The sequence below is a fragment of the Agromyces bracchium genome, assembly GCF_009709675.1.
Lineage (GTDB): Bacteria > Actinomycetota > Actinomycetes > Actinomycetales > Microbacteriaceae > Agromyces > Agromyces bracchium.
Genome location: NZ_WMLB01000042.1, coordinates 57,672 through 114,833, shown reverse-complemented (window position 1 = coordinate 114,833; position 57,162 = coordinate 57,672). Strand labels below are relative to the sequence as shown.

The 57,162-nt window shown below is 72.3% G+C and carries 50 protein-coding genes (1 of these 50 cut by a window edge); 22 read left to right on the top strand and 28 right to left on the bottom strand.

All coding sequences use genetic code 11. The annotated features are described in order from the left end of the window. On the bottom strand, positions 1–381 hold the start of the coding sequence (locus GJ743_RS17545) for a bifunctional metallophosphatase/5'-nucleotidase (protein WP_155053187.1). It extends 1,623 nt beyond the left edge of the window; the window shows 381 of its 2,004 coding nt (coding positions 1–381); its start codon is at positions 379–381; its stop codon lies beyond the left edge, outside the window. 243 nt (positions 382–624) lie between these two features. Between GJ743_RS17545 and GJ743_RS17540 the strand changes: the two genes are divergently transcribed. Next, the gene (locus GJ743_RS17540) at positions 625–1,599 is read left to right on the top strand and encodes an EamA family transporter (protein ID WP_155053186.1); all 975 of its coding nucleotides are present in this window, start codon (positions 625–627) and stop codon (positions 1,597–1,599) included. A gap of 106 nt (positions 1,600–1,705) precedes the next feature. Here GJ743_RS17540 and GJ743_RS17535 read toward each other — a convergent pair whose 3' ends face one another. The 15 genes from GJ743_RS17535 to GJ743_RS17465 form a co-directional block, all read right to left on the bottom strand. Then, positions 1,706–4,369 carry a DEAD/DEAH box helicase gene (locus GJ743_RS17535; protein ID WP_155053185.1) on the bottom strand — a complete coding sequence of 888 codons (2,664 nt, stop codon included), beginning with the start codon at positions 4,367–4,369 and terminating at the stop codon, positions 1,706–1,708. Positions 4,370–4,756: 387 nt separating this feature from the next. Beyond that, positions 4,757–5,788: a LacI family DNA-binding transcriptional regulator gene (locus GJ743_RS17530; protein ID WP_328289318.1), complete on the bottom strand. Its 1,032-nt coding sequence runs from the start codon at positions 5,786–5,788 to the stop codon at positions 4,757–4,759. A 40-nt stretch (positions 5,789–5,828) separates the two neighbouring features. Next, a complete protein-coding gene (locus GJ743_RS17525) occupies positions 5,829–6,344 on the bottom strand; it encodes a gluconokinase (protein ID WP_155053183.1) in 516 nt (171 codons plus the stop codon). Between the two features lies 1 nt (position 6,345). Continuing rightward, a complete protein-coding gene (gene manD, locus GJ743_RS17520; protein ID WP_155053182.1) occupies positions 6,346–7,584 on the bottom strand; it encodes a D-mannonate dehydratase ManD in 1,239 nt (412 codons plus the stop codon). 61 nt (positions 7,585–7,645) lie between these two features. Then, on the bottom strand, positions 7,646–9,145 hold the full coding sequence (gene uidB, locus GJ743_RS17515; RefSeq protein ID WP_230386889.1) for a glucuronide transporter: 1,500 nt from the start codon (positions 9,143–9,145) through the stop codon (positions 7,646–7,648). Positions 9,146–9,258: 113 nt separating this feature from the next. Continuing rightward, the gene (uidA, locus tag GJ743_RS17510) at positions 9,259–11,046 is read right to left on the bottom strand and encodes a beta-glucuronidase (RefSeq protein WP_155053181.1); all 1,788 of its coding nucleotides are present in this window, start codon (positions 11,044–11,046) and stop codon (positions 9,259–9,261) included. Positions 11,047–11,089: 43 nt separating this feature from the next. Beyond that, positions 11,090–12,496 (bottom strand): mannitol dehydrogenase family protein, encoded by a 1,407-nt coding sequence (locus tag GJ743_RS17505; protein WP_328289317.1) that lies wholly within the window; start codon positions 12,494–12,496, stop codon positions 11,090–11,092. Further along, positions 12,493–13,896 carry a glucuronate isomerase gene (uxaC, locus tag GJ743_RS17500; protein ID WP_155053180.1) on the bottom strand — a complete coding sequence of 468 codons (1,404 nt, stop codon included), beginning with the start codon at positions 13,894–13,896 and terminating at the stop codon, positions 12,493–12,495. The genes GJ743_RS17505 and uxaC overlap by 4 nt, the downstream gene beginning before the upstream one ends. Before the next feature lie 108 nt (positions 13,897–14,004). Continuing rightward, complete coding sequence (locus GJ743_RS17495) at positions 14,005–14,763, bottom strand: DUF1353 domain-containing protein (protein WP_155053179.1); 759 nt, start codon at positions 14,761–14,763, stop codon at positions 14,005–14,007. Between the two features lie 168 nt (positions 14,764–14,931). Continuing rightward, positions 14,932–15,852 carry an AEC family transporter gene (locus GJ743_RS17490; RefSeq protein ID WP_328289316.1) on the bottom strand — a complete coding sequence of 307 codons (921 nt, stop codon included), beginning with the start codon at positions 15,850–15,852 and terminating at the stop codon, positions 14,932–14,934. Positions 15,853–15,931: 79 nt separating this feature from the next. Further along, entirely contained in the window at positions 15,932–16,921 is a 990-nt protein-coding gene (locus tag GJ743_RS17485) for an aldo/keto reductase (RefSeq protein WP_155053178.1), read from the bottom strand. 65 nt (positions 16,922–16,986) lie between these two features. Next, positions 16,987–17,844 carry a PhzF family phenazine biosynthesis protein gene (locus tag GJ743_RS17480; RefSeq protein WP_155053177.1) on the bottom strand — a complete coding sequence of 286 codons (858 nt, stop codon included), beginning with the start codon at positions 17,842–17,844 and terminating at the stop codon, positions 16,987–16,989. Between the two features lie 82 nt (positions 17,845–17,926). Then, on the bottom strand, positions 17,927–18,382 hold the full coding sequence (locus GJ743_RS17475) for a VOC family protein (RefSeq protein WP_155053176.1): 456 nt from the start codon (positions 18,380–18,382) through the stop codon (positions 17,927–17,929). Between the two features lie 48 nt (positions 18,383–18,430). Beyond that, positions 18,431–18,916 carry an SRPBCC family protein gene (locus GJ743_RS17470; protein ID WP_155053175.1) on the bottom strand — a complete coding sequence of 162 codons (486 nt, stop codon included), beginning with the start codon at positions 18,914–18,916 and terminating at the stop codon, positions 18,431–18,433. 4 nt (positions 18,917–18,920) lie between these two features. Continuing rightward, positions 18,921–19,286 carry an ArsR/SmtB family transcription factor gene (locus GJ743_RS17465; protein ID WP_155053174.1) on the bottom strand — a complete coding sequence of 122 codons (366 nt, stop codon included), beginning with the start codon at positions 19,284–19,286 and terminating at the stop codon, positions 18,921–18,923. Between the two features lie 146 nt (positions 19,287–19,432). On the opposite strand from GJ743_RS17465, the gene GJ743_RS17460 reads away from it, so the two are divergent. Further along, the gene (locus GJ743_RS17460) at positions 19,433–19,861 is read left to right on the top strand and encodes a VOC family protein (RefSeq protein ID WP_155053173.1); all 429 of its coding nucleotides are present in this window, start codon (positions 19,433–19,435) and stop codon (positions 19,859–19,861) included. A 102-nt stretch (positions 19,862–19,963) separates the two neighbouring features. Here GJ743_RS17460 and GJ743_RS17455 read toward each other — a convergent pair whose 3' ends face one another. Next, positions 19,964–20,167 carry a cold-shock protein gene (locus GJ743_RS17455; protein ID WP_155053172.1) on the bottom strand — a complete coding sequence of 68 codons (204 nt, stop codon included), beginning with the start codon at positions 20,165–20,167 and terminating at the stop codon, positions 19,964–19,966. Between the two features lie 334 nt (positions 20,168–20,501). On the opposite strand from GJ743_RS17455, the gene GJ743_RS20295 reads away from it, so the two are divergent. From GJ743_RS20295 to GJ743_RS17415, 8 genes are all read left to right on the top strand, one after another. Then, complete coding sequence (locus GJ743_RS20295) at positions 20,502–21,317, top strand: sulfite exporter TauE/SafE family protein (protein WP_328289315.1); 816 nt, start codon at positions 20,502–20,504, stop codon at positions 21,315–21,317. Continuing rightward, on the top strand, positions 21,314–21,640 hold the full coding sequence (locus GJ743_RS17445; RefSeq protein ID WP_328289314.1) for a DUF2510 domain-containing protein: 327 nt from the start codon (positions 21,314–21,316) through the stop codon (positions 21,638–21,640). The genes GJ743_RS20295 and GJ743_RS17445 overlap by 4 nt, the downstream gene beginning before the upstream one ends. A gap of 25 nt (positions 21,641–21,665) precedes the next feature. Then, positions 21,666–22,196 carry a GNAT family N-acetyltransferase gene (locus GJ743_RS17440; protein ID WP_155053170.1) on the top strand — a complete coding sequence of 177 codons (531 nt, stop codon included), beginning with the start codon at positions 21,666–21,668 and terminating at the stop codon, positions 22,194–22,196. 159 nt (positions 22,197–22,355) lie between these two features. After that, positions 22,356–22,529: a CsbD family protein gene (locus tag GJ743_RS17435; protein WP_155053169.1), complete on the top strand. Its 174-nt coding sequence runs from the start codon at positions 22,356–22,358 to the stop codon at positions 22,527–22,529. A 263-nt stretch (positions 22,530–22,792) separates the two neighbouring features. Next, entirely contained in the window at positions 22,793–24,526 is a 1,734-nt protein-coding gene (locus GJ743_RS17430) for an ABC transporter ATP-binding protein (RefSeq protein WP_155053168.1), read from the top strand. Beyond that, entirely contained in the window at positions 24,523–26,667 is a 2,145-nt protein-coding gene (locus tag GJ743_RS17425; RefSeq protein WP_155053167.1) for an ABC transporter ATP-binding protein, read from the top strand. The genes GJ743_RS17430 and GJ743_RS17425 overlap by 4 nt, the downstream gene beginning before the upstream one ends. Before the next feature lie 89 nt (positions 26,668–26,756). Next, positions 26,757–28,109 carry an MFS transporter gene (locus tag GJ743_RS17420; RefSeq protein ID WP_328289313.1) on the top strand — a complete coding sequence of 451 codons (1,353 nt, stop codon included), beginning with the start codon at positions 26,757–26,759 and terminating at the stop codon, positions 28,107–28,109. An 89-nt stretch (positions 28,110–28,198) separates the two neighbouring features. After that, positions 28,199–29,650, top strand: a complete 1,452-nt coding sequence (locus tag GJ743_RS17415) for a maltokinase N-terminal cap-like domain-containing protein (RefSeq protein ID WP_196217047.1) — start codon at positions 28,199–28,201, stop codon at positions 29,648–29,650. A gap of 25 nt (positions 29,651–29,675) precedes the next feature. On the opposite strand, the gene GJ743_RS17410 is transcribed toward GJ743_RS17415, so the two are convergent. Continuing rightward, positions 29,676–30,128, bottom strand: a complete 453-nt coding sequence (locus GJ743_RS17410; protein ID WP_155053166.1) for a methyltransferase family protein — start codon at positions 30,126–30,128, stop codon at positions 29,676–29,678. A gap of 69 nt (positions 30,129–30,197) precedes the next feature. Then, positions 30,198–31,952: an acyl-CoA dehydrogenase family protein gene (locus GJ743_RS17405; RefSeq protein WP_155053165.1), complete on the bottom strand. Its 1,755-nt coding sequence runs from the start codon at positions 31,950–31,952 to the stop codon at positions 30,198–30,200. Positions 31,953–32,035: 83 nt separating this feature from the next. On the opposite strand from GJ743_RS17405, the gene GJ743_RS17400 reads away from it, so the two are divergent. Next, entirely contained in the window at positions 32,036–34,822 is a 2,787-nt protein-coding gene (locus tag GJ743_RS17400; protein ID WP_328289312.1) for a cation-translocating P-type ATPase, read from the top strand. Here GJ743_RS17400 and GJ743_RS17395 read toward each other — a convergent pair. Next, the gene (locus GJ743_RS17395; protein ID WP_155053164.1) at positions 34,797–35,561 is read right to left on the bottom strand and encodes a DeoR/GlpR family DNA-binding transcription regulator; all 765 of its coding nucleotides are present in this window, start codon (positions 35,559–35,561) and stop codon (positions 34,797–34,799) included. The genes GJ743_RS17400 and GJ743_RS17395 overlap by 26 nt on opposite strands. Before the next feature lie 47 nt (positions 35,562–35,608). Here GJ743_RS17395 and GJ743_RS17390 point away from each other — a divergent pair, with 47 nt between their 5' ends. Beyond that, complete coding sequence (locus GJ743_RS17390; protein WP_230386888.1) at positions 35,609–35,986, top strand: DUF4406 domain-containing protein; 378 nt, start codon at positions 35,609–35,611, stop codon at positions 35,984–35,986. Here the strand turns inward: GJ743_RS17390 and GJ743_RS19810 are convergent. Both GJ743_RS19810 and GJ743_RS17380 read right to left on the bottom strand, forming a co-directional pair. Next, positions 35,948–39,199 (bottom strand): DEAD/DEAH box helicase, encoded by a 3,252-nt coding sequence (locus GJ743_RS19810; RefSeq protein WP_230386887.1) that lies wholly within the window; start codon positions 39,197–39,199, stop codon positions 35,948–35,950. The two genes, GJ743_RS17390 and GJ743_RS19810, sit on opposite strands and share 39 nt — an antisense overlap. A gap of 51 nt (positions 39,200–39,250) precedes the next feature. Continuing rightward, positions 39,251–39,724 carry a GyrI-like domain-containing protein gene (locus GJ743_RS17380; protein WP_155053162.1) on the bottom strand — a complete coding sequence of 158 codons (474 nt, stop codon included), beginning with the start codon at positions 39,722–39,724 and terminating at the stop codon, positions 39,251–39,253. 134 nt (positions 39,725–39,858) lie between these two features. Here GJ743_RS17380 and GJ743_RS17375 point away from each other — a divergent pair, with 134 nt between their 5' ends. The 3 genes from GJ743_RS17375 (at position 39,859) to GJ743_RS17365 (ending at position 41,721) form a co-directional block, all read left to right on the top strand. Next, positions 39,859–40,671 (top strand): MOSC domain-containing protein, encoded by an 813-nt coding sequence (locus GJ743_RS17375; RefSeq protein WP_155053161.1) that lies wholly within the window; start codon positions 39,859–39,861, stop codon positions 40,669–40,671. Between the two features lie 98 nt (positions 40,672–40,769). Beyond that, positions 40,770–41,204 carry a hypothetical protein gene (locus GJ743_RS17370; RefSeq protein WP_155053160.1) on the top strand — a complete coding sequence of 145 codons (435 nt, stop codon included), beginning with the start codon at positions 40,770–40,772 and terminating at the stop codon, positions 41,202–41,204. 88 nt (positions 41,205–41,292) lie between these two features. Next, the gene (locus GJ743_RS17365; protein ID WP_196217046.1) at positions 41,293–41,721 is read left to right on the top strand and encodes an ester cyclase; all 429 of its coding nucleotides are present in this window, start codon (positions 41,293–41,295) and stop codon (positions 41,719–41,721) included. A 31-nt stretch (positions 41,722–41,752) separates the two neighbouring features. Here GJ743_RS17365 and GJ743_RS20290 read toward each other — a convergent pair whose 3' ends face one another. After that, the gene (locus GJ743_RS20290) at positions 41,753–43,402 is read right to left on the bottom strand and encodes a helix-turn-helix transcriptional regulator (RefSeq protein WP_328289311.1); all 1,650 of its coding nucleotides are present in this window, start codon (positions 43,400–43,402) and stop codon (positions 41,753–41,755) included. A 261-nt stretch (positions 43,403–43,663) separates the two neighbouring features. Continuing rightward, a complete protein-coding gene (locus GJ743_RS17355) occupies positions 43,664–44,026 on the bottom strand; it encodes a winged helix-turn-helix transcriptional regulator (protein ID WP_155053158.1) in 363 nt (120 codons plus the stop codon). 109 nt (positions 44,027–44,135) lie between these two features. On the opposite strand from GJ743_RS17355, the gene GJ743_RS17350 reads away from it, so the two are divergent. From GJ743_RS17350 to GJ743_RS17340, 3 genes are all read left to right on the top strand, one after another. Beyond that, complete coding sequence (locus tag GJ743_RS17350) at positions 44,136–45,011, top strand: SDR family oxidoreductase (RefSeq protein ID WP_155053157.1); 876 nt, start codon at positions 44,136–44,138, stop codon at positions 45,009–45,011. Positions 45,012–45,240: 229 nt separating this feature from the next. Beyond that, a complete protein-coding gene (locus GJ743_RS17345) occupies positions 45,241–47,556 on the top strand; it encodes an immune inhibitor A domain-containing protein (RefSeq protein ID WP_328289310.1) in 2,316 nt (771 codons plus the stop codon). 215 nt (positions 47,557–47,771) lie between these two features. Continuing rightward, positions 47,772–48,827, top strand: a complete 1,056-nt coding sequence (locus GJ743_RS17340; RefSeq protein ID WP_230386886.1) for a DUF389 domain-containing protein — start codon at positions 47,772–47,774, stop codon at positions 48,825–48,827. Positions 48,828–48,857: 30 nt separating this feature from the next. On the opposite strand, the gene GJ743_RS17335 is transcribed toward GJ743_RS17340, so the two are convergent. Further along, positions 48,858–49,064 carry a hypothetical protein gene (locus tag GJ743_RS17335; RefSeq protein WP_155053156.1) on the bottom strand — a complete coding sequence of 69 codons (207 nt, stop codon included), beginning with the start codon at positions 49,062–49,064 and terminating at the stop codon, positions 48,858–48,860. 441 nt (positions 49,065–49,505) lie between these two features. Here GJ743_RS17335 and GJ743_RS17330 point away from each other — a divergent pair, with 441 nt between their 5' ends. Together GJ743_RS17330 and GJ743_RS17325 are read left to right on the top strand one after the other, a co-directional pair. After that, a complete protein-coding gene (locus tag GJ743_RS17330; RefSeq protein WP_155053155.1) occupies positions 49,506–50,393 on the top strand; it encodes a bifunctional helix-turn-helix transcriptional regulator/GNAT family N-acetyltransferase in 888 nt (295 codons plus the stop codon). Between the two features lie 271 nt (positions 50,394–50,664). Then, entirely contained in the window at positions 50,665–51,918 is a 1,254-nt protein-coding gene (locus GJ743_RS17325; protein ID WP_155053154.1) for an amidohydrolase family protein, read from the top strand. Between the two features lie 37 nt (positions 51,919–51,955). On the opposite strand, the gene GJ743_RS17320 is transcribed toward GJ743_RS17325, so the two are convergent. After that, the gene (locus tag GJ743_RS17320) at positions 51,956–53,164 is read right to left on the bottom strand and encodes a DUF2207 domain-containing protein (protein WP_155053153.1); all 1,209 of its coding nucleotides are present in this window, start codon (positions 53,162–53,164) and stop codon (positions 51,956–51,958) included. Between the two features lie 169 nt (positions 53,165–53,333). On the opposite strand from GJ743_RS17320, the gene GJ743_RS17315 reads away from it, so the two are divergent. After that, positions 53,334–54,272: a DUF1254 domain-containing protein gene (locus tag GJ743_RS17315; protein ID WP_155053152.1), complete on the top strand. Its 939-nt coding sequence runs from the start codon at positions 53,334–53,336 to the stop codon at positions 54,270–54,272. Positions 54,273–54,388: 116 nt separating this feature from the next. Here the strand turns inward: GJ743_RS17315 and GJ743_RS17310 are convergent, their stop codons facing one another. Continuing rightward, the gene (locus GJ743_RS17310) at positions 54,389–54,808 is read right to left on the bottom strand and encodes a cupin domain-containing protein (protein WP_155053151.1); all 420 of its coding nucleotides are present in this window, start codon (positions 54,806–54,808) and stop codon (positions 54,389–54,391) included. Between the two features lie 133 nt (positions 54,809–54,941). Next, positions 54,942–56,282 (bottom strand): NAD(P)/FAD-dependent oxidoreductase, encoded by a 1,341-nt coding sequence (locus tag GJ743_RS17305; protein WP_155053238.1) that lies wholly within the window; start codon positions 56,280–56,282, stop codon positions 54,942–54,944. A 265-nt stretch (positions 56,283–56,547) separates the two neighbouring features. Here GJ743_RS17305 and GJ743_RS17300 point away from each other — a divergent pair, with 265 nt between their 5' ends. After that, on the top strand, positions 56,548–57,147 hold the full coding sequence (locus GJ743_RS17300) for a TetR family transcriptional regulator (RefSeq protein ID WP_196217045.1): 600 nt from the start codon (positions 56,548–56,550) through the stop codon (positions 57,145–57,147). The last annotated feature ends 15 nt before the right edge of the window (positions 57,148–57,162 follow it).

Below are 57,162 nucleotides of genomic sequence, written 5' to 3'. Positions count from 1 at the left end.
GTTGAGGGCCTCGATCGTGGGCACGTCGTCCTGGATGAAGGAGGTGAACGTCGATGCGCCGATCATGTCTCCGGCTGCGGCGAACACGGTGTTCGAGTTCTGGGCCCGGAAGTGGTCGACCGCGCTCGCGAGCCGGGCGATGCCCGCGGCGGTGCCCGACTGCTCGATGCGACCGTGGAAGTCGTTCACCGTGAAGAGGTTGATGTCGACCGAGCGGGCCTCCTGGCCCTTCGGGGACGGCGCGGCCTGGGCGGACAGCGCACCGCCGAGGGCGAGCGCGAGCACGGTGGCGCCGGCGAGCGCGCCGGCTGCCGCGCGCCGACGAGTGCGCGTGGCGGACGTGGCGCGGGACCGAGCCGCACCGGGGGAACGTTGCTGCATTGCGTGATCTCCTCTGCAAGGGACGGATGCGGGAGACCGGCCGTTGCGCTCCCCCGGCGTCGCACGTGACCGCCCCGGGTTCGGGCAGGCACTGATCCGACCCTATGGCGGGCCCTGCGCCGAGGGAAGGGACTTGACCCACTCGTCATGCGGCGTTCAACGAATCGGCCGATTTTGCTCGGATGAGCAACGGCTCATGCTCAGATGAGCAACGGTGGGCGGTCCCACCTAGGCTTGACGACGATGCTCACTGCGGTCCTCTCGCTCTCCGGCGCGATCGTCTACGGCGCGGCGGACTTCCTCGGCGGCCTCGCCGCACGTCGCCTGGGCGCGCTGCTCGCCACGGCCATCGCCTCCGTCGCGGGCCTCGTCACGATGCTCGCCGCACTGCCCGTGCTCGGCGGCACCTGGACCTCCGCCGACGTCGGCTGGGGCGCGCTCTCGGGCGTGATCGGCGCGGTGGCGATCGCCCTGCTCTACGCGTGCCTCGCGATCGGCCCGATGAGCATCCTCTCCCCGCTCACCGCACTGATGTCGGCGATCACGCCGATGCTGTGGGGCACGCTCGTGGGCGCCGAGCGCTTCGGACCGCTCGGCGTCTGGGGCATCGGCGTCGCGCTCGTCGCGGTCGTCCTCGTCGGCTTCGTGCCCGAGCGCGGCGCGGTGCGGCCGAGTGCGCGCGGCCTGCTGCTCGCCATCGGTTCCGGCCTCGCGATCGGCGCGTACTACATCGCGATCTCCCACACGACGGATGCCTCGGGCGTGGTGCCGCTCGTCGCCAACCGCGTCGTCGCGGCGACGGTCCTGTTCGCCGCGTTCGGTGCGCTGACCGTGTTCGCCGCGCTGCGCGCCCGATCCGCCGTGCTTGCGGTCGGGATCGCCCGATCGGGTGCGTCCGATGGCTCGAGCTCGGCCGCCGATCGCGCCGCGGCGACGGATGCCTCGGGGCCCGCGGGGTCCGGCGCGACGCGCGTCGGCGCGCTGCGGACGGCCCTCGCACTCGCGCTCGCGTGCGGCGTGGTCGACGCCACGGCGAACGTGCTCCTGCTCCTCGGCATCCGCGCCGGCGACCTCGCCGTGGCGGCGGTTCTCGGCGCGATGTACCCGGCGGGCACGATCCTTCTCGCCGCGATCGTGCTGCGCGAGCGCATCGCGCCCGTGCAGTGGGCCGGGCTCGCCCTCGCGCTCGCCGCCGCCGGTCTGCTCGCGCTGGCATGACGACGAGCGAGCGCCCGGCGCCGCACTGATCGGCGGCTCGCCGCACTCGGACGGCGACGCGCGCCCCACGGGGACGCGCCTCCCGGTGAGCCGGAGCCCGCCCGCGTCAGATCCGCACGACCTCGCTGATCCGCACGATGGCGGTGCCCTCCTCGGCCGACGCCTCGAGGTCGACCTCACCGCGGATCCGCCAGTCGTGGTGGCCCGCGGGGTCATCGATCACCTGCTCGACGCGCCAGGTGCCGCTCGCGGCATCCGTCTCATCGATCGTCACGAGCCGCGGCGAGCGCGCGGGCCCGCCCGTGAGGAGGTCGTCGTGCTCGTCGTAGTAGCGGTCGAGCACGTCGGGCCAGCCGACGTCGGGGTCGAGCTCGGCGAGCTCCTCGTCGCGCTCGAGCGCCGCCAGCTGCACCCGGCGGAAGAGCTCGTTGCGCACGAGCACCGTGAACGCGCGGCGGTTCGTGACGACCGACGGGGGCGCGGGCGGCACGACCGGCGCTTCGTCCTCGGGGAGGTGCGCGCTCGGGTCGACGAGCTCGGCCCACTCGTCGACGAGGCTCGAGTCGACCTGGCGCACGAGCTCGCCGAGCCACTCGATGAGGTCGAGGAGCTCCTCGTCCTTGTGCTCGTCGGGCACCGTCTGGCGGATGGCGCGGAACGCGTCGGACAGGTAGCGGAGCACGAGGCCCTCGCTGCGCTGCAGCTGGTAGTACGACACGTACTCGCCGAACGACATGCTTCGCTCGAACATGTCGCGCACGACCGACTTCGGGCTGAGCTCGAAGTCGCGCACCCACGGCTGGCTCGACGCGAAGGTCTCGAACGCGTGCGCGAGCAGCTCGTCGAGCGGCTTCGGCCAGGTGACCTCCTCGAGCAGCGCCATCCGCTCGTCGTACTCGATGCCGTCGGCCTTCATGGCCGCGACCGCCTCGCCGCGCGCCTTGTACTGCTGCTGGGAGAGGATGGGGCGGGGGTCGTCGAGCGTCGATTCGATGATCGACACGACGTCGAGGGAGTAGTGGCCGGTGCCCTGCTCGCTGGTCTTCGGGTCGAGCAGCTCGATCGCGGCGAGCGCGAACGGCGACAGCGGCTGGTTCAGCGCGAAGTTCGGCTGCAGGTCGACCATGAGCCTGAGCTCGACGCCGAGCCCGGCGCCGCCGCCCTCACTCAGGTGCGCGGTTTCGCGACCGGTGCGCGGCGATGCGGCCGCGCGCTCGTCGCGGATCCGCGCAGTCGTCGAGGTGGAGGAGCCGGAACCGCTCGCGGCGGGGAGGATCTCGACGACGTCCGCGTCGCGGAGCGTGCGGAGGATCCCGAGCGCGCGCCGTGCGAGCTCGTACTGCCGGGTCCGCGACTCGTGGTTGTCGAAGACGAGCGAGCGGATGCCGACGACGACGTCGCCGCCGCGACCGACGACGTTGATCAGCATCGCGGCCGTCAGCGTCAACTGCGGCACAAGGGGCTCGGGCTCGGCGTCGACGAGGCGCTCGAACGACCCCTCGCCCCACGTCACGAACCCGGCCTGCGGCTTCTTGCGGACGATCTTCTTGAGCTTCTTCGGGTCGTCGCCCGCCTTGCGGATCGCGGTCTCGTTCTCGATCTCGTGGTCGGGCGCGAGCACGACGACGGTGCCGGCGGTGTCGTAGCCGGCACGGCCCGCCCGCCCCGCGATCTGGTGGAATTCGCGCGCGGAGAGCTGCCGCATCCGCTGCCCGTCGTACTTCGACAACGCGGTGATGAGCACCGACCGGATGGGCACGTTGATGCCGACTCCGAGCGTGTCGGTGCCGCAGATGACGCGCAGCAGGCCGCGCTGCGCGAGCGTCTCGACGAGGCGCCGGTAGCGCGGCAGCATGCCCGCGTGGTGCACGCCGATGCCCGCGCGCACGAGCCGCGAGAGGATCTTGCCGAAGCCGGTCGTGAAGCGGAACCCGCCGATCGCCTCGGCGATCTCGTCGCGCTGCTCGCGCGTGACGACGCGGATCGAGGAGAGCGCCTGGGCGCGCTCCATGGCGGCGGCCTGCGAGAAGTGCACGATGTAGACGGGCGCCTGCTTCGTCTCGAGGAGCTCCTCGACGGTCTCCTGCACGGGCGTCTTCGCGTACGAGAAGTGCAGCGGAACAGGGCGCTCGACGCCGGTCACGCGCGCGGTCTCGCGAGCCGTGCGGCGGGCCAGGTCGTCGGCGATCGCGGTCACGTCGCCGAGCGTGGCCGACATCAGCACGAACTGCGCGTGCGGCAGCGTGATCAGCGGCACCTGCCACGCCCACCCGCGATCGGGGTCGCCGTAGTAGTGGAACTCGTCCATGACGACCTGGTCGACCGCGGCATCCGCCCCTTGGCGCAGCGCGAGGTTCGCGAGGATCTCGGCCGTGCAGCAGATGATCGGCGCGTCGGAGTTGACCGAGCTGTCGCCCGTGACCATGCCGACGTTCGACGCGCCGAAGATCTCGACGAGCTGGAAGAACTTCTCGCTCACGAGCGCCTTGATCGGCGCGGTGTAGTAGGTGCGGCCCCACGGCCGGCCCGCGTCGCGGTCGGCGGCGGTGCGGGCGACGGATGCCGCGTGCGCCGCGACCGCGACGAGCGACTTGCCCGTGCCCGTGGGCGTCGACAGGATCACGTTCGCGCCCGATACGAGCTCGATGACCGCCTCGTCCTGTGCGGGGTAGAGCGCGAAGCCGCGGCCGTCGGCCCAGTCGACGAACGCGTCGTACATGGCGTCGGGGTCGTACGGGCGCGGGGCGGCCTCGAGCAGGGTGGGGGTCATCCGTTCGAGTCTGCCGCATGGGGCGCGTCGGCGCCCGCTCGGCGTGCTCGTCGGGACGAGCTGTCACGCAGTGATTCGAGAAGTCGCCAGATGCAGGGTCGGACCGTGCATGAGTGACTTCTCGGTGCGGGGAGGCCCCGGACGTGTCGGCCGTCCCCCGACGCCGTGCGGGCGGCGCCTCCCCCAAGGCGCCGGCCGCACGGCCGGATCGGGGGGAGCCGGCCTGCGCGGCCCCTTCGGGTGGGGTTCCAGCGCGGCCGGCTCTCCGGTCGGCCCCGCGGTGACAGTTCCCCCTGCGTGTCCGCGGTGCGCGACCGGGATCAACGCTACGGACGGCGTGCGAGGCGGGCATCAGGGGTAGCCCTGAAGCTGCCGGTCCGGCCTGCGTCAGGACGGCGGCGGGGCCGTGGAGCCGCGCACGACGAGCTCGGTGCCGAGCAGCTGCTCCCCCGCGGCATCCGTCTCGTCGCCCTCGATTCGTCGCAGGAGCCGCTGCACCGACAGCTGGCCCGCGAGCACGAGCGGGGCGCGCACCGTGGTCAGCGCCGGCGAGATGAGCTCGCTGCCGAAGATGTCGTCGAAGCCGGCGACGCTCAGCGCATCGGGCACGACGACGCCGTTGCGTGCGGCCTCCTGCATGAAGCCGATCGCCATGAGGTCGTTGAACGCGAGGACCGCCGTCGCTCGCGACGCGAGCGCGCGACGGTAGGCGGCGACGCCGCCCTCGATCGTCGGCGGGTTCGGCCCGATCTCGACGAGGCCCAGCTCGAGGCGCTCGGCCTCGTCGAGGAGCGCCTCCCACCGCCGTTCGCTCACCCACGAGGTCGTGGGGCCGGAGAGGTACGCGAGCGACGTGTGGCCGAGACCGGCGAGATGGCCGACGAGTTCACGCACGCCCGTCGCGACATCCGGCAGCACGCTCGGCACGCCGTCGACGGCGCGGTTGATCAGGACGACCGGGGTGCGGCCGGCGATGTCGGTGATCCGCTCCGACGCGAGGCGCGTGGTCGCGAGGACGATGCCGTCGACCCCCGGCATGAGTCGGTCGACCACGGTCCCCTCGGCCTCACCCGACTCCTGCGACTCGGCCACGACGAGGGTGCATCCCGCGGCGCTCGCCGCCTGCTCGGCGCCTCGGACGATGCCGAAGATGACGGGGTTCGTGATGTCGGCGACGACGAGCGCGAGCGTGTTCGTGCGACCCGTCGGGAGCGCGCGCGCCATCGGGTTCATCCGGAAGTGCAACTGCTCGGCAGCGGCCCGGACGCGCGCCTCGGTCGCCGCGCTCACCCGACCGGGCTTGCCGAGCGCACGCGACACGGTCGACGGGTTCACCCCGGCGAGTTCGGCGACGTCGTAGATCGTCGCGGCGCCCCCCGGGCGCCGGCGCGCCCCGTTCGCCTGTGCCGAATCGCTCACATCTCCTCCGTCCGGGTCCCCGCGATCGTATCGACCCGGCTCACGCGCCCAGTCGCGCCACGGCCGCATCGACGATCTCGGGGACCGGCGCCGCGGCGTCGAGGGCGAAGCCGGGTTCGTCGGAGCCGAGCCCCTCGAGCGTCGCGAGCTGCGAGGCGAGCAGCGCCGGCGGCATGAAGTGTCCGACCCGCGCGCCCGCCCGATCGGCCAGTGCCGACTCGGTGAGGTCGAGGTGCACGAACCGCGTCGCGGGCGCCGTGGCGAGGATGCGCTCGCGGTAGGCGCGTCGGAGGGCCGAGCAGGCGATCACGACCCCACCGGCATCCGTCGCAGCCCCCTCGGCGAGCGCCGCGCCCACGACGTCGAGCCAGGGCCAGCGGTCGTCGTCGACGAGCGGCACGCCTGAGCGCATCTTCGCGACGTTCTCCTGCGGGTGCAGGTCGTCGCCGTCGATGAACGGCACCCCGAGGCGGTCGGCGAGTGCATGCCCGATCGTCGACTTCCCCGAGGCGGACACGCCCATCACGACCACCGGACCCACTGCAGCACTCACCATGTCACCAATCGTGCACCGTTCCGTCGAGGAGCCGGTTGTACGGCAGGTACGCCTGCTCGTACGGGTACTTCCCGGCCTCGTCGACGTTCAGTTCGACCCCCAGACCGGGCTTCTCCCCCGGGTGGAGGTAGCCGTCGGTCCAGGTGAAGGACTGCTCGAACACCTGGTCGGTCTTCGCGCCGTGCTGCATGTACTCCTGGATGCCGAAGTTGTGGATCGACAGGCCGAGGTGCATCGCGGCGGCCATGCCGACCGGCGAGATGTCCGTCGGGCCGTGCATGCCCGACTTCACCTGGTACATCGCCGCGTAGTCGAGCGTCTTCTTCAACGGCGAGATGCCGCCCATGTGCGTGACCGCACCGCGCACGTAGTCGATCTGCTGGTCGCGGATCAGGTCCTTGAAATCCCAGATCGTGTTGAAGATCTCGCCGATGGCGAGGGGCGTCGTCGTGTGCTGGCGCACCAGGCGCAGCGCCTCCTGGTTCTCCGCCGGCGTGCAGTCCTCGAGCCAGAACAGGTCGTACGGCTCGAGCGACTTGCCGAGCTTCGCCGCCTGGATCGGCGTCATCCGGTGGTGGCCGTCGTGCAGAAGCGGGAGGTCCGGGCCGAACTCGTTCCGCACCGCCTCGAACACGCCGGGCAAGTGGTTCAGGTACGCGCGGGTGTCCCAGTCCTCCTCGACCGGCTTCGCCCCGCGTCGCGCGGGCTCGTGGTCGTACCGCGCGGCGCCGCCGCCGGTGTCGGCCGACTGCGAGGCGATGCCGTAGATCGCCTTCAGCGTCGGCACGCCCGTCTGCACGCGGATGGCACGGTAGCCCTGCTCCTGGTGCGCCCTGATGGAGTCGAACAGTTCGGGCAGCTCCTTGCCGGAGGCGTGCCCGTACGCCATGAGCCCGTTGCGCGACGCGCCGCCCAGCAGCTGGTAGACCGGCATCCCGGCGGCCTTGCCCTTGATGTCCCAGAGCGCCATGTCGACGGCCGCGATCGAGGCCATCGTGACCGGACCGCGACGCCAGTAGGCGCTCCGGTAGAGGAACTGCCAGGTGTCCTCGATCCGGCTCGCGTCGCTGCCGACCAGCAACGGCACGACGTGCTCCTGCAGGTACGCCACGACCGCGAGCTCGCGGCCGTTCAGCGTCGCATCGCCGAGGCCGGTCAGGCCGTCGGCCGTCGTGAGCTTCAGCGTGACGAAGTTGCGGTCGGGGCTGGTGACGATGACCTCAGCCTTGTCGATGATCATGGGGTGCTACCTCCCGGGATGGCGGGGCGGGCGCGCGTCCCGGCGCGCCCGCCCCGCGGGCTTACTTGCGGAACCAGCGCCGCGGGCGCGGGTCGGTGGGGATCTCGTCGTTCGAGAACGCTGCGGTCGACAGCGAGACCGACTCCTCCACGTCCTCGCTCGTCACCGCGACGCCGGTCTCGGCGCTGCGACGCGCCGCGATCTCGGCGACCAGCTCAGCGTGGACGCGGTCGGTGAGCGGATAGGCGAGCATGATGAGCCCGGAGGCCAGCACGAAGACCGCCGGCACGAGAGCCGCACCGATGCGGATGCCCCACTCGGCGGACGTGCCGACGACCTCGGTACCGGCCACATACCCGCCGATGCCGATCGCGTACGCGGCGACCGCGCCGCCGACCGCCTGGCCGGCCTTGCGGGTGAACGAGAAGACCGCGTACGTGATGCCCTCGGCCCGGACACCCGTCTTCCACTCGCCGTACTCGACGGTGTCGGCCTCGATCGCCCAGACGAGCATTGCGACGAACATCACGCCTGGCATCATGACCAGCGTTCCGCCGAGTGCGACCCACTGGTCCGGTGCGAGGAACGTGACGGTGGCCCCCACGGCGGCGATGACGGTGCCTCCGATGTACGCGTTCCGCTTGCCGAAGCGACGGACGATCATCGGCACGAAGGGCGCCATGGCGAAGATCAGGAGCAGCTGGGCACCCGAGGTGACGGGCACCAGGTAGAGGGCGTCGAACACGTCGCGCATGAGGTAGATCTGCGCCGTCCCCGAGGAGATCATGCCCGAGAGCATGAGCAGCGAGCTGATGCACAGCAGCAGGAGCGGCTTGTTGCCCTTGAGCGTCGCCATGGACTGCCGGAAGGACACCCTCGGCACGGACCGGAAGACCCGCTCCTTCGTCGTGAAGAAGGTGAACAGGTAGAGCGCCATGCCGACGAAGACGAAGGCGATCGTGATCGTCGTGAAGATGCGCTGCAGGTCGTTCTCAGGCGTCAGCAGGGGCGAGACGAAGATCCCGAGGAGCGCGCCCGTGATCGCGGCGCCGAGCGTGCGCGCGGTCGCGAGCTTGGCGCGCTCGGCCGGCACCTGGGTCATGGCCGCGGCGAGCGAGCCGTAGGGGATGTTCACGAGCGTGTACGCGATGCCGAGCAGCGCGTAGGTGACGTAGGCGTAGAGCAGCATGCCGGTCTCGCCGATCTGCGGCACATGGAACGTGGCCACCGAGATGAGCAGGAGCGGCAGTGAGCCGAACAGGATGTAGGGGCGGAACTTGCCGAACCGCTTCGTGTACGTCTTGTCGACCAAGCGGCCGGCGATGACGTCGGTGAATGCATCGAAGATGCGCAGGACGAGGAACAGCGTGCCGACGGCCGCAGCCGAGATCCCGGCGACGTCCGTGTAGTAGATGAGCAGGAACATCGAGGCGAACGTGAACGTGAGGTTGTTCGCCATGTCTCCGGTGGCGTACCCGAAGTAGCCGAGCTTGGGCAGCTTGCCCAGTCTCGTGCCGGGCGCGGGGGTGGACGTCTCGTCCGGTGCTGAGGTGGTGGTCATCTCTCGGCTCCTTTGCCGGTGATCTGCGGTGGACAGGGTAGGTGAGGGATGGTGCGAGTCGCCCGGGATCGGGCGAGGCGGGCGCGCCGGCCGGCGCCGGCGCGCCCGACGGCTCAGGCTCGGCCGTCGCGGATGGCGGTCCAGCGCGTGCGCAGCGAGTGCGCGACGGCCTTCGGACGGCGGTCGCGGGTGAAGACGCCCTTCTTGTTGCCGTCGACCCGGAAGATGCCGACGGAGGTCTGGAAGTCGGCGAAGTTCCAGACCTGCTCGCCGACCATCGAGTCGACGCGGTCGAACACGCGGTGGTACATGTCGAGCAGGTTCGCCTGGAACTCCTCCGTCCACGGCTGGTCCCACACCGAGTGCAGGCCGGGCAGCGTGTCGGCGCCGTACTCGGTCATGATCATGGGCTTGCCATACATCTGCTCCCAGCCGCGGAGCTCGGCCTCGAGGTGCACCTCGGCCGTCGCGAGGTCGCCGGTGTCGACGTACCAGCCGTAGTAGCGGTTGATGCAGATGACGTCGGCGAACTTCGAGACGCGGCAGACGTTCGGCGGCGCCATCATCACGTTGACGAAGGTGACCGGGCGGGTCGGGTCGAGCTCGCGCGCGTACGCGAACAGCGGCTCGAAGTAGTCGTCGGTGCCCTCGGCCATGGTGTCGGGCTCGTTCGCGATCGACCACATCACGACCGAGGGGTGGTTCTTGTCGCGCGCGATGAGCTCGCGGATCTCCCTGCGGTGCGCCTCGGCCATCTTCGGCCCGAAGCCCTCCTCGCCGCTCGCGCCGCCGAAGGCGGACATGAGGTCGGCGATGCCGCCTGAGATGCGGCTGTTCAGGCCGACCGCAGCCGTCTCGTCGATCACGACGATGCCGTGACGGTCGGCGTAGTCCATGACCTCCTCGGCGTACGGGTAGTGGGAGGTGCGGAACGAGTTCGCGCCGATCCAGTCGATGAGTTCGAAGTCGTGCACCAGGAAGGCGTCGTCGTGGCCCTTGCCCTTGACCGCGATGTCCTCGTGCTTGCCGAAGCCGGTGAAGTAGAACGGCTCGCCGTTGATGAGGAACCGGTTCTCCCTCACCTCGACGGTGCGGACGCCGACGTGCAGCGCGTACTCGTCGACCACGGCGTCGCCCTCGACGAGCTCGACCGCGAGGTCGTAGAGGTAGGCCGCGCCGGGCTGCCAGAGGCGGACGTCGGGCACCTCGAGCGTGCCCTCGGCGCCGACGGCGGTCGCGACGACCGCGCCCTGCTCGTCGCGGAGCGTCGTGCGCACCGCTGCCTCGCCGCTGGTCTCGACGGCGTAGCCGACGAGGCCCGTCGAACCCTCGACGTCGGTCACGACCGTGACATCCGTCACCCGCGTCGCGGGCGCGCTGTACAGCTGGACCGACCGGTGGAGGCCTGCGTAGTTGTAGAAGTCGTGCATGTAGCCCTGCTGCTTCCGGCCACCGGGCAGTTCCTTCACCAGGCCGGGCGGGATCGTGTCGGGGGTCAGCACGTTGTTCACGCCGACAGTGAGGCGGAATTCGGCGCCCGCCGTGACGTGGTCGGTGATGTCGGCCTCGAACGGCAGGTAGCCGCCCTCGTGCCGGACGACCTCGACGTCGTCGACATAGACGACGCCCTCGTGCGTGGCGGCGTCGAAGCGCACGAAGACGCGCTCCCCGGCCCAGCCGCGCGGCACGCGCGCGGTGCGCTGGTACCAGACCCAGCCGACGTGGTCGCGGATCGCGCTGTCGGTGAAGAGGTCGTTGTAGCTCGCGGGCACGGGCGCCTCGAGCTTCGTCGCGAGCGGGCCCGCCCACGGCTCGCCGAGGTCGCCGGAGTCGACGGCGAACTTCCAGAGGCCGTTGAGCGAGACGAGCTCGCGGGTCGCGGTTGCCTTGGGCTTCAACATCTGAGGGGTCCTGCTTTCTGCGCGTCAGTGCGCGGTCGGGGGTTCAGGCGAGCGGCGCGGACTGCGCAGGCTCGAGGTCGGTTGCCGATGCGTTCGCGCCGGCGGCGCGGACGAGGTCGAGGAACGATACGGATGCCGCGAGGCGATCCGAGACGAGCGCGACGAGCGCGGCCACGGGGTCGACGGATGCCGCGGCGCGCGCGACCTCGTCGCCGCGCGCGTCGGGGGCCTCCGGGCGACCGGCCCGCGCGAGCACCCAGTCGATCCAGGCCGCGACGGCGCGGGCGCTCGCGGTCGGGACGCGGCCGGCGAGGAGCGTGCGCTCCGCGACCGCGGCGAACCGGAACTGGACCTTGACCGTCGACTCCGCCGCGATCTGGGCGAGGCGGTGCTCGATGCGAGGGTTCGCGAAGCGCTCGAGCAGCCGCGCCCGGTACTCCTCGTGCTCGACGCCGGCGGGCAGGACCGCGACGGCCTCGGACCAGAAGTCCTCGACGAGCGCGCGGCACGAGGCATCCGCCGTCGCATCGGCGACGGTCTCGAGCCCGCGCACGAGGCCGGCGAACGTGAGCAGGCTGTGCGCGCCGTTCAACAGCCAGAGCTTGCGGTGCTCCCACGGCTCGATGTCGTCGACGACGCGGGCTCCGGCATGCTCCCACGTCGGGCGCCCTGCCGGGAAGTCGCCCTCGAGCACCCAGTCGGCGAAGGGCTCGGTGACGACGGGGGCGAGGTCGGCCCAGCCCGCGGCCTCGAGCTCGGCCGGGTCGACCGTGACATGAGGCGTGATCCGGTCGACCGAGGTGCTGACGAACGAGGCCTGACCGCGGATCCAGGCGGCCAGCGCGGCGTCGACCCGGTCGGCGAGCGCCTCGGTGCCCGTACGGAGGAACGCGCCGTTGCCCGGGATGTTGTCGCACGACACGACGGCGATCGGGCCGGCGTCGGCGCGACGGCGGGCGTCGAGTGCGAGGAGGAGGCGGCCGATCGCGGTCTGCGGGGCACGAGCCGCGGCATCCGCCCGACGCAGCTCGACGAGGTCGGCGGCGAGCGCCACGTCGTCGGGGTCGGGCGTTCCGTCGGGGCGGAGCCGGTAGCCGCTCTCGGTGACGGTCAGCGTGATGACCGCGACGCGCGGGTCGGCGGCGAGTTCGACGAGCCGGGCGAGGTCGGAGCCCGAACGGGCCTCGGCGATGCTCGACACGACCTCGAGCCGGTCGCCGTCGGCGTCGCGCTCGACGAGCGTGTAGAGGCCGTCCTGTTCGGCGAGCGCCTCGGCCACCGCCGCGCTGCGGCCGGTGAACGCGGCGATCCCCCACTGCTCGGCATCGGCGGCGTGCGCCGTGTACCAGGCCTGGTGGGCGCGGAAGAAGTGGCCGATGCCGAGGTGGATGACTCGAACGGGCGGGGCGGCGGCGCCACCGCGGTTCAGCCGCGGAGTTGCGGCGCTCACAGCTTGAACACCTCCCGCGGGATCGCGTCGACGAGGTCGGCGGCGATCCGGTGCGCCGTCGGCAGGCTCACGCGGCCCTCGGCGACGAGTCGCGCGAGGAACGCCGCGTCGAGCCGGCGACTGGCGTCGTGACGAGCGGGGATCGAGAGGAAGGCGCGCGTGTCGTCGATGAAGCCGCTCGTGCGGTAGAAGCCGGCGGTCTCGGTGACGGCACTGCGGTAGCGCAGGATCGCGTCGGGCGCGTCGAGGAACCACCAAGGCGCACCGACGTACACGCTCGGATAGAAGCCGGCGAGAGGGGCCAGTTCGCGCGAGTACAGCGTCTCGTCGATCGCGAAGAGCACGAGGTGGAAGCCGGGCTCCATGCCGAACCGCTCGAGCAGCGGCCGGATGCTCTCGGTGTACTCGGTGCGAACGGGGATGTCGTGACCGCGGTCGGGCCCGTAGGCGCGGAACGTCTCGGTGTGGTGGTTGCGACGGACGCCGGGGTGGACGGTCATGACGAGGCCGTCGTCGACGCTCATGCGCGCCATCTGGAACAGCATGTGGCCGCGGAACCGGCGCGCGCCGGCGGAGTCGAGCCGGCCGGCCACGGCGTCGGCGAACAGCCGCTCCGCCTCGGCCGCGTCGAGGTCGAACGCGACCGGCTCGAGCACGCCGTGGTCGGCCGAGACGGCACCGTGCTCGACGAAGTGTGCCCGGCGACCGGCGAGGGCCGCGAGATACCCGACGAAGTCGGTCGAGCGCCCCGACTCGGCGAGCAGTCGTTCGATGCGGCCGGCGAACCCGTCGGCCTCGGGGTCGAGGTAGGCGTCCGGGCGGAAGGTCGGCAGGACTCGACCGGGGAAGCCGGGGTCGGCGGCCAGCGTGCGGTGGGCGGCGAGGTCGTCGAGCGGGTCGTCGGTCGTCGCGAGCACGTCGATCCGGAACCGTCGGAACAGCTCGCGCGGCGTGAAGGCGGGCTCGGCGAGCGTCACCGCGATGCGGTCGTAGGTGCGGTCGGCGTTGGCCGGCGCGAGCTCCTCGTCGATGCCGAACAGCTCGGCGAGCTCGTGGCGGATCCAGTACGCCGACGCGGTGCCCGCGAAGCGGTGCCAGTGCTCGGCGAGTCGTCGCCAGACGGCGCGCGCATCGGCCGGTCGACTCGGGTCGAGGCCCAGTTCGTCGAACTGGCAACCGGATGCCACGAGCAGCCGCGTCACGTAGTGGTCGTGCGTGATGAGCAGGTCGGTCGGGTCGGCGAAGGGGCGATCCGTCGCCAGCAGCGTCGGATCGACGTGCCCGTGCGGCGAGATGATCGGCGCCTCGGCGACGCCGGCGTACAGCTCGCGGGCGAGCTCCCGGGTGCGCGGCTCGGCCGGGAACAGTCGGTCCTGGTCGAGTGATGTCGTCGTCGGCATGACACCATGATGCGGGATTGGCAACCGGTTGTCAAGCGCCGACGGAATCCTGCAACGGGCGAGCCGCGCGCATCGACCACGTCGACTGAGGGATATGGACGACGGGGCTCAGTGCATCCGCGGGCGATCGGCGCTCGGAGGCCGGACGGTCGGCCGCACCACCGACCGCACATCGCCGCCCGCGACGAGCTCGACGATCGCTTCGACGGCCCGGAACACCCCCACGGCAAGCAGTTGCACGAGCAGCACCGGACCGAGGAGCGCCAGCGGATACGTGAGCGCGATCACCAGCCGGGCGAGCCCGCCCCACACGAGCGCGGCGAGCGCGGGCACGACCGCGAGGAGGAGCCAGATCGGATGCGCGAGGACGGCGAGCACGATCGCGGCCACGACCGCCGCGACGCCGAGCGCGACCTGGGCGAGCAGCAGCCAGCCGCGCCATCCGGCGTACGTGCGCTCGCGGTCGGCCGAGACCCACGCCCACATGAGCCGGGCGCGGAGGACCGGCACGCCCTGTTCGCGGAGCGCGCGGTGGAACACGTCGTCGTCCTCGCGGCGCTGCGCGAGCGCGGTCTCGCGATCGTCGAGCGCGGCCGCGGCGATCGACTGCGCATCGTGCAGGATCGCGGGCGCCGACTGCCGGCCGTAACTCGCGATGAGCCCCCAGAGCGACGTCGGCACCGATGCGAGGTCGGTGATGCCGACGGGCGGCGGCGCCTCCCCCGCCGCCGGCGCCCGGTAGCGTCGACCGGTCGACTCGTCGTCGTAGACGATCGGGGCACGCAGCGCGAAGCGGTAGCCGTCGCCCGGGCGTTGGGCGAGCGGCAGCTCGTCGAGGGGCGCGCCGTCCTCGCGCAGGAAGGGCATTCGGGTCTCCTCGCCTCGGGTGCGGCAGCGGTGCGTTGCACCATCCTGCCGCGTGCGACTGTCACCGCGATACCGGGGGCGGATGCCGCTGTCCGCCGATCCACGCCGACGACGCGGTGACGCGTACCGCGGCGCACTTTCGCCCTGCCGCGCCGCCGCGGCCCCCTCCTACCCCAGCAGCACCGACACGAGCAGGAGCACGGGCACCGAACCCACGGTCGTGACGAACACCGTGTCGCGCGCCACGACCTCGGCGGTCTCGTACCGCTGTGCGAAGTTGAACACGTTCTGTGCGGTCGGCAACGCCGCGAGCACCGTGACCGCGTAGAGGTCGATCCCGTCCAGCCCGAAGACGAACCCGCCCACGGCCCACGCGATCGCGGGCATCGCGGCGAGCTTCAGCGTCGCCGCGATCACGACGTCGCGCAGGCCCGTGCCCGGCTCGAGCAGCCGCGTGCCGTGCAGCGACAGCCCGTACGCGATCAACATGAGCGGCACGGCCGCCTGCCCGATGAGGTGGATCGGGTCCTGCACGATCGGGGGCAGCTCGAGCCCCGAGACCGACACCGCGACGCCGAGGAGCGAGCCGATGATGATCGGGTTCGTGAACGTCGAGCGCAGGATGCCGCCGACCGAGGTCCGGCCCTGGACGGTCGCGCCGAGCACCGCGAGCGCGATCGGCGCGAAGAGCAGCAGCTGCAGCAGCACGATGGGCGCCGAGTACGCCGCATTGCCGAGCAGGTACAGCGCGATCGGGATGCCGATGTTGTTGCCGTTGACGTACCCGCTGGCGAGCGCCCCGATCGTGGTGCGCGCGACGCCCCGCCGGAGCAGCAGCAGCGAGACGGCCGAGAACACGATCATCACCGAGACCGCGGCGATCGCCGAGACCGGGAGCAGCGCCGAGAACAGCGCGCGCACGTCGGCGGTCGAGAGCACCGAGAACAGCAGGAACGGCGAGAGCACGCTGAAGTTGAGGCGCGCGAGCACCGGGCGCGCGTTCGGTCCGAGCACGCCGGTGCGACCGGCGAGCCAGCCGACGAACACGGCGAGCGCGATGACCGCGAACCCGGTGAGGATGTCGATCACGCGTCACCGCCCGCCGGAGAGGCGGCGGCGGGGGAACCCGAGGGGAACGACGTCGATCCGTCCCGGGGGTTCCGCCCGGTCACCAACGGTGGTGCACCGAGGCGCGGATGTCGCGGTCGTACAGGTCGCGGACGGCCGCGTCGAACGAGTCCGGGAGCTCGAGCGAGCCCGCGGCCGCGTTCGCCCGCGCCTGCTCGGGGTTGCGGGCCCCGGGGATCACGGTCGAGACGCCGTCCTGCCGGGCGACCCACGCGAGCGCGACCTGCGCGGGCGTGGCATCCGGCGCCGCCTCGCGCGCGAGCGCTGAGAACTCGGATGCCGCGCGCACGCCGGTCGCGTAGTCGACGCCCGAGAACGTCTCGCCGACGTCGAACGACTCGCCGTGCCGGTTGTACGAGCGGTGGTCGTTCGCGGCGAACTCGGTGTCGAGCGTGTAGCGGCCGGAGAGCAGACCGCTCGCCAGCGGCACGCGCGCGATGATGCCGACGCCGTACTGCCGCGCGACGGGCAGCACCTCCTCGACCGGCTTCAGCCGGAAGGCGTTGAGGATGATCTGGACGGTGGCCACGTTCGGCCGCGCGATCGCGGCGAGCGCCTCGTCGACCTTCTCGACGCTGACCCCGTAGGCGGCGATCGCGCCCTCGGCGACGAGGGTGTCGAGCGCGTCGTACACGGCGTCGTCGGAGTAGACGGAGGTCGGCGGGCAGTGCAGCTGGACGAGGTCGAGCGTCTCGACGCCGAGGTTGCGGCGCGACCGGTCGGTCCAGGCGCGGAAGTGGTCGAGGACGTAGTTCTCGTGCTCCTGGGGCATCCGCCGCCCCATCTTCGTCGCGACGGTCACGCCGGCGCCCGGATTCGCCGCGAGCCAGCGCCCGATGAGCGTCTCGGAGCGGCCGTCGCCGTACACGTCGGCCGTGTCGAAGACCGTGACGCCGGCCTCGTGCGACGCATCGAGCACCGCGAGCGCGTCGGCCTCGTCGACCTCGCCCCAGTCGGCGCCGAGCTGCCAGGTGCCGAGTCCGATGACCGAGACGGTGCGGCCGGTGCGGCCGAGGGTTCGGGTCTGCATGAGTGTGCTCCTCCTCGACGGATGTCCCCGACCGAGCCTAGCCGCGGGGCCGCGGGACCGCGGCGTCAGGCGATCGGCACGGCCGGCCCGCTCACGACGATGCCGCCGGCCGCCGGGACGTCGACGACGAGCTCGCTCGGGCGCCCGACATGGCGGCCCTGCGAGATCACGACGCGCGCCGGCGGGGCGACGGCGCCGAGTTCGCGCAGGTAGCCGCCGACCGCCGCCGCAGCCGCCCCCGTCGCGGGATCCTCGACGATCGCGCCGACGGGGAAGATGTTGCGGGCCTCGAAGCGGAGGCCGCCGTCGGCGGCGTCGGCGAGCCGGTGCAGCACGGTGATCGTGGCCGGCCAGCCGTGCTCGTCCATCAGCGCGCGAGCGCGCGACGGGTCGAACGTGAAGTCGTCGAACGCCGAGGCGTCCGCGACCACCAGGATCGGGTGCCGGTTGCCGGCGAACGCGATGCGGGGCGGGTGTCGTTCGTCGAGCACGTCGGCGTCGAGCCCGACGAGGTCGAGCAGCTCGCCGAGGATCTCCGCCGGCATGGGCTCGACCCGGGGTTCGACGCTCGTGAACGAGGCGACGAGGCGCCCGTCGACCTCGGCGGTCTCCATGGCCACCTCGCCGACGGGGGTCGCGAAGCGGATGCGGCCCGGCCCCTCGCGTTCGGCGATCGCGACCGCCGTCGCGACGGTCGCGTGCCCGCAGAAGGGCACCTCGGCGACCGGCGAGAAGTACCGGATGGCGCGGACCCCGCCGTCGCCGCCGGTCACGAACGCCGTCTCGGCGTAGCCGACCTCGCCGGCGACGGCGAGCATCGCGGCATCGTCGAGTCCGGCGGCGCCCAGCACGATCCCGGCGGGGTTGCCCCCGTCGGTGTCGGTCGTGAAGGCGGCGTAGCGGAGGACATCGGGACGGGTCATGCCTCAATGCTCGCGCGCCGGCCGCCGATCCGTCGCGGTCCGATTCCGGACCGGTGGCCTGCACGCGCGTGGGTGGGTCGCGTCATCCCGTCGGGCCGTCGGCGCCCTGCTCGTCGCCGAAGCGGCCGCGCGCCTCGACCGGGATGAGCGGTCGCTCGCCGCGCGCCCGGATCTGCTGCACGGCCCAGGTGTTGCCGTCGGGGTCGGCGAATCCGAAGAAGGTGCCGCCGTCGCGCGGGTCGATGACCTGCACGGGGCCGGCGTCGACGCCCCGCGCGACGAGTTCGGCGCGCGCCGCCTCGGCGTCGGCGACGACGAGCTGCACGCCCTTCAGCGAGCCCGGCGCCATCTCGTTCTGCGCCGGCAGCGTGCCGATCACGATCGAGCAGCCGGAGCCGGTCGGCGTGAGCTGCGCGAACCGGTGCTCGCCGGCGTGCGTGTCGTGGTCGAGCGCGAAGCCGACCTTGTCTCGGTAGAACTCGATCGCGCGATCGATGTCGGCGACGGGGACGACGACGACCTCGAGGGTCCAGTCCATGGTCTCGCTCCTCTCGATGGGTTCGAGTCGGTCGACGGATGCCGCGGCTCAGCCGGCCAGCAGCGCGTCGAGCCGCTCGTAGCCCTCGGTGACGCCCTTCGCCATGCCGTGCTCGACCATGGCGTCGCGCGCCTCGAGGGTGGGGTAGACCGAGTGGCCGCGCAGGCGCGTGCGGCCGTCGCCCAGGTCTTCGAAGGTCATCGACTCGATGCTGACGACGTCGGGCGCGCCTTCGAACTCGAAGGTCTGCACGGCGAACTCGTTCTCGCGGACCGAGTGGAAGGTGCCGTTGAAGGCCCAGCGGCCGCCGTCGGGGTCGACGTGCACGTAGCGGTAGCCGCCCTGCGGCCGGAAGTCCCAGCGCTCGATCTGCATGTCGTAGCCGTTCGGGCCGAGCCACTGCCTGACCTTCTCGGGGTCGCGGTGGGCGTCGAAGACGGCCGCGACGGGCGCGTCGAAGACGCGCTCGATATCGACGTAGGGCAGGCCCTCGGGGGCCTCGATGGTGACCGGGTTGGTGGTCTCGGTGGTCATGGTGTCAGTCCTGTTCGGCGGATGCCGCGGCGTCGCCGCCGTCGGCGGAGGCGAGCAGCGCGTCGAGTCGACGGAAGCGCTGCTCGTGGATGAGGCGGTAGCGGTCGATCCACTCGGTGAGCGTCTCGAGCGCGGCCGCGTCGAGGTGCACGGGGCGACGCTGCGCGTCGCGGCTCCGGGTGACGAGCCCCGCGGACTCGAGGACCTGGATGTGCTTCGACACCGCCTGCGTGGTGATGTCGAACGGTTCGGCGAGTTCGGTCACGGTCGCCGGCCCACGGCTGAGCCGGGCGAGGATGCTGCGGCGCACCGGGTCGGCCAGCGCCATGAAGGCGCGGTCGAGCCGTTCGTCGGCGGCTGCGGCATCCATTATTCAACCAATCGCTTGATCAACTAGATGGTTGTTAACGTACGCCGGTCCATCCAGCACGTCAAGGGCTCTCGCGGATGTCACCCGCCGGGTGCATGATCGGCCTGCGGGACGGCACCGGCCCGCCCACGACGCAAGGAGACGCCATGTCCGTCACGCTCAACCCGTACCTCAGCTTCCGCGACCAGGCGCGCGAGGCGATGGAGTTCTACCAGTCCGTGCTGGGCGGCGGGCTGACCCTCAGCACGTTCGCCGACTTCGGCCAGGGCGACGAGGAGGCGGAGGCCGACAAGATCATGCACGGCCAGCTCACGGCCGGCCGGCTCACGCTCATGGGCGCCGACACCCCGAACGAAATGCCCTACGAGGCGGGCACCAACTTCGCGGTGTCCCTGAGCGGCGGGCCGGAGGACGAGGCGACGCTTCGCGGCTACTGGGAGGGCCTCGCCGAGGGCGGCAGGGTCGTCCTGCCGCTCGAGCCGTCGCCCTGGGGCGACGCCTTCGGCATGCTGAACGACAAGTTCGGCGTGCAGTGGATGGTGAACATCGGCCAGGCCGCGCCGACCGAGGGCTGAGCGCGCGCCGCGGTCGCGCGCGCCGCGGGAACGGCGAACGCCGGGCCGGAGCATGCTCCGACCCGGCGTCCGGGAGGTGCGGGCGGATTTGCCCGCGCGCGATCAGATCGCGCGGATGTTCTCGGCCTGGAGGCCCTTCTGGCCCTGGACCACGTCGAACTCGACGTTCTGGCCCTCCTCGAGCGAGCGGTAGCCGCTGCCCGTGATGGCGCTGAAGTGCGCGAAGACGTCGGGGCTCCCGTCGGAGGGAGCGATGAAGCCGAAGCCCTTTTCGGCGTTGAACCACTTGACGGTTCCGGTTGCCATGCTGCTGTGTCCTTCGTTCGATCGGGCCGAACGGTTCGGCCCGTCACGTTCGGCCGTGCGGCCGTCCGCAGGCCCGACGGCGGATGCCGACGGGCGGTGGTCCGAGGGGCCGGCCGTGCGTCGCACGCGCTGCCCTCGGTCTCGGGTCATGCCTGCGGAACGTGCCGCCTCCGGGCAATCGATCGTGATACGGGCGGGCGCCCGCGTATGTGGAGGAACTTCGAGCGTAGCGGATTCCCGCGCCACTGCACAGGAGCCCGGAGACCCGGCGTCACGCTCGCATGGGGACCGGTCCCCGTCCGATCGGGGCCGATGCCGCCGCTAGAGTGACCGGGTGCCGACCCCCGCACCCGAGCCCGAAGCATCCGCGCCCGCCCCCGCGGTCTGGCGACTCGCGCTCGTCGGCGTGCTCGGCGGGCTGCTCTCGGGTCTCTTCGGAGTCGGCGGCGGCATCATCATGGTCCCGCTCCTGATCCTGCTGGCGGGGATGGACCAGCGCCGTGCGTCTGCGACCTCGCTCGCCGCGATCGTCCCGACCGCGCTCGCGGGGTCGATCGCGTACCTCGTCAACGGCCAGGTCGACCTCGTCGCCGCCGCGCTCGTCGCGGTCGGGGGCATCGTCGGCGGATGGATCGGCGCGACCCTGCTCGCGAGGCTCCCGCTCGAGTGGCTGCGGTGGCTGTTCATCGCGATGCTGGTCGTGGTCGCGATCCGCCTCGCGTTCGGCACTCCGGAACGCGCGTCCGACCCGGTCCCGCTCGAGCCCGGTCCCGCGCTCGGGCTCGTCGCGCTCGGCCTCGTCGTCGGCATCGCGTCGGGCCTGTTCGGCGTCGGCGGCGGACTCATCATGGTGCCGGCGTTCATCACGGTCTTCGGCCTCGGCGACCTGATCGCCCGCGGCACCTCGCTCGTCGCGATGATCCCCACGGCCGTCAGCGGGTCGGTGAAGAACGTCCGCGGCGGTCTCGTCGACCTGCGCATCGCGCTCGTCGTGGGCGCCGCGGCGACGCTCGCGGCGCTGCCGGGGGTCGCGCTCGCGTTCCTCATCCCTCCGGCGGTGGGCGGATGGCTCTTCGCCGCGCTGCTCGTCGCGGCCGCCGCCCAGCTGTCCGTCCGGGCGGTCCGGGCCCGCCGCCGCGGAGCGGCGTGACCGCCGCAGTACCCGCGTCGGCCGGGTGGCATCCCGACCCGACCGAACCGCAGACGCTCAGGTACTGGGACGGCACCGGCTGGACGCCGCACACCGCGGCCGGCTCGCACGCCCCGAGCGCAGCCCTGACGGAGCCCGCCCTGCACCTCACGGCGCGACTGCCCGAGGCCGTCGCCGACCACACGACGCTCCCCCTGGCACCGGGCGCCGTCTCCGCCGGACATGCGGACGCCGCACGCCGCCTCGCGCTGGCCGGCGCCCTGGTCGCGGCGGTCTCCCTGTTCGTCGCGTGCACGGCGCTCGGCATCGCGCTCGCGAGCTGAGCCGCCCGTGTCGGAGGATCGACGCATGAGCGACGCATCCGCCCCTCGCCTCGACGCCGACCCGCGGCATCCGACCCTGACCTTCCGCCGGGCCGCGGTCGACGACCACGCCCGGGTGGTCGCGGCGATCGGCCCGTGGTGGGAGCGGCCGGGCACCGACCGGCTCGCACTGCTGCTCCCCCGGCTGTTCTTCCAGCACTTCGCCGACACGTCGACGATCGTCGAGGACGAGCGCGGCGAGCTGGCGGGCTTTCTCATCGGCTTCCGGTCGCAGTCGCAGCCGGAGGTCGCGTACATCCACTTCGTCGGCGTTCGCCCCGACCAGCGGCGCACCGGGCTCGCGCGCACCCTCTACGAGCGCTTCTTCGAGGCGATGCGGGCGAGCGGATGCCGCAGGGTCGACGCGATCACCGGGCCGCCGAACGTCCGCTCGCAGGACTTCCACCGCGCGATGGGCTTCGAGCTCACGGGCGACACGATCATCGACGGCGTGCCCGCATGGCGCGACTACGACGGGCCGGGCGAGCATCGCGTGGGGTTCACGCGGCCGCTGTGACGACGACGGCTCGCGCCACTCGCCGCACGCCGTCCGGGCGTCGATCGACTAGCAGAGGCATCCGCCCCTGACAAGGGCTGTGATCGATCGCCGGGGCGCACGTAGCGTGGCCGTCGACGTCGCACCCGAACGCGACGCACGATCGGAAGGGGGCCCCGAATGGGTGAGTCCGACAAGATCGGCAACAAGGCCGAGGAACTCAAGGGCAAGGCCAAGGAGGCCGCCGGCAAGGCGACCGACGACGAGCGCCTCGAAGCCGAGGGCCGCCGGGACCAGACCGCGGCCAACCTCAAGCAGGCCGGCGAGAACGTGAAGGACGCCTTCCGCTCGTAGCGGCCATGGACTGATGGGGCGTGCATCGCGGGGGTGCGCGTCCCATCATCATGTCCGGTCCGACGACGTCGGCCATCGTCGGCCACCGGCCCGGACCATTCCCTCCGATTCGATTCCGCCGTGAGCGATATCCGCCGCCCGACGGATGTCGGTGGCATCCGCTTGGATGCAGACTTGACGATGCGACTCGGGCGGCGACCCGAGCCCGGACGACGCGGCATCCCGCGTTCGCACACCCCGTTTGCACCTCGCCGCGGAGAATCATGCTCGGACGACTCCTCATCCGCTACCTGAAGCCCTACCGGTGGCTCATCGCCGGTGTGCTGCTGTTCCAGTTCATCTCGGTGCTCGCGACGCTCTATCTCCCGAGCCTCAACGCCGACATCATCGACGAGGGCGTCTCGAAGGGCGACACCGCGTTCATCTGGTCGACCGGCACGTTCATGCTCGCGATCTCGCTCGGGCAGATCGTCGCGGCGATCATCGCCACGTACTTCGCGGCCAAGGCGGCGATGCGCGTCGGCCGCGACATCCGCAACGACGTCTTCGACAAGGTGAGCGCGTTCAGCGAGCGCGAGGTCTCGCAGTACGGGCCGGGTTCGCTGATCACCCGCAACACCAACGACGTGCAGCAGGTGCAGATGCTCGCGATGACCGGTGCGACGATGCTCGTGAGCGCGCCGCTCATGGCCGTCGGCGGCATCATCATGGCGCTGCAGCAGGACGTCGGGCTGAGCTGGCTGATCTGGGTGTCGGTGCTCACGATCCTCGTGGTCGCCGGACTCGTCATCAGCCGGATGGTGCCGCTGTTCCGCAGCTACCAGAAGCGCCTCGACGCCGTGAACCGGATCCTGCGCGAGCAGCTGACCGGCATCCGGGTCGTGCGCGCGTTCGTGCGCGAGCCCATCGAGCAGGAGCGCTTCGAGGGCGCCAACCACGACATCATGGATGTCGGCCGCCGCGTCGGCACCCTGTTCATCACGCTGTTCCCGCTGTTCATGCTCGTGCTGAACCTCACTGTGATCGGCGTGATCTGGTTCGGCGCGACCGAGGTCGACGCCGGCAACGTGCAGGTCGGCACGCTGTTCGCGTTCATGCAGTACGTGGGCGTGATCCTCGGCGGCGTGCTCATGGCCGCCTTCACGACGATCATGATCCCGCGCGCGGCCGTCTCGGCCGAGCGCATCGGCGAGGTGCTCGCGACCGAGACCACGCTGCCGCGCCCCGAGCACCCGGTCGCCGAGTTCCCCGCACCCGGCACGGTCGAGTTCCGCGACGTCGCGTTCGCCTACCCCGGCGCCGAGCACGCGGTCGTCGAGGGCGTGTCGTTCCGCGCCGACCGCGGCGAGACCGTGGCGATCGTCGGCTCGACCGGCGCGGGCAAGACGACGCTCGTCTCCCTCCTGCCGCGCCTGTTCGACGTGACCGGCGGGGCGGTGCTCGTGAACGGCACCGACGTGCGCGAGGCCGACCTCGACGAGCTCTGGAAGACGATCGGACTCGTGCCGCAGCGGCCGTTCCTCTTCGCCGGCACCGTCGCGTCGAACCTGCGGTTCGGCCGCGAGGAGGCCACCGACGAGGAGCTCTGGCACGCCCTCGAGATCGCCCAGGGCCGCGACTTCGTCGCCGCGATGGAGGGTGGGCTCGACGCCCGCATCTCGCAGGGCGGCACCAACGTCTCGGGCGGGCAGCGCCAGCGGCTCGCGATCGCACGCGCGATCGTGCACCGACCCGAGATCCTCGTGTTCGACGACTCGTTCTCGGCGCTCGACCTCACGACCGACGCGAGGTTGAGGCAGGCGCTCTGGCGAGAGCTGCCCGAGGTGACCAAGGTCGTCGTCGCCCAGCGCGTCTCGACCATCACCGACGCCGACCGCATCGTCGTCCTCGAAGACGGCCGCGTCGTCGGCCTCGGCCGGCACGACGAACTCGTCGCGACCTGCCAGACCTACCGCGAGATCGTCGAATCCCAGCTCGGAGTGGAGACCCAGGCATGAGCCGCGACACCAGCACCCCCAAGGGCCGCGGCGGCCGGAGCCGGGCCGAGGCGGCGGCGCAGGAGGCGCAGCAGCCCACCCTCGAGCAGCTCGAGGAGCAGCAGCTCGCCGAGGAGGCGCGCATCAACTCCGGATCGTGGGATTCGGTGGCACCGGGCAAGGCCTCGGACTTCGGTCGCAGCTTCCGACGCATGCTCGGGCTCCTCGCACCGTGGAAGTGGTCGTTCGCGTTCGTCTCGCTCCTCGGCGCCATCGGCGTCGTGCTCACCGTGATCGCACCCAAGGTGCTCGGCGAGGCGACGAACGTCATCTTCGAGGGCTGGATCTCGCTGCAGCTGCCCGAGGGAGTGACCCAGCAGCAGGTCGTCGAGCAGCTGCGCGCAGCAGGCCAGGACGACCTCGCCAACATCGTGGGTGCCGCGACGCTGACGCCGGGCGAGGGCATCGACTTCGTGCGGCTCAGCCAGCTCGTCGTCATCGTGCTGCTGCTCTACGTGGTGGCGTCGATCCTGTCGTGGATCCAGGGCTACGTCATCAACGTGATCATGGTCCGCGCGATGTACGGCCTGCGCGAGCAGGTCGAGGCGAAGGTCCACCGCCTGCCGCTCAGCTACTTCGACCGCACTCAACGCGGCGAGCTCATCTCGCGCGTCACGAACGACATCGACAACATCACCCAGACGATGCAGCAGTCGCTCTCGAGCGCGTTGACGAGCATCCTCACCGTCATCGGCGTGCTCGTCATGATGTTCTCGATCTCGTGGCAGCTCTCGCTCGTCGCGCTCGTCGCGCTGCCCCTCATGGCCGTCATCTTCGGCGTCATCGGGCCGAAGTCGCAGGCGGCGTTCGGCATCCAGTGGCGCAAGGTCGGGCGCCTCAACGCGCGCGTCGAGGAGTCGTTCTCGGGCCACGCGCTCGTCAAGGTGTTCGGCCGCGAGCAGGACGCGAGCGAGAAGTTCCGCGCGGAGAACGAGGAGCTCTACGAGGCCGCATTCAAGGCGCAGTTCCTCGCCGGCATCATCATGCCGGGCATGATGTTCGTCGGGAACCTCACCTACGTCGGCATCGCGGTGCTCGGCGGGCTCATGGTCGCCGGCGGCCAGCTCCGGCTCGGCGACGTCCAGGCGTTCATCCAGTACTCGCAGCAGTTCACGCAGCCGCTCTCGCAGCTCGGCGGCATGGCCGCCGTGGTGCAGTCCGGCACGGCCTCGGCCGAGCGGGTGTTCGAACTGCTCGACGCCGACGAGGAGGAGGCCGACGCCGCCGACTCGCCCGCACCGGTCGACGGCCGCGGTGTCATCGAGTTCGACCACGTCTCGTTCTCGTACACCCCCGACCGCCCGCTCATCCGCGACCTGTCGTTCCGGGTCGAGCCGGGCCAGACCGTCGCCATCGTCGGCCCCACCGGCGCCGGCAAGACGACGCTCGTGAACCTCGTCATGCGGTTCTACGAGCTCGGCGGCGGCCGCATCCTCATCGACGGCCAGGACATCGCCGAGCTCACGCGCCACGACGTGCGCGCCCGCACCGGCATGGTGCTCCAGGACCCGTGGCTGTTCGGCGGCACGATCCGCGAGAACATCCGCTACGGCCGGCAGACCGCGACCGACGACGAGATCGTCGCCGCAGCGCGCGCGACCTACGTCGACCGGTTCGTGCACTCGCTGCCCGACGGGTACGACACGGTCCTCGACGAGGACGCCTCGAACGTCTCGGCCGGCGAGAAGCAGCTCATCACGATCGCGCGCGCCTTCGTCGCGCAGCCGAGCGTGCTGATCCTCGACGAGGCGACGAGCTCGGTCGACACGCGCACCGAGCTGCTGCTGCAGCACGCGATGGCGGCGCTTCGCGAGGGGCGCACGTCCTTCGTCATCGCGCACCGCCTCTCGACGATCCGCGACGCCGACCTCATCCTCGTGATGGAGCACGGCGACATCGTCGAACAGGGCACGCACGACGAGCTCATCGCGGCGAAGGGCGCCTACTACCGCCTCTACAACTCGCAGTTCGAGCAGGCGGCGTACGACGTCGACGCCGAACTCGCGATGGAGGCCGAGGCCTCGGTCGGCACGCCCGGCGAGGCGGCGCTCGGGTTCGACGGCGGCGCCGAGGAGGCGTCGGCCGACGCACCCGTGAACTGATCGACGCGCTCGGAGCCCGGGATCGGACGCAATCCGGCCCCGGGCTCCGTCGCGTCCGGCACCCGGCCGCAGGGTAGCCTCGAAGGGCCGTGACGATCCCCACCCCGCTCCCCATCGCCCCGACGTGGCGCCTGTGGCTGGTATGGGGTGTCGGGGTGACGGCCTACATCGTCTCGGTCACGAACCGCTCGTCGCTCTCGGCGGTCGGCGTCGACGCCGCGGTGCGGTTCGACGCCGACGCGTCCACGCTGTCGATGTTCGCCGTGATCCAGCTCGCGGTCTACGGCGGCATGCAGATCCCGGTGGGCCTCCTGCTCGACCGGTTCGGCGCGCGACCGATCATCACCGTGGGCATGGCCCTCATGGCGGTCGGCCAGCTCGTGCTCGCCTTCGCGCCCGACGTGGGCTGGGCGATCTTCGCCCGCATGCTGCTCGGCGCGGGCGACGCGGCGGTCTTCCCGAGCGTGCTCCGCGTGATCGCGGTCTGGTTCCCCGAGCGCCAGGCGCCGCTCATGGTCCAGGTGACGGGGCTCGTCGGGCAGTCGGGGCAGATCCTCGCGGTGCTGCCGCTCGCCGCCCTGCTGCACGCGACGAGCTGGACCATCGCGTTCGGTTCGCTCGCGGGCCTCGGCGCGCTGTTCACCGTGCTGACGTTCGCGGTGATCCGCAACCGACCACCGGGTCGCGTCGAGGACGTCTCGGTCGACACGGTCACGGGTGCCATCCACGTCGTCCGCTCGTCCGCCGACCTCCGACAGGGCTTCCGCGAGTCGTGGGCGCACCCGGGCACCCGGCTGGCGTTCTGGTCGCACTTCACGACCCCGTTCTCGGGCACCGCCTTCGTGCTGCTCTGGGGCTTCCCGTTCCTCACCGTCGGCGAGGGCCTCACGCCGGCGATGGCGTCGCTCCTGTTCACGGTCTACGTCGTCTTCGGCATCCTCGTCGGCCCAGTGATCGGGGCGCTCTCGATCCGCCATCCCACCAACCGCTCGCGCCTGCTCGTGCTCCCTGTGATCGGCATCCAGGTCGTCGCATGGCTCGCCGTGATCCTCTGGCCGGGGCCGGCGCCGCTCTGGCTGCTCTTCGCCCTCGCGTTCGCGATGAGCACCGGCGGCCCTGGATCGATGATCGGCTTCGACCACGCGCGCACCTTCAATCCGAGCCATCGCCTGAGCACCGCGACGGGCATCACGAACGTGGGCGGCTTCCTCGCGGCGCTCCTCGCCATCCTCCTGATCGGCATCGCGATGGACGCGCAGGGCGCGGGCACGCCCGCGACGTACACGCTCGACGCGTTCCGCATCGCGTTCCTGACGCAGCTGCCGCTGTGGGCGCTCGGCAGCCTGTTCATCGTCATCGAGCGACGTCGCACGCGCATCCACGTCGGCCTCGACGAGCCCCGATCGCGACGCCGCGACCGCGGCACCGACCGCCTGCCCTGACCGAGCCGGCGACGGATGACGTGCCCCGTCCGGGGGCGGCGGACGCGTGGCGCCTCGACGGTGCCCGCCCACGGCAATATCGTTCAGGCATGGACAGCGCGCTGGCCGCGATCGCCGCATGGATGCCCGAACAGCGCTGGTACGGCGGCAAGGGCCGGACCCCGGCGCTGCGGCGGATCGGCGCCTGGGAGCTGCCCGTCGCCGAGCCCGGCGTCCGCGCGATCTCGCTGCTGGTCATGGACGACGCCGCCGACCCGCCCGTGCTGTACCAAGTGCCGGTGGTCGAGCGGCCGACGGACGCGCCCGACGGCGAGGCCCACCTGATCGGCATGCTCGAGGACGGCACCCGCCTGTACGACGGCCCGCACGACCCGGCGTTCACCGACGGCCTGCTCGAGCTGATCCGGAGTGGTGGTCGCGCCGTCGCCCACGGCGCAGCGGCAATGGGGCACCCGGCGGTGCGCACGCCCGATGGTCGGCGCGTCGTGGCGGATGCCGCGGCGCCCGCGACTCGCGTCGCGGCGAGCGTCCTCGGCGGCGAGCAGTCGAACACGTCGATCGTGTTCCGGCCCGATGGTGCGCCGCCCGTGATCTGCAAGGTGTTCCGCCAGCTCCACCATGGCGACAACCCCGACGTCACCCTGCAGACCGCGCTCGGGATCGCCGGGTCCCCGCACATCCCCCCGGTCGTCGGCGACGTGCTCGGCGAGTGGGACGACGTCGGTCGTGCGGACGGCCGCGCCCACGGGCACCTGGCGTTCGCGCAGGAGTTCCTCCCGGGCGTGGAGGACGCGTGGCGCGTGGCACTGCTCTCCGCGGCATCCGCACGCGACTTCACGGCCGAGGCACGCGCGCTCGGCGTCGCCGTCTCGGAGGTGCACGCGTCGCTCGGCGCGAGCTTCGGGCGCGAGCCCGCCTCGCCCGACCTCATCGCCGCCATCGCGGCGGCCTGGCGCCGTCGGCTCGCGATCGCGGTGGCCGAGGTCCCGGCGCTCGAGCCGCTCCGCGATGCGATCGAGTCGTTCTACGCACGTGCAGAAGCCGGGGCATGGCCCGACCTCCAGCGCGTGCACGGCGACCTCCACCTCGGCCAGGTGATCCTCGCGCCCGACCGCGGCTGGTTCCTGCTCGACTTCGAGGGCGAGCCGATGCGCCCCATGGCCGAGCGCCGACGGCCCGACCTGCCCGTGCGGGACGTGGCCGGCATGCTCCGATCGTTCGACTACGTCGCGGGGGCGACCGAGCTCGGGCGCCCGGCGCGCGCCGCCGACGCACGCGCGTGGGCGGCATCCGCCCGGCAGGCCTTCATCGACGGGTACGTCGCCGCCTCAGGCATGGACCTCACCGTCTACCAGGACCTGCTCGCGGCGTTCGAGCTCGACAAGGCCGTGTACGAGGCGATCTACGAGACGCGCAACCGGCCCGACTGGGCGCCGATCCCGCTGCGCGCGATCGAGCACCTGCTCGAGACCGGCCCGCTGCAGGCCTCGCCGGAGGCGACGGATGCCCCGTCCGCGCCCTCCGGCGCGCCGGGCGCGTAGCCCGCCGCGAAACGCTGGGCGCGCCTCAGCGGATGCCGCGGGCCCAGAGCAGCAGGGGCGTGCGGTCGGCGTACTCGCGGTACTCGTCGCCGAACCGGTCGAGCAGTCGATGCTGCTCGAGGTGCGCCTTCACGACGAGCACGACCGCGAGGAGGACCCATACGACGATGAGCTCGATGCGGGCCCGCCAGATCACCCAGCCGGCCGTGGCGATGAGGAGCCCGACGTAGATCGGGTTGCGGGTGAGTCGGAAGACGCCGTCGGTCCGCAGCGTCGCACCCTCGCGCGGCGCCACCCAGGGCACGAGGTCGCGGCCGAGCGCGACCACGCCCGCGCCCGAGAGCACGAGCCCGGTGATGACGAGCAGCACGGCGAGCACGGTCGCCTGCTGCCCGGCCCAGAGCGGGGCGCCCGGCAGCAGCAGCAGCGCGAGCAGCACGAACTGGGCGACGACGAGCCAGTTCGCGCGGTCCCTCACCCCGACATCCTCTCGCGTCGGGCGAACGCCCGCCACGGAGGCTGCTCCGCCCGCCGCGGCGGGCGCCGATCAGGCGCGTTCGAGGATCGCCGCGACATCCACGCCCGGCGGCAGCGCGCCGTACATCGACCCGCCGTCGCCCTCGAGCCGCGACCGCACGAACGCGTCGGCGACGGCGCCCGGCGAGTGCTGCACGAGCAGCGACGCCTGGAGCACGAGCGCGAGCCGTTCGGTGAGCTCTCGCGCGCGAAGGGCGGCGGTCGCGGCATCCGCCCCGCTCACCTCGCCCACGACGGCGCGCGCCTCGGCGAGCGCGAGGTCGAATGCCGGATGCTCGCCCGCGGCCTCGCCGACGACGTCGAAGAAGGCCATGAACGACTCGGGTTCTCGCGCGAGCACGCGCAGCACGTCGAGCGCGATGACGTTGCCAGAGCCCTCCCAGATCGCGAGCAGCGGCTGCTCGCGGTAGCGGCGCGCGAGCGGGAAGGCCTCGGTGTAGCCGTTGCCGCCGAGGCATTCGAGCGCCTCGGCGGCGTGGTCGGGCCCGCGCTTGCAGACCTGGAACTTGGCGACCGCGGTCGCGAGCCGACGGAAGGCCTGCTCGGACTCGGTCGCGTCGACGTCGTACGCGCGGGCGAGCCGCATCGAGGTGAGCGTCGCCGCCTCCGACTCGAGGGCGAGGTCGGCGACGACCGCCGCCATCGCGGGCTGGTCGACGAGGAGGGAGCCGAATGCGCGGCGGTGGCGCACATGCCACGCGGCCTCGGCGACCGCCTGCCGCATGCCCGCGGCGGTGCCGATCACGCAGTCGAGCCGCGTCCGGGTGACCATCTGCACGATGGTCGCGACGCCGCGGCCCTCCTCGCCCACGAGCCAGCCGAGCGTGTCGTCGAGCTCGATCTCACTCGAGGCGTTCGACCGGTTGCCGAGCTTGTCCTTCAGCCGCTGGATGCGGAACACGTTGCGCGTGCCGTCGGGCAGCACGCGCGGCACGAAGAAGCACGACAGCCCGCCCGGCGCCTGCGCGAGCACGAGGAACGCGTCGCTCATGGGCGCGCTGCAGAACCACTTGTGGCCGGTCAGGCCGTATTCCGCGCCCCACTCCGAGCGGATGCCGCTGCCAGCGCGCGGCACGGCCCGGGTCGTGTTCGCGCGCACGTCGGACCCGCCCTGCTTCTCGGTCATCGCCATGCCGACGAGGGCGGAGGGCTTGGGCGCCGTGGCGGGCGCGCCGGGCCCGCCGGCGCCGCCACCGGTGCCGCCGGTGTCGTCGGCAACCGGGGAGCCGGCGCCGAGCCCGGGCTCGTACGCGCGGCTCAGCAGCCGCGGCATCCACTCGGCCTGCAACCCGGGGGCCGCGTGCTCGAGCGTCGCGACCGCGGCGTGCGTCATCGACACGGAGCACGCGTGCCCGGGCTCGACCTGCGCGAGCAGGAGGAATGCCGCGGCGCGGTCGGCGTTCGCGCCCGGACGCGGGTCGGCCCAGGCCGAGGTGTGCGCGCCGGCGGCGATCGCGGCGGCCATGATGCGGTGGTACGACTCGTCGTACTCGATCTCGTCGATCCGGTTCCCCCACCGGTCGTGCGTGACGAGTCGCGGCGGGTTCGTGTTCGCGAGCTCGGCATCGCGCTGGAAGTCGGCGCCGCCGACCAGTCGGCCGAGGTCGTGCAGCGCCGGCGGAGCGGCATCCGCTTCACTGCTCATGCCCGCGGGGAACGCCGGGGTCCCGCATCGGGCGACCGCCTCGACGAGCGGGACGTTCGCGGCGAACTCGTCGATGCCCTCGCGGGGCGGCGGCTGGTTCTGGACCTCGTGCGTGATCATCGTCGACCTCCGCCGTCCATTCTGCTGTGCCCCGTGCGCCGCGCCGCTAGGGTGTGGCCAGACGAGTTCGGCGAGGGGGTCCGGTGAGCATCGACACGCAGCCAGAGGCATCGCACGCGCAGCCGGCCGACGAGGAGGGCACCGCCTGGTGGTCGCTGCCGCCGGAGGAGGCGCTCGCCGAGGCGAGGAGCGACGGCTCGCGCGGGCTCGCCGCGCCGGAGGCGGCCTCGCGGCTCGCCGACGTCGGGCCGAACGCGCTCGTCAGCGCGCCGCCGCCGAACGCGTGGCGCATCGCCCTCATCCAGACCACGCAGCTGATGACCCTCATGCTCATCGCGGTCGCGATCGTGTCGCTCCTCATCGGGCAGGTCTCGACGGCGATCGTCGTGGGGATCCTCGTGCTCTACAACGTGGTCAGCGGCACGCGGCAGGAGCTGAAGGCGCGGCGCAGCGTCGACGCCCTCGCCAAGCTGCAGACCCCGCAGGCGCGCGTGGTGCGCGACGGGTCGATCCGGCAGGTCGACGCGACCGAGCTCGTGCCGGGCGACCTCGTCGACCTCGAGGCGGGCGACCTCGTCCCCGCCGACGGCCGGATCCTCCGGGCGGCGAACCTGGAGACCCAGGAATCCGCGCTGACGGGCGAGTCGCTGCCCATCGCGAAGAGCCCGACGCCGAACGACACCGGCACCGCGCTGGCCGATCGCACGTCGATGGTGTTCCAGAACACCTCGGTGACGCGCGGCACCGCGCGCATGCTCGTCGTCGAGACCGGCATGCGCACCCAGATGGGCCGCATCGCGTCGATGCTCACCGAGGTCGGCTCCGGCAAGTCGCCGCTGCAGCGCGAGTTGGACGGACTCACGAAGGTGCTCGGCATCATCGCGTGGGGCGCCGTGCTCGTCATCATCGTGATCGGCGCGGTGCGCGGTCAGAGCGTCACCGAACTGCTGTTCCTCGGCACCGCCGTCGCGATCTCCGCGATCCCGACCGGCCTGCCGGTCTTCGTGCAGAGCCTGCTCTCGTGGGGTGCGTCGAAGCTCGCCGACCAGCGCGCGATCGTCGCGTCGCTGAACGACGTGGAGACGCTCGGCGCGACGAGCGCGATCTGCTCCGACAAGACCGGCACGCTCACGATGAACGAGATGACCGTGCGCACGGCGTGGATGGGCGGCGACCACTTCCGCGTCACGGGCGAGGGGTACTCGTTCGACGGCCGCATGCTCGGCGCGACCGACGAACCGGTCGAGGCCGCGACGCTCGGCCTCGCGATCAGCCTGCCGAACGACGCGACCGTCTCGGCCGCCGGGGAGGTCGTGGGCGACCCGACCGAGGCCGCGCTCATCGTGCTCGGCGCGAAGCTCGGCATCGATGCGGATGCCGCGCGCCGGGACTATCCACGCCTGGCCGAGGTGCCGTTCGACTCCGACTACAAGTTCATGGCCACGCTGCAGCGGATGCCCGTGCGCGGCGAGCTGCGGCTCGTGCTGCTCGTGAAGGGCGCGCCCGACGTGGTGCTCGGCCGCTGCGCGACGATGCTCACGACCGAGCGCGAGCTCGTGCCCGTCGACGTCGACGCGGCGACCGCGGAGCTCGAGGACATGTCCGCGACGGGCCTGCGCACCCTCGCCTTCGCGGCCCGGTTCGTCGACGACGCCGACGAGGGCCGGGTCGCCGCCGACCCGATGTCGTGGGTGCAGGAGCTCGCCCTCATCGGGCTCGTGGGCATCGTCGATCCGCTCCGCCCCGAGGCGAAGGTCGCCGTCGAGGTCGCGGCGAGCGCCGGCATCGAGGTGCGCATGATCACGGGTGATCACGCGGTCACGGCGGGCGCGATCGGCCGCGAGCTGGGACTCGGCGCGGGCGCGGTGAGCGGTGCCGACCTGAAGGCCATGAGCGACGAGGAACTCACGCGACGCCTGCCCGACCTCCACGTGTTCGGCCGGGTCACGCCCGACGACAAGCTCCGGCTCGTCCGCCTTCTCCAGGCGCAGGGCGAGATCGTCGCGATGACGGGGGACGCGGTCAACGATGCGGCCGCCATCAAGCAGGCCGACGTCGGCGTCGCCATGGGGTCGGGGTCCGAGGTCACCAAGCAGGCGGCGAAGCTCGTGCTCACGGACGACAACTTCTCGACGCTCGTGCACGCGGTCGAGCTCGGCCGGATCGTCTACGCGAAGATCACCGCCTACCTGCGGTTCCAGATGACGCAGCTGATCAGCCTCATCCTGCTCTTCCTCGCGGCCAGCGCGTTCCAGATCGCCGACGGCGTCGCGCTGTTCCCCACGCAGGTGCTGTTCCTGAACTTCTTCGTCACGTTGTTCGCGGTGCTCGGCATCGCGGCCGACGCGGCGCCGCCCGCGACGATGCAGGAACCGCCGCGGAACCCGAAGCTCGGCATCGTGAACCCGCACTCGGTGGCCGAGTGGCTCGGCTACGGCGCGGTGATCTTCCTCGTCACGCTCGTGCCGCTGGTGCTCGGGCCCGACGTGCCGAGTGCGACCGAACCGACCGCGTCGATGACGATGGCGTACGTCGTGGTCGGGTTGGGGACGGTGCTGAGCGCCCTGCTCATGCGGCGCTCCCCCGAGTCGGGCCTCGTGCCGCCGATCGCGGCGATCTCGAAGTTCCTGGTGTGGCCGGTCGTCATCATCGTGCTCTCGACCGAGCTCGGCTTCCTGCAGCGGCTGCTCGGCACCGTCTCACTCACGGGATGGCAGTGGCTCGAGTGCATCGTGCTGCTGCTCTTCGTCGTGGTGGCGGTCGAGGGCGACAAGTGGATCCGGCGGCTGCGCGCAACCGAGCGGGAGCGGCTCGCGGCCGGGGACGTCGGGGCGCCCGCCGAGGTCAGCGCCGACCGCCGGCGTGGATGAGGCGGATGCCGGCCGCCGCGAGGTCGCGCATCGTCGGATCGGTGTGGTCCGCGTCGGTGACGACCCCGGCCACGCCCTCGATGGGAAGGACGCGGTACCGCGAGGCGGTGCCGACCTTCTCCTCGCTCGCGAGGACGTAGGTCTCGGCCGCGCGTGACGCGAGGGCGCGCTTCATCGCCGCCTCCTCCGGGTCGCCGGTGGTCAGCCCCTCGGTCGCGTGGACGCCGGTGACGCCGAGGAAGAAGAGGTCGGCGCTGACCCGGCTCGCCGCCTCGACCGCCGCCGCACCGCTCGCCACGGCGGAGTGCTTGAAGAGGCGTCCGCCGATGAGGAACACCTCTGCGGTGTGCTCGAGCAGCGCCGCAGCGATCGTCGGGCTGTGGGTGATGACCGTGCACTCGAGCGTCGTCGGCAGGGCGTCGACCATCGCCCGCGTCGTCGTGCCGCCGTCGAGGATCACGGTGGCGCCCGGCTCGATGAGCGCGACGGCCGCCGCGGCGACGCGCAGCTTGCTCTCGGGCGCCACCGACATGCGGCTCGCGTAGTCGGCGACCGCCGGCGATGCGGGAAGCGCACCGCCGTAGACGCGCACGGCGAGGCCCGCATGGTCGAGTTCGCGGAGGTCTCGTCTGATGCTGTCCTCCGAGAGGCCCAGTTCGGCGGCGATCTCCTTCGCGACGATGCGGCCGTCCCGGCGGAGCCGTTCGAGCAGCAGGTACTTGCGCGCGGCGGCGAGCATTCCGATTCCTTCCTGTTCTTGCACGTTTCTTCGCTATTATGCCCGACATGAACGCACCGATGCTGATCCTGATCGCCGGACCCTATGCCTCGGGCACGGGCGGCGACCCCGAGCTCATGGCACGCAACCTCGAACGACTCGAGGAAGCGGCCTGGCCCATCTTCCGAGCCGGCCACGTGCCGATGATCGGGGAGTGGGTCGCCCTCCCCGTGCTGTCGAGCGCCGGCGCGAGCGGGCCGACCGACCCGCTCGCGGCCGAGGTCATGTACCCGACCGCCGAGCGCCTGCTGCAGCACTGCGACGCGGTGCTCCGCCTTCCGGGCGAGTCCCGCGGCGCCGACCAGGACGTCGCGATCGCCCGCGAGCGCGGGATCCCCGTCTACCACTCACTCGACGAGGTCCCGGGCGCGACGTCGCACGGGTGACGCGGCGGCGCGCGGGCCGTCGCCGTCGCCGTCGCCCTCGCCGTCGCCGTCGCCCTCGCCGTCGCTGTCGCCGTCGAGCAGCGCGCGCAGCTCGGCGACGTCGAGTCGCGCCCCGGCGGATGCGTCGGCGTCGGCGTCGTCATCGAGCACGGATGCCGCGAGCTCGCCCTTCTTCGCCTTCAACTCCATGACCTTCTGCTCGATGGTGCCCGCGGCGACGAGCCGGTACACCATGACCTGCTTGTCCTGTCCGATGCGGTGGGCCCGATCGACCGCCTGCTCTTCGCTCGCGGGGTTCCACCACGGGTCCATGAGGAAGACGTAGTCGGCCTCGGTGAGGTTCAGCCCGAACCCGCCGGCCTTGAGGCTGATGCAGAAGACGGATGCCTCGCCCGCGCGGAAGCGCGCGACCTCCACGTCTCGGCGGCGCGCGGGCGTCGACCCGTCGAGGTGCGCGTAGGGCACGCCCGCGGCATCCAGCCGTTGGGCCACCCTGTCGAGGAAGGTCGTGAACTGGCTGAACACGAGCGCGCGATGGCCTTCGGCGAGCACGTCCTCGAGCTGCTCGAAGAGCGCGTCGAGCTTCGCGGACGGGATGCCGGCGTGCCGCGCGGCGTCGACGAGGCTCGCGTCGAGTGCCAGTAGGCGGAGCAGCGTGAGCGAACGGTAGACGATGAACCGCTGCCGGTCGAGGTCGTCGACGAGGCCCAGCAGCTTCTGCCGCTCGCGTTGCAGCACGACGTCGTAGAGCCGCCGGTGCTCCGGTGCGAGGTCGACCTCGAGCACCTGCTCCTGCTTGGGCGGCAGTTCAGGGGCGACGGCCTCCTTGGTGCGGCGCAGCATGAGCGGGCGGATGCGGCGGCGCAGCCGGTCGAGTCGCTCGCCGTTGCGGTCCTCCTCGATGGGCCGGCGGTAGCGCTCGTCGAAGGCGCGCCGTGAGGGGAACAGCCCGGGCGCGACGATCCGCAGGATCGACCAGAGCTCGCCGAGGTGGTTCTCGAGCGGCGTGCCGGTCACCGCGATGCGGAACGGGGCACGGATGCCTCGGGCGGCCTCGTGCACGCGCGTCGCCGCGTTCTTCACGAACTGCGCCTCGTCGAGGATCAGCCCGCCCCACTCGAGCTCGCCGAACTCCTCGGCCTCGAGCCGGAGGACGGCGTAGGTCGTGACGACGAGGTCTGCGTTCGCGACGACCTCGCCGAGCGACCGGCGTCGCTTCGCGGTCGTCGCGGTGACGGATGCCACGCGCAGCCCCGGCGTGAACCTCGCCGCTTCGCGCACCCAGTTCGAGGCGACCGAGGTGGGGGCGACGACGAGGAACGGGCGGGTCGGCACGTCCGGTCCGTCCGGTGGTCGAGTAGCCGGGGCCGAAGGTTCCGGCGTATCGAGACCCTGCGCGTGGGGAGGTCTCGATACGCGGCCAGCCTCGCCGGCTGCTACTCGACCACCGGGTGCGGCTTCGAGCGCGTGCTGCACGAGCGCGAGGCACTGCACGGTCTTGCCGAGGCCCATGTCGTCGGCGAGCACGCCGCCGAGCCGGTTGGCGTGGAGGAACGCGAGCCACCTGAACCCGTCGAGCTGGTACGGGCGGAGCGGCAGCGCGAGGCCCGCCGGAGGCGGGAGGTCGGGCACGTCGCCGTGCTCGAGCCCCGCGACCGTTGCACGCCACGCGAGCGCGGGCTCCGCGACATCCGCCAGGTCTTCGAAGTCGGCCCACAGGCTCGCGTGGCTGCGGTGGATGCGCACGCCCGTCTCCCACTCGTCGAGCGTGCCTGCCTCGTCGATGAGGTCGCGGAGCTCGTCGAAGACGGGCAGGTCGAGTGACAGGTAGGACTTGTCGACGAGGAGGAGGCGCTTGCGGCCCGTCGCGAGGGCGCGGAAGAGCGGCATGAACGGGACTTTCCGCCCCCCGACCGTCACGACGACCCCGAGGTCAAACCAGTCGCGCTTGCGGCTCTCGACGAGGGAGACCGCGAGCGCTGGCCGTTCGGTCGCCTCGCGGTAGTCGGGTCGCTCGCCGCGCGCGTCGATGCGGAACGGGCTGGGGCTCCGCTCGGCGAGCGCCTCGAGTCGCGGCATGCGCTCGACCGAGAACTCGGCCGCGTCGATGCCGCGGAGGAGTACGGCCTCGAACGGCACCCAGCCGAGCTCGTCGGCGACGCGCGCGACGAGGTCGTCGTCATACTCGGGGTCGGGATCGGCCTCCGGGTCGACGTCGCTCGTGCGGCCGTCTGCGCGTTCCCACCGCCAGGCGAGGCGCAGCACGTCGTCGGGCTCGTACCGGGCGTCGAGCACGAGGGTCGCCGGCGGCGTGGGCGGGAGCTCGAAGGTGGCGTCGCGGCTCGTGATCGCGAGCGTGCGGGCGAGCGGATGGACGTGCGCGGCGAGGAACTCGGGGACCTCGGCTGCGGGCACGCGGATCGGCTCGGGCGCGTCGAGGAGCGAGAGCTCGGCGGCGCGCAGCCCTGACGGCACGGGCGCGAGCTCGACGCGGCCGGCGTCGAGGTCGAATCGGTAGAGGCCGTGCGCGGCGATCGGGCGGATGCCGACCCCGCTGCTGCCGCCTGCGCGGCCGCTCGAGTCCGCGCCCGCGCCGCCGAGCGGTCGCGGCTCGCCGTCGAGCGTCAGCGTCGGCGCGAGCACCAGGTCGCCGTCGGCACGACTGGCGTCGAACCCGAGCGTCGCCGAGCCGTGCAGCACGACCTCGGGCGTGACGTCGGAGCCGACGAGCGCGATGCCGAGCCGGCCCGCCTCGACGAGGAGCGCCCAGAGCAGCGGGCTCTCGAACTCGTCGACCGTGATCCACTCGGAGCCGTAGACGTGCACCGACGGCGTCGTGCCCTTGAGCATCGCGAACTGCGCGAACCACCGCGACTGCGCCGGATCGACGCCCGCGGCGGAGGCCTGGTAGGCGATGTTCTGCCAGGTGAGGCCGTTCTTGACCCAGGCGCCGCGGGCGCCCTGCACGACCGGGCGGACGGCGAGCCGGTCGACGCCAGAGGCCCGCCGTGCGGGCTCGTCGCGCGGGCCCCGCCACTCGCCGTTCCGGCGCTGGGCCCGGCGGCGCAACTCGAACTGGAGCCCGAGCGGCCGGAGGTCGCCCGTGCCGCGGGCCGGGCCGCCATCCGTCGTCGTCTCATCGGCCACCGCGGCGGCGGTCGCGTCGAGGCCCGCCAAGGCGGCGCGCCAGTCGGGCGTGCGGTCGGCGGGCATGACGTCCATGCTCGCACGCACGTCCGACGATCGGTTCGCGCGCGAGCGCGGTCAGGTCGCGGGCCGCAACGGGCAGAAGACGACGGTGCGGGTCTCGTCGTCGGGCGTCCCGGGCGGACTCCAGTACTCCTCCCACATCATCGACTCGTCGAGCTCGCGACCGTGCAGCGCCATCGCGGCGGCGATCGCGTCGTACGCCTCGGAGACCCGGTCGTACGGGCCGAGGTGCGTCGTGGTGGCGACCTCGACCGCGGGCAGCACCTCGGGCACGACGTCGCCGTCGGCCGCGATCGGCGCGTCGACGACGAATCCCGCGCTCACGGTGACGGCACCCGTCGCCTGGTCCATCTCCGCGTAGCGCCCGACCGCCGGACCGTCGCCGAGGAGGCCTCGCGGTCCGAGCACAGCCGCGACGCGCTCGAACGCCGTCGCCATGAACGCGGGGATCTCCGCGAACGTCGTGCGCGACCGCACCACGGCGAGGTCGCGTCGCGGAGCCTCCACGATTCGGACGTCGTAGGTCATGGCGCGCTCCTCTCGCCGATGCTCGGCACCAGCCTCACCGCCGCGCGGCGTCGCGTCCGGGGCTTCGGTCCCGCGGCCTCGCCGGGAGCGCGACGGGTCGAGGCCCGACCGCGTGCGTCGGCTAGCGTGGCGGGATGCAGGTGACCCGGCTCCGCGTCTACCCGGTCAAGTCGTTCGCGGGTCGCGACGTGGCCTCGGCGGTCGTGCGCCCCTGGGGCCTCGAGGGCGACCGGCGGTGGGGCGTCGTCGAACCGGATGGCACGCCCGTGACCGCGCGCGAGCGCAACGCGCTGCTCGGGCTCACGGCCGAACCGCTCTCCGACGGCGGACTCCTCCTCGTCGGCGCCGGCGACGCGGAGCCGCTTCGCGTCGACCCGCCCGTCGACGCGACGCCGATCCCGGTCGGCCACTCGCGCCAGCGCGAGGCGATGCCCGCGGGCGACGAGGCCGATGCGTGGCTCAGCGAGCGCATGCGGATGCCGCTGCGGCTCGTCTGGCAGCCCGATCCGCTCCAGCGGCCCGTGAACCCCGCGCACGGCGGGCTGCCCGGTGAGGGGCTGAGCCTCGCCGACGCCGGACCGCTGCTCCTCGCGAGCGAGGCGTCGCTGGCGCAACTGAACGCGTGGACGCCCGATGACGTGCCGCCGCTCGACGTCGTCCGGTTCCGTCCGAACGTCGTCGTCGACGGCGACGAGCCGTTCGCCGAGGACGCGTGGCGGCGCGTGCGCATCGGCGGCGTGCGCTTCCGGTTCGGCGAGGTGTGCGACCGGTGCGTCATGACGACGATCGACCCCGACACCCTGGCGCGCGGGAAGGAGCCGATCCGCACCCTCGCGAGGCACCGCAAGTGGGACGGCGCGACGTGGTTCGGCGTCCGGCTGATCCCCGAGCTCGACGGCGACGCCGGTGCGCGCATCGCGGTCGGTGACGAGGTCGCGATCGACTGACCACCGCATCGAGCAGGAATCGAGAAGCGGTCCTCGACGCCGCCGCGTAGCGTGACGACCGGAGCCGAAACCGGCCCGACATCGTGGAGGAGGACATCATGGCCGAGAAGACCGAGGGACTGTCGGAGTTCGAGCGCGAGGCCGTCAAGGACCGCGCGAAGGAGCTGCGCGCCGAGGCGAAGGCGGGGAAGAACCGTGCCGCGGGCGAAAAGGTGATCCGCGAGGCGATCGACGCGATGGAGGGCGGCGACCGGGAGATCGGCGAGGGGTTCTACCGCGTCGTCTCGGAGGTCGCGCCGCAACTGGTGCCGAAGACGTTCTACGGCATGCCGGCGTTCGCAAACGGCGAGGGCAAGGTCGTCGTCTTCATGCAGCCGTCGGTCAAGTTCAAGGCGCGGTACTCGACCATCGGGTTCGAGGACCGCGCGAACCTCGACGACGGCGAGATGTGGCCGACGTCGTTCGCGGTGCTCACCTGGACGCCCGCGGTCGAGGCGCGACTCGCCGAGCTCGTCGCCGCTGCGGTCGGCTGAGACTGGAAATGGCGAATCCTCACCATGCTCGGCAGGCGCGGTGGTGGGACCGTGGTCGCATGACGACCCGATGAGGGAGGAAGCGATCATGAACAGCGAGAACACCGACATCGTCCGCCGGTTCTACGAGGCGTGGAGCAGGCAGGACCTCGAGACGGCGGCGAGCCTCGTCACGGAGGACTTCGTCGACAACTCGTCGTCCAGCCGCGGCCGCGACGGCGTGCGAGAGGAGGGCGCGTTCTGGTTCACGGCGTTCCCCGATGCAGAGGTCTCGATCGAGGAACTCCTCGCCGACGGGGACAAGGTGACCGTCCGCGTTCACGCGACGGCGACGCACCTCGGCGACTTCCTCGGCATCCCGGCCACGGGGCGGCGGGTCGACATGGACGAGATCGACATCTTCCGCGTGGAGGGCGGGCTGCTCGCCGAGTCCTGGGCGGTGCCCGACATCTTCGGCCTGATGAACCAGCTCGGCGCATTCGAGGCCGCGAGCGAGGAACCCGTGGGCTCGGCCTGAGCGGCGGTTCCCTCTCGCCGGATCGGCCGGATCAGCCGGATCGGAGCAGGTGCGCGTGCATCGCGGCTTCGGTCCGGCTTCGCACGCCGAGCTTCGCGAGCAGGTTGCTCACGTGATGGCCGGCCGTCGCCGGACTGATGAACAGGCGCTCGGCGATCTCGGCGTTGCTCAGCCCCTCGGCGACGAGCGAGAGCACCTCCTGCTCGCGCTTCGTGAGCGTGCCGACGCGCTTCGGCCCGACACGTCCCCGCCCGCCGAGCGACCGGGCGAACGCGTCCGCCGCATCGGCCTCGGTGACGAAGCCGGCGTGGTCGAGCGCCGCGGCTGCCGCGCGCGACTCGGCGACCGCCGAGTCAGGATCGCCCGAGGCGGCGAGCGCCTGCCCGAGCAGGACGCGGGCCCGTGCGGCGTCGAGCGGCCTGCCCATGCGGTCGTAGCGCTCGGCCGCGGCCCCGAGCGCGGCGAGCGCCGCCGACGAGTCGCCTCGCGCGAGCTCGACACGTCCGGTCCCGAGCTCGGCGAGCGCGCGGTGCGCTTCCTCGCCCGACTCCTCGGCGAGGCGCCGGAGGCGGGCCGCCGACGCCTCCGCGCCTGGGAGGTCGCGCCGCTCGACCTGCACGGGAATGAGCATCGCGCCGATCGGGATCGCGGCGATCGAATCGGGCCCGAGCTTCGCGAGCCGGCGATGCAGCACGGATGACGCGACGCCGGATTCGCCGCGAGCGAGGTGGATCGCGACCATCGCCCGGACCGATTCCGGCCGTGCCTCGATCCCCGTGACGAGCCGCTCCGCCTCCTCGAGCCGCCCCTGGGCGACGCGCAGCTCGGCGAGACGGGCCCGCGGGTCGACGCAGCGCGCGGCGTGGCCGCCCGCTTCGAGCCGTTCGATGGTCCAGGTCAGCCAGTGCTCGGCGCCGCTCGTGTCGCCGCGTGCGGCGAGGACGCCCGCACAGCACGAGCCGCAGAATCCCAGGAGGGTCGGGTGCGGCCGCAGCCGCAGGAACCGCTCGGCGACGCCGCCCCACTGCTCGAGCCGACGCCCGTCGAGCGTCTCCTCGCACGCCGCGACCATGTCGCAGCAGGTCTCGGCGAAGACCTCCGGCTCCTCGGCCTCCCCCGCCGACGCCGCGGCCATCGCCTCGTCGAGTCGCTCGATGCCCGCCGCGGAACGGCCGGAACGGACGAGACCGAGCCCGGACCTCGCGAGGGCGCGGATCTCGAGCGCCGCGTCGCCTCGCTCGCGGGCTGCGGCGAGGGCCGCGTCGGCGAGGTCCGCGATGCGGACGGGGTCGGTCTCGAGCGCGCTGCGTGCCAGGGCGAGCCGGCCCTGAACGGCGGCGGCGGAGCCTGCCGCCAGCCGCTCGGCGCGGCCGAGCCATCCGCGGCTGATCGCCTCACGACCCGGTGTCGCGGCGTGCTCGATCGCCAGCCAGGTCGCGATCCGCACGGCTTCGTCATCCCTGCCGGCTCTCCGGTACGCCGCGTAGGCGCGCGTGCGGGTCTCGACCGCGGCCGCGGTCTCGCCCAGCCACCACAGTGCCCGGCCGAGTCCGTCGAGCGCGTCGGCGCTCGGCCTCGACGCGAGCACGTCGGCGTACGCGTCCCGGGCGTCCTCCCAGCGCGCCTCCCGAACGGCCGTCGCGGCATCCTCCGCGCGGCGATCGATCTCGTCGCGGTCCACGGCCCCGGCCTCCTCACCTCGGACCGGCCGCATCCGGGTCGCCCGGGCCAGACCTGGTCCGCGTTCGGTCGCCGGCCACGGATGCCGCTGAGCGCGACGCTACGACGTCGCCGACGGCGCGGCAAGTCCTCGCGCGGGCGGCGACCCGTCGCGCCCGACCCGCCCGACGCGCCCGACGCGCCCGCCCAGGCGGCGCCTCCCAGATCGGCCATGTGCACGACGCTGCACATGACGGAATCGCGCACATCGCCCGAGCAGCGGTCAGCGCTCGACGATCGAATCGGCGTGCGCGGCGACCCACTCGACGAGCGGGAGCATCCGGTCCATGAGGTCGCGGCCGAGGTCGGTGAGCGCGTACTCGACTCTCGGCGGAACCTCCGGGTACGACGTGCGGGCGACGAGCCCATCGCCCTCGAGCGTGCGCAGCGTGGAGGCGAGCATCTTCTCGCTGATGCCCTCGACCTCGCGTCGCAGCTCGCCCCAGCGGAGGGTGCCGTCGGTGAGGGCGAGCAGCACGAGCACGCCCCACTTGCTCATGATGTGGTCGAGCACCACTCGCGTCGGGCACCCCTCGAGGAAGACCTCGCCAGAGGCGGCCCGGATCTGCGCAAGACTAACCACCATGTTGGTACCTTACGTGAAAGTGGGTACCTGCGGAAGGGAAGGTATGCGGCATCCGCTCGGTTGTGCCAGTCGAACCGACACCGTCGGAACCGATCGAACGGAGTTCCCCATGACCATCCTCGTCACCGCCGCCTCCGGCCACCTCGGCCGCCTCGTCATCGAGGCGCTGCTCGAGCACGGCGCCTCCCCCGCCGACGTGGTCGCCGCCGCGCGCGACACGTCCGCGGTCGCGGACCTCGCCGCCCGAGGCATCCGCACCGTCGAACTCGACTACGCACGCCCCGAGACCATCGCGCCGGCACTCGAGGGCGTCGACTCGATGCTGCTGATCTCGGGCACCGCGTTCGGCGAGCGCGTCGGCCAGCACCGCAACGTCATCGAAGCCGCGAAGGCGGCCGGCGTCGCCAAGCTCGCCTACACGAGCGGACCGAAGGCCGCCACGAGCGAGCTCGTCCTCATGCCCGAGCACCGAGGCACCGAGGAGGTCATCGCCGAGGTCGGCATCCCGGCCGTGATCCTCCGCAACAACTGGTACACCGAGAACTACGCGCAGGATGTCGCGGTCGCGGCCTCGACCGGCGTGATCGCCGCCGCGACGGGCTCGGGTCGGGTCGCATCAGCACCCCGCCGCGACTACGCCGAGGCCGCGGCCGTCGTCCTCCTCGAGGACGGCCACGTCGGGGAGGTGTACGAGCTCGGCGGCGACGAGCCGTGGACGTTCGCCGAGCTCGCGACCGCTGCATCCGAGGTGCTCGGCCGCGAGGTCGCGTTCGTCGACCAGAGCCCGGCCGAGCGCGTCGCCGCACTCGTCGCCGCCGGCCTCGACGAGGGCACCGCGACCTTCGTCGCGGCGATCGACGAGGGCATCGCGCGGGGCGACCTCGCGGAGTCGGACGGCACGCTCTCCCGACTCATCGGCCGGCCCACGACGCCGCTCGTCGAGGCCCTCCGCGACCTCCTCCAGGCGCAGCGCGCGGCCGCCTGAGCGCATTCGGCGATCCCGCGCGAGGTCGCACGAATCCACGTCCGATTCGAACCGGACCTGCGATTTGTGCGACCTCGCGTCTCGGGGCGGCGGATGCTGCGACATCCGCTTGCCCGATTCGTGAGGCTTCGTCAAGACCCCCGCAGGCTCTTCCCCCCGTCCGGGGGACGTGTTAGCGTCCCTCTCACTTGCCCGGGAATCCCGGGCGAATTCCCTGTTAGGAGCGCATGTGAAGCAACGCACGCGCGGATGGCTCGCTGTGACCGCAGCGAGCGCGACGATGGTCGCCGGGGCCGCCTTCGGCCCGGCCGCGATCGCCGCTCCCGCGAACGATTCCCCTACCGACTCGACCCGCGCGGCCGAAGCCCGACCCGACAACCGCCCCGGCCCGCTCACCGAGCGGCAGAACGAGCGCCGCAAGGCCGCGCAGGAGCTGATCCTCTCTGGACAGGCCTCGCCCGGCGAGGACGGCGTCGTCGAGGTCGCCGAGGACAAGTACTACGAGGCGGCGGTCAGCGGCAGCGGCCGCCTGTTCACGATCCTCGCCGAGTTCGGCGACCAGGGCAGCGGCAAGCTCGGCACGACGCCCGGTCCGCTGCACAACGAGATCGCCGAGCCCGACCGCACGGTGAACAACAGCACGCACTGGCGCGCCGACTTCGACACCGCCTACTACGACGACCTGTTCTTCGGTCCCGAGAACTCGATGGCCGACTTCTACTCGAAGCAGTCGTCGGGCAACTACACCGTCGAGGGCGAAGTCAGCGACTGGGTGAAGGTGCCCGGCAACGCTTCGACCTACGGCGACAACAGCGTCGAGGACTATGGCGGCGCCTGGCAGTTCATCGCCGACTCGGCCGACGCGTGGTACGCGTCGCGGGTCGCGGCGGGCGCGTCGGCCGAGGAGATCACGGCCGAGCTCGCGAGCTTCGACGTCTGGGACCGCTACGACTTCGACGGCGACGGGAACTTCGACGAGCCCGACGGCTACCTCGACCACTTCCAGGCCGTGCACGCCGGCGAGGGCGAGGACGCGGGCGGAGGCGCCCAGGGCGAGGACGCGATCTGGTCGCACCGCTGGTACGTCAACTCGACCGACTTCGGGCAGACCGGTCCGACGGTCGGCGACACGCAGGTGAAGTTCGGCGGCACCGAGATCGGCGACTCCGGCATCTGGATCGGCGACTACACGGTCGAGCCCGAGAACGGCGGCCTCGGCGTGTTCGCGCACGAGTACGCGCACGACCTCGGCCTGCCCGACTTCTACGACACCGCGGGCGGCGAGAACTCGACCGGGTTCTGGACCCTCATGTCCAGCGGCTCGTGGCTCGGCGACGGCGGCGAGGACATCGGCACGAAGCCGAACTACATGGGCCCGTGGGAGAAGCTCCAGCTCGGCTGGCTCGACTACGCGGTCGTGGACGAGGGGGCCGGCGACGCCGGCGAGTTCACGCTCAGCCCGGCGGCCCGCCAGGTCGCCGACCAGGAGCAGGCGCTCGTCGTCGACGTGCCCGACGCGGGCATCGAGAGCCAGTACACGGCGCCGAACTCCGGCTCCTACGCCTGGTGGACCGGCAGCGCCGACGACCTCAACACGACGCTGACCCGCACCCTCGACCTCACCGGCGTCTCGTCGGCGACGGTCACCGCCAAGGCGTGGTACGACATCGAGGCCGGCTACGACTACCTCTACGCCGAGTACTCGACGGACGGCGGCGCGAACTGGACCCAGGTCGGCAAGCCGCTCGACGGCTCGTCCAGCGGGCGCTGGTCGACGCTGCGCTACAGCGTCCCCGGCGGCAGCGAGGTGCAGTTCCGGTTCCGCTACCAGACCGACGGCGGCGTGCACTACGCCGGCGCGTTCCTCGACGACATCGTCATCAAGAACGGCGGCAGCACGCTGCTCACCGACGACGTCGAATCGGGCGACAACGGCTGGACCGCCGCGGGCGGCGGCTTCAAGCGCTCCACCGGCACCGAGACGAGCCAGGGCGACCGCTACTACCTCGTCGAGAACCGCACCTACGTCGACTACGACGCCACGCTCGAGCACGGCCCGTACCAGTTCGACCGCGGACTGACGCAGCCCGACCACGTCGAGCACTTCCCGTTCCAGGACGGCATGCTCGTGTGGGCGATCGACGAGGCGTACAGCGACAACAACACCATCGAGCACGAGGGCCATGGCCTCGCGCTCCCGGTGGACGCGAACCCGGTGAAGTTCACCTACGACGACGGCACCGGCCCGAGCAACCGCCGCCAGCCGTTCGACGCGACCTTCGGCCTGCAGACGATCGACGCGGTCACCCTGCACAAGGAGGTCCTGTCGGGCAAGGGCAAGGGCCAGTCCGTCGACTACGTCGGCGCCGTCGGCTCCGACGGGACGACGCAGCAGTCGCCGATGTTCACGGACGCCGACGAGGACGCGTTCTTCAGCTCGACGAACCCGCTCGGCGGCGTCATGGTCGCCGGCCACGGCGTCGAGGTCACCGTGACCTCGCAGAACACGGGCGGCACGATGACGGTCCACGTCGTCAACCCGTGAGCTGAACTCGCGCCCATCCGACGCGGATGACACGGCGGGCCCGTCCCCTCGGGGGCGGGCCCGCTTCGCGTGCGGGCGGGGCTCGCTTTCGCGTGCGGGCACGGCGGATGCCGCGACACGAGCGGTCGCGCCCGGCCGTGCCGCGGCATCCGTCACCGCCCGTCGTACGCTCGGCTGAGCACCGGCATCGCGCCCGGTCGAGCCGAGGAGCCGCCATGTCCCAGCCGCCGCCAGCGCAACCGTCGCCGGAGCAGGAGCCGGTCTACCCGCCCCCGCCCTCCGACGCACTCAACAGCATCGAGCACATGCGCGAGTCGGTGTTCCTGGATGGCCCGAAGCGCCGACGCAAGATCCAGCGATTCTGGATCCTGCTCTCGCTCTCGTCGGTGATCGCGGCGGCGGGCGTCGTCGGCGACTCGACGGCCACCGTCATCGGCGCGATGATCGTCGCCCCGATGATGCTGCCGATCCAGGGCACCATGCTCGCCACCGTGCTCGGCGACCGGCGGAACCTCACGCTGTCGCTGCTCATGATGATCGGCGGAGCGGCCGCGGCGATCGCGATCGGCTACGGCGTGGGCCTGCTCGCCGCGACCCCGATCACCGAGCAGACGAACTCGCAGGTCGCCGCCCGCGCGACCCCCGGCCTCATCGACCTGCTCGCGGCGCTCGCCACCGGCGCGGTCGGCTCGATCGCGCTCGTCCGCAAGGACATCTCCGACACGCTGCCCGGCGTCGCGATCGCGATCTCGCTCGTGCCGCCGCTCGTCGTGGTCGGCATCGCCGCCGAGTCGGGCGACTTCGGCAGCTCGATCGGCTCGCTCCTCCTCTTCATCGCGAACGTCGCGGCGATCCTCGGCACCGGCGTCGTGATCATGGCGATCTACCGGGTGCAGCGGTGGGGCCGCATCGGGCACGAGCCCCCGCCGCCCGGCGTGAAGGCCGTGAACCGCAAGCGATCGAACATCGCGATCGCGGGGATGCTCGTGCTCGTGGCGCTCCCGCTGAGCCTGTCGACCTGGGTCACGACCACGCTGAACACCCAGCAGTCGACGATCACGCAGGCCGCCGAGGCATGGGCGCTGACGAGCGACCTCGACGTGATCTCGGTCGACTACGTCTCGGCGCTGTCGTACCTCGTGCGCATCACCGGCGGCGACGAGGCACCGGATGTCGCGGACCTCACCGACCGGCTGACGTCGGCCGGCGTCGACCCGAGTACCGTCGAGGTCGAGTGGATCCCGTCGGTGCGGGTGAACGCCGGCGACTGAGCGGCCTGGTACGCGGCGCGCATCGCGCGCTCAGTGCGCGCTTCGCGGTCGGCCGAGGTGCGATCGTGCTCGCAGGCCGGCGCGTGCCGCGACGCGTCCGGCCTTGCGTGCCGCACGCTCGGCACGTGCGACGTCGCGCCGCTCCGCCCTGGTGCTGCGGCGCTCCGCGGCGAACTCGGCGTTGCGCTGGTCGTGCGCGGTCATCTGCTGTGCGAGGAAGCCGTGTGCGAGGTCCATGATCCCGATCCCTTCGTGGTCTGCGGTGGCTGACCACCTGCACAGAGACTCCTCGCTGAGGTGGGTCGGATGTATCGGGAGGGTGTCGTATCTTCGGGGGCTACGGCAGCTCAGGCCGGCCTGAGGTACCTCAGACCGCTCGCGCTCGTGTCCTCCACCTTCTCGACTCGCCCCGACGCACCCTCCCCACTCCGCCGCGAGTTCGCAGGACCAGACGTGCCATACCGGCCCTGCAGCACCCATCGCGCGGTTGATCCTGCGAACTCGTCCCAACCCCTGCCTCGCCCACTCCGCGTGCCCGGCCCCGCACCCCGGGTTCGCAGGACCACATGCGCCATGCCGGCCCTGGAGCACCGAGCGCGCCGCTGATCCTGCGAACGCACGCTCGGCGGAGCGCCCCGGCACGTGCGCCGCGAGCATTCTCTGACTAGAGTCAGAGATATGGACGACATCGCCAGGGTGCGGCGCTTCAACCGCACGGTCACGGAGCGGATCGGCGCGCTCGACGACGGCTACCTCGCTCGAGGCCGACCGCTCGGCCAGTCACGGCTGCTCTGGGAGATCGGGGCGACGAACGGGGGCGGCGCCGAGCTGCGCGCGCTGCGCGAACGGCTCGAGCTCGACTCGGGGTACCTCAGCCGCCAGCTTCGCGCGCTCGAGGGCGACGGGCTCGTCCACGTGGTGCCCGCGCCCGATGACTCACGCGTGCGGGTCGCCCGGCTCACCCCCGAGGGCGTCGAGGAGCACGCCGAGCTCGACCGGTCGTCCGACGCGCTCGTCGGCGGCATCCTGGACCCCCTCACCGAGCGGCAGCGCGAGCGCCTGCTCTCCGCGATGGACGAGGTCGAGCGACTCATGACCGCCTCGGCCGTCGAGGTTCGCGCCGTCGACCCGGCCGATGCAGCGGCGCGCGCGAGTGTCGCCGCCTACTTCACCGAGCTCGCGAGCCGCTTCGACCTCGGCTTCGATCCGGCGCACACCCGGCCGACGCCCGACGACGAGTTCCGTGAGCCGCACGGCACGTTCCTCGTCGCATTCCTGCACGGCGAGCCGGTCGGCTGCGTCGGCCTCAAGCTGCACGGCGCCGATCCCGCGGAGATCAAGCGGCTGTGGGTCGCAGCGAGCACCCGCGGGATGGGCCTCGGCGCGCGGCTGCTCCGCGAGATCGAGGCGGCCGCGGTGCGGCTCGGGGCGGCCGTGGTCCGGCTCGACACGAATCGCACGCTCACCGAGGCGATCGCGATGTACCGGTCGCACGGCTACGACGAGATCCCCGACTTCAACGGCGAGCCGTACGCCGACTTCTGGTTCGAGAAGCGGCTCGCGTAGCCGCGGCGGCGGCCATCGCCGCGGGGCTGGGGCGCGGTGCATGAAGATCCGGGTGGAAGGCCCGCCCGAGCAGGCATCGGCCGGATTCTCATGCTGCAGGAACGCGGCACTCGGGCCGCGCGGCGGTCGCGTGCGGCCCCCGATCCGTCGTGCATGAAGATCCGGGCGGAGGGCCCGCCCGAGCAGGCATCGGCCGGATTCTCATGCACGAGGATTCACGACAGGTACACGCCAGGTTCCCGCGGCGGCCCGATCGCGAGAGGATCGCGGCATGGGCGCGGAGAGCGTGCAGCACCTGGCCGAGGCGATCGAGCGGATGCCGCTCGTCGACCACCACGTTCACGGCATGCTGCCCGACCCGTCCGAGGCCGCCCTGCTCGCCGCGCTCACGCAGGCGGGCCACGCGGCGCCGCCCGCCGACGTGTTCGACAGCGCGCAGGGCTTCGCGCTGCGGCGGCACTGCGCGCCGATCCTCGGGCTCGCGCCGTTCGCGAGCCCAGCCGACTACCTCGCCGCGCGCCGCGCGCTCGAGGCCGACGAGGTCGCCCGCCGGCTCCTCCGGGCGTCCGGCATCGCCGCGTACCTCGTCGACGACGGGCATCGGCCCGACCTCCTGATGTCAGACGAGCGGATGGCGCGGCTCGCCGCCGCGCCGATCCACCGCGTCGCCCGGCTCGAGACCATCGCCGAGGCCGTGCTCGCGCAGTGCGCGTCGGGCGCTGAGTTCGTCGAGCGACTGGGGCCGGCGCTCGACGCGGCGGCCGCCGAGGCGGTCGCGTTCAAGACCGTCGCCGCGCACCGGTGCGGGCTCGAGCTCGACCCGGCGCGGCCGACGAACGTGGACGTGCGCTCGGCGGCCGACGCGTGGTTCGCCGAGTGGCGCGCGCACGAGGCATCCGTCGGCCCGGCCGGATCCGTCGACGACGCTCCGCACGGCGGCCACGCGGCATCCGTCGACGACGCGCCGCACGCCGGCCACGCGGCATCCGCTCGCCCTCGCCTCACCGACCCGACGATCACGCGCCATCTCATCTGGTGGGCGCTCGAGCGCGGCGCGGTGTTGCAGGTGCACGCCGGGTTCGGCGATGCCGACCTCGTGCTCGAGGGGTCGAATCCCGCTCGCATGCAGGCTCTCGTCGCGGCGACGGCGGGCACGGGCGGGCGCATCGCGTTCCTGCACTGCTACCCGTACGTGCGCGAGGCGGGCTGGCTCGCGCACGTGTTCCCGCACGTGTTCCTCGACGTCGGGCTCGCGGTCGGCTTCCTCGGGGCGAACGCCGACTCGGTCGTGCGCGAGTCGCTCGACCTCGCGCCGTTCTCGCGCGTGCTGTTCTCGACCGACGCGTGGGGCGTGCCCGAGCGCGTGCTGCTCGGTGCACGCCTGTGGCGGGATGCCGCGGGGCGCGTGCTCGGCGGGTACGTCACCGCGCACGGCTGGCCGGTCGACGAGGCGACCCGCGTCGCCGAGGGCATCGCGTGGCGGAACGCCGAGCGGGTCTACCGGCGGCGGTTCGTGAGCCGGTGATCACGAGCGCGACCGTTGCAGGGCGACCGGCCGCGCCCTACGGGCCACCCCCGCCGCCGTCGCCTCCCCCACCACCGGCGTCGAACCCGCCGTAGTCGAGGCCCCCCATGCCCCCGCCGTCGAAGCCCCCACCGCCGGCCGCGTCGCCGTAGATCATCCCGCCGCCCGCGCGTCCGTCGCCGAAGTAGCCGAAGTCGGTCTTCAGCCGGTACTGGTCGATGAGCGGGACGCCGAAGCGTCCGTCGTCGCGGCCGCCGACCGTGATCGGCTGCACGAGGGCCGCGGCGGCCGCCTGCAGGCCGGACGCGACCCTGGCGGGCGTGGTCGGCTCGGTCGAGGCGTACCACGTGAGCTCGGCGCCGCGCCGGGCGAGCGACTCGGCGGCCCGCGCGATGACCTCGTCCAGGCCGAAGAGCACGGCCCACGGCAGCTCGGCACGGGCGACCGACGCATCGCGCAGGTCGGCGCTCGCCACCCTCTCGCGGAGGAGCTGCGCCCGCGAGCGCAACTCGAGCCCGGACGCGTTCAGGGGGATCCAACGGGGCAGCACGGCCCGGACGCCGAGCGAGACGACCGCGATGCCGAGCGCGGTCCAGGCGATCGAGTCATCCGCCCCCTGCCCCGTGAACTGCGCGAGGAACCCGAGCAGGATCCCGAAGACGCCGGCGAAGGACGCGAGACGGAGCCGCGCGCCCGGGCGCGGCTCGCGGTAGCGCTCGGCCGCCTCAACGAACCGGCGACGCGTCGCCCATTGCAGCGCGGCGTTGCGCTTCACGACGCGATCGACCGGTACGACGGCGCCGTGCGCGACGACCGACGCCGTCCCGGTGCTCCCTGGCTCGAACACGCCGATCACGAGGTCGGCCGGCACCTCCGACGGCGCGTCCGCCCGCGTCGACGGGAGGTCGGAGGAGTAGACGAGACGGATGCCGCGCGCCGACTCGAGCGGGTCCGGATCGGTCGTCGCCGACCGGCGGTCGTCGAACGTGATCGCGCCCTGGAGTGCGAGCTCGACGACGGCGGCAGCGAGCCAGCGATTGGAGGTGGAACCGGACACGAACGCGACGGGAAGCAGCCCGACGGTCTCCGGGTCGACGATCGACGGGTCCGCCGTGTCGCGCGGCTTCTGGAGCCAGGCGACGATGAGCGATCCGACCGCCGCGGCCGCGACGAGCGACGCCCCGAGGGCGATGATCGGCAGCAGAGCGAGCCCGAGCCCGCTCCCACCCGACGCAGCGAGGTCCATGTCAACGCTCCCGCCTCGGCGCGACCATGCGCCGCTGGTTCGCACGGTACTCCCTGCGGGCGCTCGGGCACCACGGGCCGTGACGGGGATCGGGCCCGAGGTCCTTCCGCGGCATCCGCCCCGCCCCTAGGCTGAGCCCGACCGTCAGTGGATCAGGGGGAACCAGGCGATGGCCGAACACGTGAACGTCGATGACTTCGCACGCGCCGAGACGAACCGCATGTTCGCGGCGCTCTCCGGACAGGCGGGCGGAACCGGGAAGTGGGTGCACAACCGCGTCCCGACGCCGCTCGAGAACCAGCCGGTGATCCGGCAGAACCGCGACACGCTGTACAGCATGGCGGTGATCGACGTCTCCGACGGCGCGAGCATCACGATCCCCGACGCCGGCGACCGCTACCTGTCGGTCATGGTCGTGAACCAGGACCACTACATCCCGGTCGTGCTGCGCGAGCCGGGCGAGCACCGCCTGCACGCCGACGAGCTCGGCACGCAGTGGGTCGTGGTCGTGCCGCGGCTGCTCGTGAACCCAGACGACGAGGCGGATGTCGCGGCCGTCAACGCCCTGCAGGACGCATTCGTGCTCGACGCGCCGGATGGCGGGCCGTTCCCGCTGCCCGAGTACGACGACACGTCGTTCACCGAGACCCGGAACGCGCTGCTCGCGCTCGCGCGCGGCGTCTCGGGCTTCGCCCGCGCGTTCGGCCGCGCCGACGAGGTCGACCCCGTGCACCACCTGCTCGGCACCGCCGCCGGCTGGGGCGGCCTGCCGTCGTCGGAAGCGTTCTACGTCAACGTCGAGCCGAAGCTGCCGGTCGGCGCGTACGCGTTGACGGTGCGCGACGTGCCCGTCGACGCGTTCTGGTCGGTGACGGTCTACAACGCGGACGGCTTCATGGAGGCGACCGACGGCCTCGTGAGCGTGAACTCCGTCACGGCGACCCCGAACGACGACGGCTCGACGACCGTGAACTTCGGCGGCCCCGACGACGGCCGGCCGAACCGCATCGGCCTCATGGACGGCTGGAACTACATCGTGCGGCTCTACCGCCCGCGCCCCGAGGTCGTCGACGGGACGTGGACGTTCCCCGAGGTCGCCCCGGCCTGAGCGCCGGCCCGCGGGTCGCACCCGCGGGTCGCGTCGCGCATGAGAATCCGCCCGGTGGCGCCGCCCAGGCGCGCATCGGGCGGATTCTCATGCGGCGGTGTGCAGAGCGGGAGCGCTCAGTCGTCGACGATCACGTACAGCTTGCGGACGTGCTCGTGCACGTCCCACACACCGCGCCATCCGCTCGGCATCACCAGGGTGTCGCCCGCGACGAGTGTCACGGGCGGCTCGCCGTCGACCTCGATCGTGACGCGCCCGGCGAGTAGCTGGCAGACCTCGGTGTAGCCGTCGCGGACCGCGGTGAAGCGGCCGGGCGTGCACTCCCAGTACCCGACGTCGAGGCCGGCGGCCGCCCAGATCGAGGCGCTCGCCTCGAGGAGGCCGTGGGTGAGCGCGGTCGGCTTGGGCGCGAGGGTGGGGAGATCGCGGTCGAGCGGGCGCAGCGAGGCGATGGTCGGCACGGCGGTCGGCGCCGGCGCCGGCACGGCGGATGCCGCGGCATCCGTTCGGTCCTTCGATTCAGGAGTCTCGGACATGGGTTCCCTTCTGAGTGGATCCGCGCATGAAGATCCGGCGATGGGGCCGCCACGCGGCCCCATCGCCGGATTCTCATGCGCACTGACCGACGCGGCGCCGCGCGGCAGCGGGTTCGGCGGGCGGGATGAGGTCTCAGCGGCCGGCGACGAAGCCGGCGACCTTCGCGATGGGCGAGGTCGTCGGGCGCCCGCGCAATTCGGCACGGTCGGCCGCGTGGTACGCGGTGTAGATCGACTGCACGGCGAGCCACCGGAGCGGCTCGACCTCCCAGCGCTTGGCGCGGTGGTTCACCCACGGCAGGCGAGTGAGCTCGGTGTCGCGGCCGAGCACGAGGTCGCGGAGCGTGCGCCCGGCGAGGTTCGTGGCGGTGACGCCCGTGCCGACGTAGCCGCCGGCCCAGCCGAGCCCGGTCGCCCGATCGAGGCCCACGGTCGCGGCCCAGTCGCGCGGAACGCCGAGCACTCCGGCCCAGGCGTGCTCGATCGCGGCATCCGTCGCCATCGGGAAGTACCGGCGCAGCAGTTCGGTGAGGCTCTCGATCGTGCGCGGCTGCGTCGCGCCGTCCACGTCGACGCGCGAGCCGTAGCGGTAGGGCACGCCGCGTCCGCCGAACGCGATGCGGTCGTCGGCGGTGCGCTGGGCGTACATGTAGACGTGCGCGAAGTCGCCGAGGGTCTCGCGGCCGTTCCAGCCGATCTCCTCCCAGACGGATGCCGCGAGCGGCTCGGTCACGATCATCGACGAGTTCATGGGAAGCCACGTGCGGTGTTCACCGCGCAGGTTCGGCGTGAAGCCCTCGGTCGCGCGGAGCACGTGCGCCGCGCGCACGGTGCCGTGCTCGGTACGTGCCTCGCCGGGCGCGATCTCGGTGACGCGCGTGCCCTCGTAGATGCTCACGCCGAGCCGCTCGACGGTCGCGGCGAGCCCGAGCGCGAGCTTCGCGGGGTGCACTCTGGCGCAGTGCGGATGCCACAGCCCGCCGAGTACGCCGGCCACGTTCACGCGAGCGGCGGTCTCGCGCGCGTCGAGTTCCTCGACGTCGGTCGCGGGCCACTCGCGCTCGGCCGCCGCCGCGGCGCGCAGGCGCGCGAGCTGAGCCGGCGCAGTGGCCACCTCGAGCTCGCCGCCCTTGTGGATGCCGGCGTCGATGCCCTCCGCGGCCGCGACCCGGATCACCTCGTCGACGCTCTCGTTCAGGGCGCGCTGCTGCGCGATCGCGGCGTCGCGTCCATGGCCCTTCGCGTACTGCTCGCGTCCGCCCGTGACCGAGTTGGTGAGCCATCCGCCGTTGCGGCCCGACGCGCCGAACCCGGCGAAGCGCTGCTCGAGCACCGCGATGCGCAGGTCGGGCTGGTCGCGCTTGAGGTAGTACGCCGTCCACAGCCCGGTGTAGCCGCCGCCGACGATCGCGACGTCGACCTCGAGGTCGCCCTGGAGCGGCGGGCGCTCGGCGGGCACGCCGACCTGCTGCATCCAGAACGAGATGCCGCCGTTGACGACTCCACGGCCGGCGACCCCGCCGTGCACGACCTCGCTGTTCGCGGCCACGCGCCCTCCATCTTTTTTCAAACAGTGTTTGACAACGCCTGCAGCGACGTTAGTGTGGGGCCAGTCGAGATGTCAACGAGCGGATGTCGCGGCACCCGCCCCGCGCTCGTACCGGCGTCGGGCCGAGACCCCGCACCCCAACGTGCGCCGCGCACCCCGCGGCATCCGCCCAGGCCGAAGGGAGCCGCCGTTGCCGGCCGAAGTCGACACCGCCGAACGCCTCGCCGAGATCGCGCGAGCCACCGTCACCGTCGCCCGGGAGCGCGGCACGCACGCGGTGACCCTGCGCGCGGTCGCCGAGCGACTCGGACGGTCCACCGCGTTCATCACACACTTCGTGCCGAGCCGCGCCGAGCTCATGGCGAACGCGCTCGAACTCGCCCGCTCCCGATGGGACGACGAGCGCCGCGACGAGCTCGGGGGGCTCCTCGGCGTCGAGCGGCTCGCGGCGCTCACTCGCTGGATGTGCACGTCGTCCCCCGAGGAATCGGTGTTCCGCAGCCTCTGGATCGAGGTCATCGCCGACGTCCGCGCCGGCCACGACCGCGCGTACCACCTGCTGCGGTCGGTGACGGATGCCACGTACGCCTCGTTCCTCGAGGGCGCCCGCGCCGCCGACCGCGCCGAGGCCGCTCGCATCGCCGACATCCTCTACCTCTACTGCCGCGGCTACGAGGTGAAGTCCGTCGAGGACCCGGAGGGCTGGCCCGACGACCGCGTGCAGCACTCGCTCGAACTGCTGCTGCGCGTGCTCGTCTTCGATCGGGCGGATGCCGCGACATCCGCCTGACGCGCGCTTCACGCC

Bases quoted from the DNA above. Each gene is read 5' to 3' on its own strand.
- GJ743_RS17540 (WP_155053186.1), top strand. From the start codon at position 625: ATGCTCACTGCGGTCCTCTCGCTCTCCGGCGCGATCGTCTACGGCGCG.
- GJ743_RS17535 (WP_155053185.1), bottom strand. From the start codon at position 4,369: ATGACCCCCACCCTGCTCGAGGCCGCCCCGCGCCCGTACGACCCCGAC.
- GJ743_RS17525 (WP_155053183.1), bottom strand. From the start codon at position 6,344: ATGGTGAGTGCTGCAGTGGGTCCGGTGGTCGTGATGGGCGTGTCCGCC.
- manD (WP_155053182.1), bottom strand. From the start codon at position 7,584: ATGATCATCGACAAGGCTGAGGTCATCGTCACCAGCCCCGACCGCAAC.
- uidB (WP_230386889.1), bottom strand. From the start codon at position 9,145: ATGACCACCACCTCAGCACCGGACGAGACGTCCACCCCCGCGCCCGGC.
- uidA (WP_155053181.1), bottom strand. From the start codon at position 11,046: ATGTTGAAGCCCAAGGCAACCGCGACCCGCGAGCTCGTCTCGCTCAAC.
- uxaC (WP_155053180.1), bottom strand. From the start codon at position 13,896: ATGCCGACGACGACATCACTCGACCAGGACCGACTGTTCCCGGCCGAG.
- GJ743_RS17495 (WP_155053179.1), bottom strand. From the start codon at position 14,763: ATGCCCTTCCTGCGCGAGGACGGCGCGCCCCTCGACGAGCTGCCGCTC.
- GJ743_RS17485 (WP_155053178.1), bottom strand. From the start codon at position 16,921: ATGCAGACCCGAACCCTCGGCCGCACCGGCCGCACCGTCTCGGTCATC.
- GJ743_RS17480 (WP_155053177.1), bottom strand. From the start codon at position 17,844: ATGACCCGTCCCGATGTCCTCCGCTACGCCGCCTTCACGACCGACACC.
- GJ743_RS17475 (WP_155053176.1), bottom strand. From the start codon at position 18,382: ATGGACTGGACCCTCGAGGTCGTCGTCGTCCCCGTCGCCGACATCGAT.
- GJ743_RS17470 (WP_155053175.1), bottom strand. From the start codon at position 18,916: ATGACCACCGAGACCACCAACCCGGTCACCATCGAGGCCCCCGAGGGC.
- GJ743_RS17465 (WP_155053174.1), bottom strand. From the start codon at position 19,286: ATGGATGCCGCAGCCGCCGACGAACGGCTCGACCGCGCCTTCATGGCG.
- GJ743_RS17460 (WP_155053173.1), top strand. From the start codon at position 19,433: ATGTCCGTCACGCTCAACCCGTACCTCAGCTTCCGCGACCAGGCGCGC.
- GJ743_RS17455 (WP_155053172.1), bottom strand. From the start codon at position 20,167: ATGGCAACCGGAACCGTCAAGTGGTTCAACGCCGAAAAGGGCTTCGGC.
- GJ743_RS17440 (WP_155053170.1), top strand. From the start codon at position 21,666: ATGAGCGACGCATCCGCCCCTCGCCTCGACGCCGACCCGCGGCATCCG.
- GJ743_RS17435 (WP_155053169.1), top strand. From the start codon at position 22,356: ATGGGTGAGTCCGACAAGATCGGCAACAAGGCCGAGGAACTCAAGGGC.
- GJ743_RS17430 (WP_155053168.1), top strand. From the start codon at position 22,793: ATGCTCGGACGACTCCTCATCCGCTACCTGAAGCCCTACCGGTGGCTC.
- GJ743_RS17425 (WP_155053167.1), top strand. From the start codon at position 24,523: ATGAGCCGCGACACCAGCACCCCCAAGGGCCGCGGCGGCCGGAGCCGG.
- GJ743_RS17415 (WP_196217047.1), top strand. From the start codon at position 28,199: ATGGACAGCGCGCTGGCCGCGATCGCCGCATGGATGCCCGAACAGCGC.
- GJ743_RS17405 (WP_155053165.1), bottom strand. From the start codon at position 31,952: ATGATCACGCACGAGGTCCAGAACCAGCCGCCGCCCCGCGAGGGCATC.
- GJ743_RS17395 (WP_155053164.1), bottom strand. From the start codon at position 35,561: ATGCTCGCCGCCGCGCGCAAGTACCTGCTGCTCGAACGGCTCCGCCGG.
- GJ743_RS17390 (WP_230386888.1), top strand. From the start codon at position 35,609: ATGAACGCACCGATGCTGATCCTGATCGCCGGACCCTATGCCTCGGGC.
- GJ743_RS19810 (WP_230386887.1), bottom strand. From the start codon at position 39,199: ATGCCCGCCGACCGCACGCCCGACTGGCGCGCCGCCTTGGCGGGCCTC.
- GJ743_RS17380 (WP_155053162.1), bottom strand. From the start codon at position 39,724: ATGACCTACGACGTCCGAATCGTGGAGGCTCCGCGACGCGACCTCGCC.
- GJ743_RS17375 (WP_155053161.1), top strand. From the start codon at position 39,859: ATGCAGGTGACCCGGCTCCGCGTCTACCCGGTCAAGTCGTTCGCGGGT.
- GJ743_RS17370 (WP_155053160.1), top strand. From the start codon at position 40,770: ATGGCCGAGAAGACCGAGGGACTGTCGGAGTTCGAGCGCGAGGCCGTC.
- GJ743_RS17365 (WP_196217046.1), top strand. From the start codon at position 41,293: ATGAACAGCGAGAACACCGACATCGTCCGCCGGTTCTACGAGGCGTGG.
- GJ743_RS17355 (WP_155053158.1), bottom strand. From the start codon at position 44,026: ATGGTGGTTAGTCTTGCGCAGATCCGGGCCGCCTCTGGCGAGGTCTTC.
- GJ743_RS17350 (WP_155053157.1), top strand. From the start codon at position 44,136: ATGACCATCCTCGTCACCGCCGCCTCCGGCCACCTCGGCCGCCTCGTC.
- GJ743_RS17340 (WP_230386886.1), top strand. From the start codon at position 47,772: ATGTCCCAGCCGCCGCCAGCGCAACCGTCGCCGGAGCAGGAGCCGGTC.
- GJ743_RS17335 (WP_155053156.1), bottom strand. From the start codon at position 49,064: ATGGACCTCGCACACGGCTTCCTCGCACAGCAGATGACCGCGCACGAC.
- GJ743_RS17330 (WP_155053155.1), top strand. From the start codon at position 49,506: ATGGACGACATCGCCAGGGTGCGGCGCTTCAACCGCACGGTCACGGAG.
- GJ743_RS17325 (WP_155053154.1), top strand. From the start codon at position 50,665: ATGGGCGCGGAGAGCGTGCAGCACCTGGCCGAGGCGATCGAGCGGATG.
- GJ743_RS17320 (WP_155053153.1), bottom strand. From the start codon at position 53,164: ATGGACCTCGCTGCGTCGGGTGGGAGCGGGCTCGGGCTCGCTCTGCTG.
- GJ743_RS17315 (WP_155053152.1), top strand. From the start codon at position 53,334: ATGGCCGAACACGTGAACGTCGATGACTTCGCACGCGCCGAGACGAAC.
- GJ743_RS17310 (WP_155053151.1), bottom strand. From the start codon at position 54,808: ATGTCCGAGACTCCTGAATCGAAGGACCGAACGGATGCCGCGGCATCC.
- GJ743_RS17305 (WP_155053238.1), bottom strand. From the start codon at position 56,282: ATGCAGCAGGTCGGCGTGCCCGCCGAGCGCCCGCCGCTCCAGGGCGAC.